The 57671-nt window shown below is 70.1% G+C and carries 50 protein-coding genes and 4 pseudogenes (1 of these 54 running past the window's edge); 25 read left to right on the forward strand and 29 right to left on the reverse strand.

Annotation, left to right across the window (positions count from 1 at the left end):
• Positions 1 to 170: 170 nt before the first annotated feature.
• Together ACFWV3_RS03115 and ACFWV3_RS03120 are read right to left on the reverse strand one after the other, a co-directional pair.
• Positions 171 to 1007 carry an alpha/beta fold hydrolase gene (locus ACFWV3_RS03115; RefSeq protein ID WP_382407622.1) on the reverse strand — a complete coding sequence of 279 codons (837 nt, stop codon included), beginning with the start codon at positions 1005 to 1007 and terminating at the stop codon, positions 171 to 173.
• Positions 1004 to 2287, reverse strand: coding sequence for a cytochrome P450 (locus tag ACFWV3_RS03120; protein ID WP_382407624.1), 1284 nt, complete (start codon positions 2285 to 2287; stop codon positions 1004 to 1006). The genes ACFWV3_RS03115 and ACFWV3_RS03120 overlap by 4 nt, the downstream gene beginning before the upstream one ends.
• Before the next feature lie 256 nt (positions 2288 to 2543).
• Between ACFWV3_RS03120 and ACFWV3_RS03125 the strand changes: the two genes are divergently transcribed.
• A complete protein-coding gene (locus ACFWV3_RS03125) occupies positions 2544 to 3449 on the forward strand; it encodes an NAD(P)H-binding protein (RefSeq protein ID WP_382407626.1) in 906 nt (301 codons plus the stop codon).
• Positions 3450 to 3471: 22 nt separating this feature from the next.
• Here the strand turns inward: ACFWV3_RS03125 and ACFWV3_RS03130 are convergent, their stop codons facing one another.
• Positions 3472 to 3993: an aldo/keto reductase gene (locus tag ACFWV3_RS03130; protein ID WP_382407628.1), complete on the reverse strand. Its 522-nt coding sequence runs from the start codon at positions 3991 to 3993 to the stop codon at positions 3472 to 3474.
• A 153-nt stretch (positions 3994 to 4146) separates the two neighbouring features.
• On the opposite strand from ACFWV3_RS03130, the gene ACFWV3_RS03135 reads away from it, so the two are divergent.
• From ACFWV3_RS03135 to ACFWV3_RS03160, 6 genes and pseudogenes are all read left to right on the forward strand, one after another.
• Complete coding sequence (locus ACFWV3_RS03135; protein WP_382407630.1) at positions 4147 to 5574, forward strand: class I adenylate-forming enzyme family protein; 1428 nt, start codon at positions 4147 to 4149, stop codon at positions 5572 to 5574.
• Entirely contained in the window at positions 5571 to 5843 is a 273-nt protein-coding gene (locus tag ACFWV3_RS03140; protein WP_382407632.1) for a hypothetical protein, read from the forward strand. Before ACFWV3_RS03135 ends, ACFWV3_RS03140 begins: the two co-directional genes overlap by 4 nt.
• Before the next feature lie 694 nt (positions 5844 to 6537).
• A pseudogene (locus tag ACFWV3_RS03145) lies at positions 6538 to 6909 on the forward strand (glycoside hydrolase family 2 TIM barrel-domain containing protein); the annotation flags it as partial.
• A 184-nt stretch (positions 6910 to 7093) separates the two neighbouring features.
• On the forward strand, positions 7094 to 7720 hold the full coding sequence (locus ACFWV3_RS03150) for a hypothetical protein (RefSeq protein ID WP_382408158.1): 627 nt from the start codon (positions 7094 to 7096) through the stop codon (positions 7718 to 7720).
• 2 nt (positions 7721 to 7722) lie between these two features.
• Positions 7723 to 7884, forward strand: coding sequence for a hypothetical protein (locus ACFWV3_RS03155; protein ID WP_382407634.1), 162 nt, complete (start codon positions 7723 to 7725; stop codon positions 7882 to 7884).
• The gene (locus ACFWV3_RS03160) at positions 7881 to 8189 is read left to right on the forward strand and encodes a hypothetical protein (protein WP_382408144.1); all 309 of its coding nucleotides are present in this window, start codon (positions 7881 to 7883) and stop codon (positions 8187 to 8189) included. The genes ACFWV3_RS03155 and ACFWV3_RS03160 overlap by 4 nt, the downstream gene beginning before the upstream one ends.
• Positions 8190 to 8341: 152 nt before the next feature.
• Here ACFWV3_RS03160 and ACFWV3_RS03165 read toward each other — a convergent pair whose 3' ends face one another.
• The 10 genes from ACFWV3_RS03165 to ACFWV3_RS03210 all read right to left on the reverse strand — a co-directional run bounded on the left by ACFWV3_RS03165 (position 8342) and on the right by ACFWV3_RS03210 (position 20252).
• Entirely contained in the window at positions 8342 to 9859 is a 1518-nt protein-coding gene (locus tag ACFWV3_RS03165) for an alpha/beta fold hydrolase (protein ID WP_382407636.1), read from the reverse strand.
• Entirely contained in the window at positions 9825 to 10748 is a 924-nt protein-coding gene (locus tag ACFWV3_RS03170; protein WP_382407638.1) for a class I SAM-dependent methyltransferase, read from the reverse strand. The genes ACFWV3_RS03165 and ACFWV3_RS03170 overlap by 35 nt, the downstream gene beginning before the upstream one ends.
• On the reverse strand, positions 10745 to 11668 hold the full coding sequence (locus ACFWV3_RS03175) for a hypothetical protein (protein WP_382407640.1): 924 nt from the start codon (positions 11666 to 11668) through the stop codon (positions 10745 to 10747). The genes ACFWV3_RS03170 and ACFWV3_RS03175 overlap by 4 nt, the downstream gene beginning before the upstream one ends.
• 233 nt (positions 11669 to 11901) lie before the next feature.
• A complete protein-coding gene (locus ACFWV3_RS03180) occupies positions 11902 to 13131 on the reverse strand; it encodes a cytochrome P450 (protein ID WP_382407642.1) in 1230 nt (409 codons plus the stop codon).
• A gap of 26 nt (positions 13132 to 13157) precedes the next feature.
• Positions 13158 to 14039: a class I SAM-dependent methyltransferase gene (locus ACFWV3_RS03185; protein WP_382407644.1), complete on the reverse strand. Its 882-nt coding sequence runs from the start codon at positions 14037 to 14039 to the stop codon at positions 13158 to 13160.
• A 37-nt stretch (positions 14040 to 14076) separates the two neighbouring features.
• Positions 14077 to 15276, reverse strand: coding sequence for a cytochrome P450 (locus ACFWV3_RS03190; RefSeq protein ID WP_382407646.1), 1200 nt, complete (start codon positions 15274 to 15276; stop codon positions 14077 to 14079).
• Between the two features lie 37 nt (positions 15277 to 15313).
• Positions 15314 to 16531, reverse strand: a complete 1218-nt coding sequence (locus ACFWV3_RS03195) for a cytochrome P450 (protein ID WP_382407648.1) — start codon at positions 16529 to 16531, stop codon at positions 15314 to 15316.
• Positions 16532 to 16545: 14 nt separating this feature from the next.
• Positions 16546 to 17685, reverse strand: coding sequence for a class I SAM-dependent methyltransferase (locus ACFWV3_RS03200; protein ID WP_382407650.1), 1140 nt, complete (start codon positions 17683 to 17685; stop codon positions 16546 to 16548).
• A gap of 6 nt (positions 17686 to 17691) precedes the next feature.
• Positions 17692 to 18933, reverse strand: a complete 1242-nt coding sequence (locus ACFWV3_RS03205; RefSeq protein ID WP_382407652.1) for a cytochrome P450 — start codon at positions 18931 to 18933, stop codon at positions 17692 to 17694.
• Complete coding sequence (locus ACFWV3_RS03210) at positions 18930 to 20252, reverse strand: glycosyltransferase (protein ID WP_382407654.1); 1323 nt, start codon at positions 20250 to 20252, stop codon at positions 18930 to 18932. Before ACFWV3_RS03210 ends, ACFWV3_RS03205 begins: the two co-directional genes overlap by 4 nt.
• 263 nt (positions 20253 to 20515) lie before the next feature.
• Between ACFWV3_RS03210 and ACFWV3_RS03215 the strand changes: the two genes are divergently transcribed.
• The 4 genes from ACFWV3_RS03215 to ACFWV3_RS03230 are packed head-to-tail and all read left to right on the forward strand — an operon-like array spanning position 20516 to position 27804.
• Complete coding sequence (locus ACFWV3_RS03215; RefSeq protein ID WP_382407656.1) at positions 20516 to 22012, forward strand: flavin monoamine oxidase family protein; 1497 nt, start codon at positions 20516 to 20518, stop codon at positions 22010 to 22012.
• Positions 22009 to 24966: a ferritin-like domain-containing protein gene (locus ACFWV3_RS03220; RefSeq protein WP_382407658.1), complete on the forward strand. Its 2958-nt coding sequence runs from the start codon at positions 22009 to 22011 to the stop codon at positions 24964 to 24966. The genes ACFWV3_RS03215 and ACFWV3_RS03220 overlap by 4 nt, the downstream gene beginning before the upstream one ends.
• Position 24967: 1 nt before the next feature.
• Positions 24968 to 26560: an FAD-dependent monooxygenase gene (locus tag ACFWV3_RS03225; protein WP_382407660.1), complete on the forward strand. Its 1593-nt coding sequence runs from the start codon at positions 24968 to 24970 to the stop codon at positions 26558 to 26560.
• Positions 26560 to 27804 carry a cytochrome P450 gene (locus ACFWV3_RS03230; protein WP_382407662.1) on the forward strand — a complete coding sequence of 415 codons (1245 nt, stop codon included), beginning with the start codon at positions 26560 to 26562 and terminating at the stop codon, positions 27802 to 27804. The genes ACFWV3_RS03225 and ACFWV3_RS03230 overlap by 1 nt, the downstream gene beginning before the upstream one ends.
• On the opposite strand, the gene ACFWV3_RS03235 is transcribed toward ACFWV3_RS03230, so the two are convergent.
• A complete protein-coding gene (locus ACFWV3_RS03235; protein WP_382407664.1) occupies positions 27702 to 30365 on the reverse strand; it encodes a LuxR C-terminal-related transcriptional regulator in 2664 nt (887 codons plus the stop codon). The two genes, ACFWV3_RS03230 and ACFWV3_RS03235, sit on opposite strands and share 103 nt — an antisense overlap.
• 1096 nt (positions 30366 to 31461) lie before the next feature.
• Between ACFWV3_RS03235 and ACFWV3_RS03240 the strand changes: the two are divergent.
• Positions 31462 to 31617 (forward strand): annotated as a pseudogene (locus tag ACFWV3_RS03240) (hypothetical protein); the annotation flags it as partial.
• 494 nt (positions 31618 to 32111) lie between these two features.
• Here ACFWV3_RS03240 and ACFWV3_RS03245 read toward each other — a convergent pair.
• The gene (locus ACFWV3_RS03245; RefSeq protein WP_382407666.1) at positions 32112 to 32441 is read right to left on the reverse strand and encodes an aquaporin; all 330 of its coding nucleotides are present in this window, start codon (positions 32439 to 32441) and stop codon (positions 32112 to 32114) included.
• 140 nt (positions 32442 to 32581) lie between these two features.
• Here ACFWV3_RS03245 and ACFWV3_RS03250 point away from each other — a divergent pair.
• Positions 32582 to 32851, forward strand: a pseudogene (locus ACFWV3_RS03250) (DUF6596 domain-containing protein); the annotation flags it as partial.
• A gap of 157 nt (positions 32852 to 33008) precedes the next feature.
• Positions 33009 to 33266: a hypothetical protein gene (locus ACFWV3_RS03255; protein WP_382407668.1), complete on the forward strand. Its 258-nt coding sequence runs from the start codon at positions 33009 to 33011 to the stop codon at positions 33264 to 33266.
• Here the strand turns inward: ACFWV3_RS03255 and ACFWV3_RS03260 are convergent.
• The 4 genes from ACFWV3_RS03260 to ACFWV3_RS03275 form a co-directional block, all read right to left on the reverse strand.
• The gene (locus ACFWV3_RS03260; RefSeq protein ID WP_382407670.1) at positions 33260 to 33628 is read right to left on the reverse strand and encodes a DMT family transporter; all 369 of its coding nucleotides are present in this window, start codon (positions 33626 to 33628) and stop codon (positions 33260 to 33262) included. The two genes, ACFWV3_RS03255 and ACFWV3_RS03260, sit on opposite strands and share 7 nt — an antisense overlap.
• Positions 33628 to 33978 (reverse strand): DMT family transporter, encoded by a 351-nt coding sequence (locus ACFWV3_RS03265; RefSeq protein WP_382407672.1) that lies wholly within the window; start codon positions 33976 to 33978, stop codon positions 33628 to 33630. The genes ACFWV3_RS03260 and ACFWV3_RS03265 overlap by 1 nt, the downstream gene beginning before the upstream one ends.
• Positions 33979 to 33987: 9 nt before the next feature.
• Positions 33988 to 34737: a TenA family transcriptional regulator gene (locus tag ACFWV3_RS03270; RefSeq protein ID WP_382407674.1), complete on the reverse strand. Its 750-nt coding sequence runs from the start codon at positions 34735 to 34737 to the stop codon at positions 33988 to 33990.
• A 410-nt stretch (positions 34738 to 35147) separates the two neighbouring features.
• Complete coding sequence (locus tag ACFWV3_RS03275) at positions 35148 to 35504, reverse strand: DMT family transporter (RefSeq protein ID WP_382407676.1); 357 nt, start codon at positions 35502 to 35504, stop codon at positions 35148 to 35150.
• Between the two features lie 388 nt (positions 35505 to 35892).
• Here ACFWV3_RS03275 and ACFWV3_RS03280 point away from each other — a divergent pair, with 388 nt between their 5' ends.
• Positions 35893 to 37398, forward strand: a complete 1506-nt coding sequence (locus ACFWV3_RS03280) for an acyl-CoA dehydrogenase family protein (protein ID WP_382407678.1) — start codon at positions 35893 to 35895, stop codon at positions 37396 to 37398.
• A gap of 87 nt (positions 37399 to 37485) precedes the next feature.
• On the opposite strand, the gene ACFWV3_RS03285 is transcribed toward ACFWV3_RS03280, so the two are convergent.
• Positions 37486 to 38745: a cytochrome P450 gene (locus ACFWV3_RS03285; protein ID WP_382407680.1), complete on the reverse strand. Its 1260-nt coding sequence runs from the start codon at positions 38743 to 38745 to the stop codon at positions 37486 to 37488.
• Positions 38746 to 39077: 332 nt separating this feature from the next.
• The gene (locus tag ACFWV3_RS03290) at positions 39078 to 39236 is read right to left on the reverse strand and encodes a hypothetical protein (protein ID WP_382407682.1); all 159 of its coding nucleotides are present in this window, start codon (positions 39234 to 39236) and stop codon (positions 39078 to 39080) included.
• Between the two features lie 183 nt (positions 39237 to 39419).
• Between ACFWV3_RS03290 and ACFWV3_RS03295 the strand changes: the two genes are divergently transcribed.
• Both ACFWV3_RS03295 and ACFWV3_RS03300 read left to right on the forward strand, forming a co-directional pair.
• Positions 39420 to 40127 carry a DUF6461 domain-containing protein gene (locus ACFWV3_RS03295; protein ID WP_382407684.1) on the forward strand — a complete coding sequence of 236 codons (708 nt, stop codon included), beginning with the start codon at positions 39420 to 39422 and terminating at the stop codon, positions 40125 to 40127.
• A 558-nt stretch (positions 40128 to 40685) separates the two neighbouring features.
• Positions 40686 to 40877 (forward strand): hypothetical protein, encoded by a 192-nt coding sequence (locus ACFWV3_RS03300; protein ID WP_382407686.1) that lies wholly within the window; start codon positions 40686 to 40688, stop codon positions 40875 to 40877.
• 64 nt (positions 40878 to 40941) lie between these two features.
• Here the strand turns inward: ACFWV3_RS03300 and ACFWV3_RS03305 are convergent, their stop codons facing one another.
• The gene (locus tag ACFWV3_RS03305) at positions 40942 to 41133 is read right to left on the reverse strand and encodes a hypothetical protein (protein WP_382407688.1); all 192 of its coding nucleotides are present in this window, start codon (positions 41131 to 41133) and stop codon (positions 40942 to 40944) included.
• 100 nt (positions 41134 to 41233) lie between these two features.
• Here ACFWV3_RS03305 and ACFWV3_RS03310 point away from each other — a divergent pair.
• The 4 genes and pseudogenes from ACFWV3_RS03310 to ACFWV3_RS03325 all read left to right on the forward strand — a co-directional run.
• Positions 41234 to 41473, forward strand: a pseudogene (locus ACFWV3_RS03310) (carbamoyltransferase C-terminal domain-containing protein); the annotation flags it as partial.
• A 38-nt stretch (positions 41474 to 41511) separates the two neighbouring features.
• Positions 41512 to 41646, forward strand: coding sequence for a hypothetical protein (locus ACFWV3_RS03315; protein ID WP_382408160.1), 135 nt, complete (start codon positions 41512 to 41514; stop codon positions 41644 to 41646).
• Between the two features lie 200 nt (positions 41647 to 41846).
• Positions 41847 to 42677 (forward strand): hypothetical protein, encoded by an 831-nt coding sequence (locus ACFWV3_RS03320; RefSeq protein ID WP_382408162.1) that lies wholly within the window; start codon positions 41847 to 41849, stop codon positions 42675 to 42677.
• A 160-nt stretch (positions 42678 to 42837) separates the two neighbouring features.
• Complete coding sequence (locus tag ACFWV3_RS03325; protein ID WP_382408146.1) at positions 42838 to 43032, forward strand: class I SAM-dependent methyltransferase; 195 nt, start codon at positions 42838 to 42840, stop codon at positions 43030 to 43032.
• A 316-nt stretch (positions 43033 to 43348) separates the two neighbouring features.
• On the opposite strand, the gene ACFWV3_RS03330 is transcribed toward ACFWV3_RS03325, so the two are convergent.
• From ACFWV3_RS03330 to ACFWV3_RS03350, 5 genes are all read right to left on the reverse strand, one after another.
• Positions 43349 to 44395: a 3-oxoacyl-[acyl-carrier-protein] synthase III C-terminal domain-containing protein gene (locus ACFWV3_RS03330; protein ID WP_382407690.1), complete on the reverse strand. Its 1047-nt coding sequence runs from the start codon at positions 44393 to 44395 to the stop codon at positions 43349 to 43351.
• 172 nt (positions 44396 to 44567) lie between these two features.
• Positions 44568 to 46034 (reverse strand): FAD-dependent oxidoreductase, encoded by a 1467-nt coding sequence (locus ACFWV3_RS03335; RefSeq protein ID WP_382407692.1) that lies wholly within the window; start codon positions 46032 to 46034, stop codon positions 44568 to 44570.
• A 51-nt stretch (positions 46035 to 46085) separates the two neighbouring features.
• Positions 46086 to 46742, reverse strand: coding sequence for an O-methyltransferase (locus tag ACFWV3_RS03340; RefSeq protein ID WP_382407694.1), 657 nt, complete (start codon positions 46740 to 46742; stop codon positions 46086 to 46088).
• A complete protein-coding gene (locus ACFWV3_RS03345; protein ID WP_382407696.1) occupies positions 46739 to 47560 on the reverse strand; it encodes a hypothetical protein in 822 nt (273 codons plus the stop codon). The genes ACFWV3_RS03340 and ACFWV3_RS03345 overlap by 4 nt, the downstream gene beginning before the upstream one ends.
• Before the next feature lie 312 nt (positions 47561 to 47872).
• On the reverse strand, positions 47873 to 48724 hold the full coding sequence (locus ACFWV3_RS03350; RefSeq protein ID WP_382407698.1) for an SDR family NAD(P)-dependent oxidoreductase: 852 nt from the start codon (positions 48722 to 48724) through the stop codon (positions 47873 to 47875).
• Between the two features lie 485 nt (positions 48725 to 49209).
• On the opposite strand from ACFWV3_RS03350, the gene ACFWV3_RS03355 reads away from it, so the two are divergent.
• Entirely contained in the window at positions 49210 to 50184 is a 975-nt protein-coding gene (locus ACFWV3_RS03355; RefSeq protein ID WP_382407700.1) for an aldo/keto reductase, read from the forward strand.
• 62 nt (positions 50185 to 50246) lie between these two features.
• Here the strand turns inward: ACFWV3_RS03355 and ACFWV3_RS03360 are convergent, their stop codons facing one another.
• Positions 50247 to 51362, reverse strand: coding sequence for a hypothetical protein (locus ACFWV3_RS03360; RefSeq protein ID WP_382407702.1), 1116 nt, complete (start codon positions 51360 to 51362; stop codon positions 50247 to 50249).
• 390 nt (positions 51363 to 51752) lie between these two features.
• A complete protein-coding gene (locus ACFWV3_RS03365) occupies positions 51753 to 53996 on the reverse strand; it encodes an NB-ARC domain-containing protein (RefSeq protein ID WP_382407704.1) in 2244 nt (747 codons plus the stop codon).
• Positions 53997 to 54642: 646 nt separating this feature from the next.
• On the opposite strand from ACFWV3_RS03365, the gene ACFWV3_RS03370 reads away from it, so the two are divergent.
• The 3 genes from ACFWV3_RS03370 to ACFWV3_RS03380 form a co-directional block, all read left to right on the forward strand.
• Positions 54643 to 55869 (forward strand): cytochrome P450, encoded by a 1227-nt coding sequence (locus ACFWV3_RS03370; RefSeq protein WP_382407706.1) that lies wholly within the window; start codon positions 54643 to 54645, stop codon positions 55867 to 55869.
• Positions 55870 to 56106: 237 nt separating this feature from the next.
• Complete coding sequence (locus ACFWV3_RS03375) at positions 56107 to 56433, forward strand: hypothetical protein (protein WP_382407708.1); 327 nt, start codon at positions 56107 to 56109, stop codon at positions 56431 to 56433.
• Positions 56430 to 57671 carry the 5' portion of a hypothetical protein gene (locus ACFWV3_RS03380; protein WP_382407710.1) on the forward strand. The gene runs 516 nt beyond the window's last position, so the window shows 1242 of its 1758 coding nt (coding positions 1–1242); it begins with the start codon at positions 56430 to 56432; its stop codon lies off the right edge, out of view. Before ACFWV3_RS03375 ends, ACFWV3_RS03380 begins: the two co-directional genes overlap by 4 nt.

Raw genomic sequence — 57671 nt, forward strand, 5'->3', positions numbered from 1 at the left:
CGCCGTGGGCCTATGGTAGCGTGGTTTGGGGGGTGGGGGGTGGGACGGAGGGCGACACGGGGGAGGGGGGGAAAGGCGAGCTAGCAACCCCTGCCCCCCCCGTCCCCCTCGTTCCCCCCCCCCGCGGCCGGCGGGAGCGCCCCGTTGTCCGTCGCGATCCCGCTCCGCCCTCAGCCGCCGTCGCGGGGTGTGGTCGTGACACGCGGCGTGCGGGTGAAGTACTCCACGAGCACCGGTGCCATCGCCGCGGGCTGGTACACGTGGTTCTGCCCCTTGAGCGGCTGGTACTCGGCGTCGGCGAGCGCTTCGGACACGTTGACCATGGCGTTGCGCATGTGCACGGGACTCCTGCTGCCCGCCAGCGCCAGGACCGGCATGGTCGCGCCCGGCCAGCGCCCGGCGGGCAGGCGCACGCCGCGGCAGTCCTGCCCCATGATCCGCACGTCGTGCGCGAGGGTGTGGGCGATGCGCTTGTGCTTCTTCCACAGCGGTGTGCGCTTCATGACCCCGATGACGAAGGCAGGGATTCCCACCAGCTTCATGAACGACGTGAGCGCGGCCGACCGCTCGTCCCGTGCGATCAGGTCGTCGATGGTCTCCGCGTAGCCGGCGGCCAGCGGCTCGTGCGTGTCGTCCACCACGAACGGCGCCTCGAAGACCACCAGGCGTTCGATGCCGGACAGGCGGGACGCCGCTTCCAGCGCCAGCGCGGAGCCGGAGGAGAAGGCGAAGACGAACGCGGTGCCGCCCGCGCGTTCGACCAGCGCGCCGATGTCCTCCACCTCCCGTTCCAGTGACCACGGCGTGACGCCGTCACCCGTCTCACCGCGACCGCGGCGGTCGAAGTCGTACACGGTGAAGTGCCTGGCCAGCAGTCCCGAGAGTTCGGTGCTGGGCCCCGACTTCCGATAGCACAGCGCCCCGTTGACGATGACCAGTGCGGGCCCGGTGCCGATCACCGTGTACGCGACCCGGGTACCGTCGACGGACGTGACGAACTCCGTCACGACAACACCTCCGTGCGATTGTGGTCCGATGTGGACTTCTCCCCCGCGGCGCTCTGCCACCCACCGAGGACGACCGGGAAGGTCTCCAGGCGCCGCATGAAGAACCCCGGGCGCCACTCCAGCCGATCCGGCGGGACCGCCAGGGAGACTTCCGGGAAGCGCTCCAGCAGCGCGGTCAGCGCGATCCTCGCCTCGAGCCTGCCGAGGCCGATCCCCGGACAGCGGTGGGGGCCGTGACCGAAGGCCAGGACACCGGGTGTGGAACGAGCGATGTCGAACACGTCGGGATCGGTGAACTGGTCGGGATCCCTGTTCGCACAGGCGAGCGACGGGACGATGAGGTCCGTCGCCGGCACGACCACGCCGTCCAGCTCGAGCGGCGCCTCGCGGTACCGGGGAGGCAGCATCCGGAACGGCGACTCCATCCGCACGGCCTCGTCGATCGCGGCGTCGATCTTGCCGAAGTCCGCGCGCAGTGCGTCCAGCTGGCCGGGGTGCAGCAGGAGCAGCAGGAGGGTGTTCGCGGTGGCGTTGATCGGTTCGCTCCCTCCGACCAGCAGCACCATGAACGTCGACACCAGCTCTTCCTCGTCGAGCCTTCCCTCCTCCCGCATCCGCACCAGCCTGGTGTAGACGTCGTCGGCGGGGAACCGGCGCTTGTGGGCCACCATGCGCTGGGAGAGCAGGAACATCCGGTAGCCGGCGTCGGAGATCTCCGCCGGGGTGCCGGTGACCATGCGGTCCACCCACAGCGGGAAGTCGCGCAGGTCCTCCTCGGCGAGACCGACGAACTCACCGATCATCCGCGACACGAAGGGGCGGATGAACCGCGCGAGCAGGTCGACCGGCTCGTCTGCGGGCAGGCCGTCGAGCAGGGAGCCGACGAGCTCGGTGATGCGGGGCGCGTGCCTCGCGACCGCCTCCTCGGTGAACTCGGGAGCGAGCACCGCGCGCAGGCGCCGGTGATCGGCTCCGTCGCGTTCGAGCACACTGCGCCGTGACGCGTGCTTGAGCCTCGCGGCGTCACCGGCGGCCGGCGTCCTGCCTGAGATCCGGTGCCTGCGGTTCAGCAGGTCCTTCAACGAGGAGTGGTCGGCCAGCACCCGCCGGACGTCGTGGTAGCGGGTGATGACCCACATGCGGTAGCCGTTGGCCAGCACCGGGAAGGCCGGCGTGGCCTCCCGCATCGCCGCGAGCGTCGGATAGGGGTTGTGCACGAACGACTCGGTGACGATGTCCATCGGGCACTTCGAGTCGGGACCGACTGCACCTGCTTCCACCAAGAACCACCTTCCTGTCCTGGTAGGACGGACGACCGGCACGGTCACCACCGCCCGGTGAGGCTACGAAGCGACGAGCGCGATCCGCCTCCCCCTGGGCGACGAGCAGACCGCGGGTACCGGAAACCTGCACGAAGGTGCAAACCGGTGAGAACCAGTGGTCCACCAGGCGGAACGCGGGCCCGCGGCCACGATCGTCGTGCCTACGCTCGGGTGCTGCCGCGACCACGCGACTGAGCAGACGAGGGGACGAACGATGTCCGTTGTTGTCTTCGGTGCCACCGGCCGGCTGGGTCGTCACCTGGTGCGCTGCCTGCTCGTCAGGGGTGCCGATCCCGGGTCCCTGCACGGCACGGGCAGGAAGGCGGAACGGCTGCGCGAACTGGCCGGTACAGGTGTCCGGACGTCCTTTGTGGACTACGACGACCCGGAGTCGGTGCGCCGCGTCCTGGGCCGCGGTGACACGCTGATGCTCGTCTCCGGCAGCGACATGGCCGAGCGGGCCGTCCAGCACAGGACGGTCGTCGACACGGCGGTGGCGGCCGGTGTCGCCCGCATCGTCTACACGAGCGTCGTCAACGCCGGTGATCCCGCGTTCGTGTTCGCCCCCGACCACATCGCCGCGGAGACGCACGTCCGGGACAGCGGGGTGCCGTTCACCTTCCTGCGCAACGGCTGGTACACCGAGAACTTCGGACACCTGCTGCGCTTCGCGGACACGACGGGAACGATCACCACGTGCACGGGTGGTGGCAGGGTCGCCAGTGCGACCCGCCTCGACCTCGCGGACGCCGCCGCCGCGGTGCTCGTGGGAGGGGACGTCCACGACGGCCGCACCTACGAGCTCGGTGGCGACCAAGCCTGGTCCTTCGACGAGTTCGCGCAGGCGTGCGCCGAAGTGCTCGGCAAGCCTGTGCGGCACAACGACGTCACTCCTGACCAGCGCACGGAGTTCCTGGTGGGCCAGGCCGGCCTGACCACTACGTCCGCTCGGTTCGTGACGGATTTCGACCTCAACGTGCGCGACGGGCTGCTCGGCCGTTCGACCGGGGAGCTGTCCCGCCTCATCGGCAGGCCGACCACTCCCCTGCTCGACTCGCTTCGCGTGGCGGCCGGCAAGGTCCTCCGGCGGGCGGAGCACGCCGCGCCCACCGGGTCGTGACGTGACCGCTCCTCCGAACGGCTCAGACCGGGTACATGACCTCCGGATAGCCGAGGTGCGGCGCGGACACGCCGGTCAGCCTGGCGTCGATCTCGGCGGGGAGGACCTGCTCAGCGGCGGCGAGGCACCCGCGCAGCTGGTCCGCGCTCCTGGCACCGACGAGTGCCGAGGTCACCCCCGGCCGGTTCACCGTCCAGCTCAGCGACACGACGACGGGCGACAGGTCCAGTTCGTCAGCGGAGTCGTGCACCGCCCGCATGACCTCCCATGCCTCGGGGTTCTGGTCGAACACCGGTTTGGCGTACCACCGGAAGTACCCGTCGGCAAGGCCCGCGGCCCGTCTTCCGCGGCGCGACCCGGCCTCGGCGGAGATGGCGACGTTCGACCGGCTCACCCGGCCGCGCAGGAGCGCCCCGATGATCTCCTCGCAGCCGCCGCCCTCGCCGTGGACGTCGGCGATGCCGAGGAGGTTCCCGCCCGCGCCGAGGCAGGCCCTCGGCTGTTCGGCCGCGTTGCCCTCGTCGCCGGTGGCGACGCCAACCACGGCGCGACGGCCGCCGTGCGGACCGGTCCGCGTGGCGGAACGACACGTCGACGGCCGCCGCGTGGGCCGGGTCGTCCCGCACCGCCTGTCCGGTGGCCGGGCCACACCCGCTCGCGGTGGTCCCCTCGCCGAACCGAACTCCAGGAGGCACTGATGGTTCACCCGTCCGCGACCGGTGGCCCCGGCAAGGTGATCGCGACTCCGCCGGTCTTCCCCGGCTCGGACGACTCGTCCTGGGCCGAGCGCCTGCTGCTGCGTGGACCGTCCGAAGAGGACTGCCTCGCCGTACCGGACCCGATGTCCCGCGGCACGTTGCGACGGCTCGTGGCCGAACGGGGACTGGCGCTGCGGAACAACGGTGTGACCACGGACTCGGCGGTGCTCGTGCGGCTGCCGGCCTGCGTGGAGTTCGTCACGACCGTCCTCGCGGCGTGGAGCCTGGACGCCCAGGTGGTCGTTGTCGACCACCGGGTTCCCGGTGCGGCCGTCCGCGGCATCGCCGACACCTTCACCCCCGCGGTGATCGTGTCCACCGACGGCGATCTGCGGGCGGGCACGTCCCTGCCGGCCCGCCGTCAGTCGGACCACGCACTGGTGCAGATCAGCTCCGGTTCGACGGGCCTGCCCAAAGCCGTGGGCCGCGGCATCGCCGAGATCGAGGCGGAGGTGCGCAAGACCAGCCAGATGGGCCACCTGCCCCGTGCGGGTGACACTGCTGTGCTGCTGGCGTCCTTCGCGCACATGTATGGGTTCTTCGCGGGCATGATGCACTGCCTGAACACGGGCGCTGTGCTGAGGACGCCGCGGAGGATGAGCCCGCAGGCGATCCTGACCGCCGCGCACGCCGCACCCGGCCGGGCCACGTTGCTGGGCGTGCCCTTCCACCTCGACCTGCTCACCGCACTCCCGCCGCGCGACCGCCCACTGCCCGCCGTCGAACGGTTCGTCTGCTCGGGGGACGTGCTCTCCCCTTCCCTGCGCGAGTCGTTCACGCGCCTGTACGGAGCCCCGGTGGGGCAGCTCTACGGCATGACCGAAACCGGTCTGATCGCGGCGAGCCCGGACAGCTCGGTCGGCAGGGGTGTCGGACGACTGGTGCCAGGCGTCATCGGCAAGTTCGAGGACGGCGAACTGTGCGTAGCACTGGACTCCGACCCCTACCTGTTCCGCCCGGATCTCCGCAACTGGCAGGACGGCTGGTTCCACACCGGGGACGCGGCGGAGATCGACGACGAGGGCTGGGTCACGTTGCACGGCAGGACAGACGCGCAGATCGCCATCGGCGGCCTCAAGGTCAACCTGCTCGAAGTCGAACAGGTCGTGCGTGCCACGGCAGGGGTCAGCGACGCCGTCGTCGTCTTCGACAAGGACATCATCGCGTACGTGCAGATGACCTACCTCACCAGCACTCGTGAGTCCCATGCCGGGCGGGTGCTGGCCGATCTGGCCACTCGCCTGGCGCCGCACCAGCGGCCGCGGAGATGTCTGGTCGTCGATGAGCTGCCGAAGACCCCGTCCGGAAAGAAGGTCAGGGACGCGGCACGGCTCGCGCTGTCCGCGAAGACCGGAGGTGCCGCGTGACCGAGCTCGTCCCACCCACGGCGCAGGACCTCCTGCACGTCGTCGCACAGGCACGCGACACCCCTGGCGAGCCGGCGGTCGAGCCGTTCAGCTCGATGGAGGTCATCTGGCTGATCAGCTGGGCCGAGACCAGGTACGGCGTCGAGTTCGACCTCGGCGACAACGACCTGGCCGAGATGTCCACCGCCGGCGACGCGGCACGTGCGCTCGGTCACCTCATCGCGCTGGCGCGACAAGCCGGGGCGCGGGACGAAACAGCCGTGCCCTGACCCGTCCCGCCTCCGGGACGGCGGTGGACCGACGTGGTCCGGTGCCGCCGGACGGCGAGTCCGGTGCGGGGGTCGCCAACGAGGAGCACCGAGGTCTCGGCGGCAGAGTGGTCCCGGTCAGCTGCTCCCGTGCACGTCCGAGCCTCGCCGAGTGGCCGGCGGGGCGGCGGGCGACGACGCCGCACGAGCAGGGTGCGGACGGCTTGGGCACCCCGGCCGCCGGTACTGGTGCGAATCCCGGGAGCAGTGCCGGTGGCGCGGTCCACTCGGCACGAGACCCGGTGCCCGCATCGACAGGCGCGGGCACCGGGTCTGTTCAAGCGTCACCGGACGGGCAGCGCACCTCCCGCATACCCGGCCTGGAAGTACCGGACTGCCGCCGTCAGCACCTCGTCCAGCCCTCGACCTCGGCCGGATCCGGCTGTTCACCCCGCACCCGCTGGAGGAAGGCCGCCCACCACGGGACCAGCTCGCGGGCCTCACCTCGGCGGGGCGGGTCGTGGCGCAGATCTGGCGCCTGGACGGCTCCGCCGTGGGCAGCCCGTTCTCGGCGGCGGTCGCGGCGAACGCGGCCAGGGCGACCATCACCACGACCGGTGGCCAGCCCCTGCTGTAGACGGCCGATACACCGAACCTGCACCTCGTGGACGTGACGCTCACCGACAGCGGCGGTTCTCCGTTGCACACCACCGCGGTGCGGTTCGGTTTCCGCACGGTCGAAGCGCGCGCGGGCGACCGCATCTACGTCAACGGCAGGCGGATCGTGCTCAAAGGCGCCAACCGGCACACGTTCTGGCCCACGCTGGGCCGCGCGTCGAGCCTCCGGCTCGCCCGGCAGGACATCGGGCTGATGAAGGACGTGAACATCAACGCCGTCCGGATGTCGCACCACCCGCCGGACGACTTCTTCCTCGACCTGTGCGACGAGCTGGGACTCTACGTCCTGGACGAACGGGCGGGATGGCAGAAGCGCTACGACGAGGGTGTCGGCGCGCCACTGGTGGCCGCGACGGTAGGACGCGACGTCAACCACCCGTCCATCCTGTTCTGGGACAACGGCAACGAAGGCGGCTGGAACACCGCGGTCGACGACGACTTCGGGCTGTACGACCCGCAGAAGCGCAAGGTGCTGCACACGTGGGCGGCCTTCGACGGCGTCGACACGAGCCACTACCAGAGCTACGCCAGCACCGTCGCGAAAGCGGCGGGCAGCACCGTCTTCATGCCCACCGAGTTCCTGCACGATCTCTATGACGGCGGTGCCCGGCACGGGCCTGAACGACTGCTGGAAGGTGATGGGCGGCGTGCAGCGGTCCGCGGGCGGGTTCATCTGGGCGCTCGTCGGCGAGGGAGTCGTGCGCGACGGCCGCGGCGGGGCGATCGACACCACGGGAAACCGGGCACCGGAAGGCATCCTCGGCCCGTTCCGCGAGAGGGAAGCGAGCTTCCACACCATCAGGGACATCTGGGCACCGCTCCAGCTGACCAATCCCGGGTACTACGCGTCGACGTTCCCCGCGGGGTTCGACAAGACCGTCGAAGTCGTCAACAACTACGGCTTCACCAACGTCAGCCAGTGCGGCTTCACGTGGCGGCTGCTGAGGTACAACTCCCCCGGCTCCGGCAGCGGTCGTTCCATCGTGGCAGAAGGCGCGTTCACCGGTCCCGACATCGCACCCGGCGCGAGAAGTGCCCTGTCGCTTGACCTGCCCGCCGACTGGGCCACGGCGGACGCGCTGACCGTGACCACGAGGGATCCAAGCGGGCGGCAGGTCGGCGCGTGGACGTGGCGGATCAAGAAGGCGGCTGAGCACGCCGCGCGGCTGGTGGTCCCGAGCCGGGCAGTGTCACCGCGGTCGAGGACTCCGCCACGGTGACGATGACCGCCGGGACCACGCGGGTCACCATCAGCAAGTCGACCGGACGGCTGGCGGGCGTGACCCACGACGGCACAGCGGTGTCGCTGACCAACGGCCCGGCACCGGCGGCCGGCACCGCTGAACTCACCGGCCTGCGCCACTTCCGCGACGGCACCGGCTGAGTCGTCCAGGCCGACTACACCGGGGACCTGACTACGCGCGGACCGGCGTGCAGATCGACGCCGCGTGCCCGGAGCTGACCAACAGGGAAGGCTCCTCCGTGGTGTTCGCCGCGGGAGCGTTCGTCGGCAGGTTGTACCCCCTGTCCCAGCCCCCGCCGGCGCCGGCCGAGCTCTACGCCCGCGAGCCCGGGATCGCGGCGGTGTTCCCGCCTTTCCGGCTGGCGCTGCAACGCTTCATCGCGGCAACCGCGGCGACCGCGGCGACCGCGGCCAGCCTGCCCGCGGTCCACGGCGACTCGCCCTGACCGCCTTGCTCTTCCCGTGGCGCGCGGCCGGAAGCCGGGCACGGCACTGTCCTGAGAGGACCGAAGCCCTCCCAGGACAGTTCGTGACGAGCTCAAGACGAGCCGGCCTGTCGGCTCGTCACCACCGGCTCTTCACGGCCTGCGGGAGATGGTCACCGCGGTGCGACGTCGGTGCAGTCGACCTTCTTGTCCGGCAACCGGCCGGTGGTCAGGAACGTCACCGTCGCCTCGTCCGCGCACGTGGAGCCCTGGTGGTAGACGTAGTGCCCGCCGTTGTCCGCGCCGACGAAAGCCGCTCGCTTGCCGAGGACCTCGTACAGGCCGAGGCCGTCCTCCCACGGGGTGGCGTTGTCCCTGCGGTTCTGCAGGATCAGCGTGTTGCGCGGCCCCTCGCCCGTCACGCGGACGGGGTCCTCGACCGGCTTCGGCCAGAACGCGCAGGCCCAGATGTTGGCGGGCATCCCCGCGGTGAGCGGCCAGGCCGCGCGGTTCTCGGCGGTGCGGCGGGCGTACTCGTCGACGTTGTCGGACCACGGCGCGTCGCCACAGGTCAGTGCCAGGAACATGGTGGCCTGGTTGTCGGCCAGCACCCGCGGGGTCTGCGGTGGGGCGGCGAACACCTGGCGCAGCACCTGGCCGTCCGCCTCGGTGAGCTTGCCATCGGCCAGCCCGGCTGCGGCCTTCCAGAACTGCGCGAGCACCGGGAGGGTCTCGTTGTGCAGCAGGAGGCTGTAGGTGACGGTGCGCAGCAGCGACCCCGTCAGGGCCTGAGGGGTGCCCGGGACGGGCGCGGGGGTGCGGTCGAGGCGGTCGGCGAGTGCGAGGTACTTCCGGGTGACCTCCTCGACGGTGCCGCCCAGTCCCAGCGCGGCCTGCTGCGCCGCGGCGACCCTGGCCGCGTCGGGGAAGCGTTCCGACATGGCCTTGCCCCAGTTGTCCGTCGCGTGGGCCCAGACCTTCGTGGGGTCGACGTTGCCCTCCAGGACCACCCTGTCGGCGTGCTCCGGGAACAGCGACTCGTAGACGGTGCCGAGGTACGTGCCGTAGGACTGGCCCCAGTAGGAGATCTTCTCCTCGCCGAGCGCCATTCGGATGCGGTCCACGTCGCGAGCCGTGTTGGCGGTGGTGAAGTACCGGAGCTTCTCGCCGGCGTTCTTCGCGCACCGTTCGGCATCGGCACGGCCGTGGACGACGTTCGCCGTGATCGAGCCGTCCGCGGCCGGGTAGGGGAAGAGGCCGGCGAGGGACGGGGTGTCGAGGCCGCAGCTCTGCGGGGTGCTGTGCTCGACTCCCCGCGGGTCGAAGCCGATCAGGTCGTAGGCCGCCAGCACCGCGGGCGGCAGGGTCGGCGCCATGACACCCGGTGTGTCCAGCCCCGGCAACGCCGGACCGCCGGGGTTCAGCAGCAGGACGCCGCGGCGGTCGCCGGACTGCGCCGCCGGCAGCTTCGAGACGGCCACCTCGATCTTCTCGCCACCGGGGTTGCGGTAGTCGAGCGGGACCTCCACCGTTCCGCAGGTGAGCCGGGGGTCACGGCTGGCGCCCTCGGCCAACGCCGGACACGCGCCCCAGGTGATGCGGGGCGTAGCGGCCCCCTCGGCGACGGCCGGCGGCGCGTCCTCGTCCGCGGCGTCCTCACAGCCCGCCACCGCTGTGACGGTGAGCGCCACCGCGACCACCAGCCTCGTCGCCCTCCAAGGAATATCGGCTCCTGCTGACCGTTGCATGGTCTTCAACGCCCTTGTCCTCCACTTTCGGCATGCCGCGACGCATTGACGCCGTCGCCAGCGAACCTAGGGAAGGCCGCGGTGCCACGAATCCCCTTGGTGTGGACACTGTTCTGTAGTCCTCACGGGGGACAACGAGCGTCGCGACTGGCTGTCGGCCGGGAGAGTCAGTACGGTTCGTACGGGCTGTCGTGACCGAACACGCGCGCGACCGGACGCAACCGCAGTCGCAGCAGCACCTTGATGAACCCTTGCGCAGGAACCACGGCAGCTGCGCGAGCACCCGGACGCGATCCGCCGGGCGCGGAGCCGTCGCGCGAAATCGGGCCAGCGAACCCGTGCGGTCGTCGTAGGTGTACCGCGAGCCGACCAGGATCTTCGCCAGGATGCCGCTCGTGACCCCGACCGACGAGTACGCGTCGTGGACCAGAATCTCGCCGCCGGGCGTCAGGTGCGATGACCAGCGCAGGTCGTCGGTGAACGTCCGGTAGTCGTGCTCGCCGTCGACGTAGAGCGGGTCGATCGGCCGGTCCCAGCCGGGCTTCAGCTCGGTGCTGTAGCCAGGAACCAGCTCGACCCCGTCCTGGAGACCCGCGCCCGCGATGTTCTGCTCGAACCTCGTGCGGGTCGGCTTGCCGCCGAACAACCGGCCCTCGACGAACAGGTCGATCGCCACGACCGTCGCGCCCACCCACCGCGCGGCCAGGCCGAGCACGGTCGTCGACCGGCCCTGGTGGCTGCCGATCTCGACGACGCGGCTGCCCGCGGGCAGCCGGAGGGCCGCTTCCCACAGGACGCGGGCCTGCGCCTCGGTCAGCCAGCCGGGTATCACCTGCGCAAGCCGCCAGACTTCGGCGAAGCGGAGCGATCCGGCCCTCGCCGATCCGGACGCGCAGAGCCGGGTCCGTGACCCCGAGCCAGCGCTCGGGGGCGAGGCACAGGACGGCGACCTTCCCGAGGTGGCCCGTTCGAGGCCCACCGGACCGCGTAGGTCACGCCGCCCCTGGTCGCCCAGCCGACGCTGGTGTGCGCGTCGTTGGTCCACCGGACGACGCTGGTGTCACCTTCGGACAGGTCTCCCAGGAGCTGGGCGACGCCGTCCTCTCCCCAGACCGCCGCGTGCCACCGAACGTCGCCGTTGGTCGTGCCCGAGGAGCCGAAGACGGTTCCACTGGCGTTGATCCGCGCCGAGCCGCTGGTATGCCCCGGCGCCGGAACGAGCGTCGTCGCACAACCGTCGGGACTCCACAGGGTGGGGTCCAGCAGTCCGTTCCGGTTGGTGCAGCCCGTGATCTGCCCCGAGTCGTTGATCGCCAGCGCGGCGCCGTTGCCGTTGCCCAGCGGCGTGATGGTCCCGTCGGGATCCCAGCGCACCGGGCGCAGGCCGCCCGAACCACGCGACGACCCGACGATCGCCCCGGCGGAGATGATGCCCCAGGCGTAGCTCTCGCTGTCGCCGGGAAGCGCCCCGAGGTCCGTGACGACGCCGTCGACGCCCCAGCGCACGGCACGCTGGCCGAACGGCGAGTCGTAGGAGTAGCCGGCGGCCAACCCACTGGCGTTGACCGCCTCCGCCGCGGCGTACCGGCCACCGGGGAGCGTCTCGAGGTCGGTGACGCTGCCATCGGCCGCCCACCGGACGGCGTGCCGCCGCTGGGTGTTGGACGAGTCGCCGACGATCACACCGGAAGCGTTGACGGCGTTGGCACTGCTGGCGGTGTCACCCGGCCACGCGGGCAGGCAGACGACCATCCTTTGTCCGAGACGCGTTTCGCGCGAGCTCCCCTCCAGTAACGCCTCCTGCCCGCCGGGCAAGGGCAGCGTGATCTTGGCAGGAAGGAGTTGGCCGCGCTGCTGATTTCCGCACCTTGTTCGCCGTCGGTGTGCTTGTGCCACACCAGATCCAGCGGTGGGAGATGGGCTTCCTCGGCGAGGGCGACGAGCGTTCCGGTCGCCTCGCCGGGGCGTGCGAAGCGGGCGCAGCCTCAGGACAGACGAGCGGGCAGCGCCTCGACGATGCGGGTCTCGATGATGTCGCTCCACACCGCATCGCCCGCGGCCGTCATGCCGGGGAACCGGCGTTGCAGCCCGGTGAGCACGTGCGCCATCTCGGCCCTGCCCAGTGCCGCGCCGCTGCAGTGGAACATGCCGTAGCCCATGTTCAGCATGCGGTGGGTGTTGCGGCTCGGGTCGAAGGTGTCCGGGTCGGGGAACACGCCGGGGTCCCGGTTGGCCGAGGCCAGCAGCATGCGCACCGAGGACCCGGCGGGGATGGTGGTCTCCCCCATGTCCACGTCGTCCAGCGCGATGCGCGGGATCGGCGTGTACAGGACGACGCCGTCGTGGCGGAGGGTCTCCTCGACGAACGCCTGCACCCTGGCCTCTTCGCCGCTGTCGAGCCAGTCCCGGTAGCCGGTGTGGCTCAGGAACGCCTGCATGCCGCGGTCGATGCCGGAGATGGTGCTCTCGTAGCCGGTCATCCACACGATCCACAACATCGAGATGAGCAACGAGTCGTCGTCGGGCTCGTAGCTGTCGTGCACCTTGACCAGGCGGGTGATCATGTCGTCCTCCGGGACGGCCCGCCGCTCGGAGACCTTCTGCCGGAAGTACTCCTCGACCTTCTCGCTGGCCTCGTCCGCCGCGAACACGACCGCCTCGTCGGTGGTGACCAGCGCCTGCATCATCTGGGCGATGGTGTCGGCGATCCACACCCTGTCGTCGGCCGGTACGCCCACGCGGTCGGCGAACACGAACTGGGTCAGCGGTGTGGAGACCTCCGCGTGCAGGTCGACGGTCTCGCCGGCGGCGAGCTTCGGTGCGATGCCGTCGAGGACGCGTTCCAGGTGCTCGACGATGCGCGGCCGCAGCTTCTCCACGCGGGCGGCGGTCATGTCGCGGGCCATCACCGAGCGCAGCCGGGTGTAGTGCGGGTGGTTCTTCGACGCGAAGGCCCTGATCTGCTTGCTGATCGACGGGTGGTCGCGCTTGTCGCCGGGGATGTCGGCCCACATCGAGGCCTCGTCGGGGACCGTGAACGCGGTGCCGGTGTGCTGCATCGTGTAGAAGACGTCGTCGTAGTTGCTGAGCAGGTAGAACCCGAACTTGCTCTTGTGCACGGGGTCGTTCTCGCGCAGCCAGTGCAGGAACGGGTAGGGGTCGCTGCGGTGCTCCGGCCGCGAGAGCTCCTCGAGGGCGTCGATTCCGACGGTCACAGGCTCCTCCTGGGTCTGGGCCGGCGTCAGCCGGGAAACGGGCAGCCGGTGGCCGCCGACTGGGGTGTGCGGGCGACGAAGAACGCGACCGGGAAGCCGAAGGTGACGTGCCCGGACTCGTCGGCCTCGGCGGCGGCGTCGGCGATCAGCTCCTGTTCGACGACCGCCCGGCGTTCCTCCGGCACGGCGTCCCACACGGCGCGCATGCCGTGCTGCTGGGTCCAGCGGACCAGTCCCTCCGGCGAGTCGGAGACGACCTGGACGTCCTCGCGGTGCTCGGTGACGTCGACGAAGCCCGCGTCGGCCAGCAGGCCGGGGATCGCCGACAGGTCGAGCAGGTCGCCCTGCACCAGCCTGGCCACCATCGGCCGCTGTTGGAGCACGGACGTCGGGATCTCCGCGGCCAGGCGGCCGATGTCGACCGGACCGGTCTTCCAGGCTCCCTCCTGGTTGCGGGTGTCCGGCGCGCTGAACGCGAGGACGCCGCCCGGCTTCAGCAGGTGCGCGTAGTTGGCCAGCGCCACCGAGAGCGCGGGCACCATCACGATGCTCATGCTGCCGGTGATGGCGTCGAAGTCCCGCGGTGCGAACGTCGGGTCCTGGCCGTCCATCCGCCGGATCTTGATGTTGCCGATACCCGCCGCCGCCACGTCGGCCTTGATGGCGTCGACCATCGCGGCGGACAGGTCGATGCCGAAGACCTCGCCCTCGGCACCGACCGCGGCGGCGGCCGGGAAGGTCACGGCTCCGCGGCCGCAGCCGATGTCCAGCACGCGCTGGCCCCGCCGGACCGCGGCGTGCTCCAGCAGGCGTTCGGCCACCGGTTTGAAGAACACCACGCCCTCGGTGTCGTACTCGCCGGCGACCTTGTCGAACACTCCGTCGAACGCACCCTGGGTCTGGGTCATCGTTGTCTCCGGTTCTGGTGACGGGGGAAGGCGGGACTCACCACTGGACGGGCAGGACCTTCGGGGACCGCAGCAGGCCGCCCTCCTGCCACTCCAGCTCCTCCCACGGCGTCGCGAGCCGCAGGCCGGGGAAGCGCCGGATCAGGCCGCCGAGCGCCTCCTGCATCATCACGCGGGCCAGCGGGGCACCGGTGCAGTAGTGGGCGCCGCCTCCGAAGCCGAGGTGCCGCGACGCCTCCGGCCTCGTCAGGTCCATCGTGTCGGGGTCGGCGAAGACCGCGGGGTCGCGGTGAGCGAGGTGGTGCAGCGGGATGACGCCCTCGCCCTTGCGCACGAGCTGCCCGCCGATCTCCAGGTCCTCCTGGGCGACGCGGATCGGCAGTCCGCTGCGGGACAGCCTGGCGAACCGGATCAGCTCCTCCACGGCGGTCGGCACGGCCTCGGGGTGCTCGACCAGCCACCGGTACTGTCGGGGGCGCTTGAGCAGGGCGGTGAAGCACACCGCCATCTCCTTGAGCGAGGCGTCGTTGGCGGCGACCAGGATCAGCAGGAGGTTCTGCACAATCTCGTCGTTGCTCAGGCCGCCCGTCTCGTCGCCGATCCGGATCAGGTCGGTGGTGAAGTCGTCACCGGGGTTCGCGCGCTTGGCCTCCACCAGGTCGTAGCCGTACCTGTTCAGCTCGGCCGCCGACTCCATGATCTCCACCGCGGTGAACGAGGTGGTGTGCTGGATGTGGTCGGCCCACCGCACGAACGGGTCCCAGTCCTCCTCCGGTGCGCCGTAGAGCTGGCAGATCACCGTGACGGGCAACGGTGTGAGGAACCGGGCCAGCAGGTCCAGCGGCTGGTCGTCGAAGCCGTCGAGCAGCTTGTCCACCAGCGCGGCGATGCCCGGCCGCTGGCGTTCCTGGGCCGCGGGCGTGAGCGCCCTGAGCATCATCCGCCGGACCCTGGTGTGGTCCTCCTTGTCGAGCTTGGGCAGCATCTCCGGGGTGGCCTGCGCCGGCGTGGTCCTCGGCGCCTCCGGCTCGAACGCGGCGGGCCGGCTCATCCTCGGATCGGTGATCACCTGGCGCGCGGTCTCGTAGGTGAGCGCCACCCACGCTTCGGTGCCCTCCTCGGTCAGGGCGCGCACCAGCGGGCCGCTCTCCCGGAGGCCCAGAGCCACCGGGTCGTCCTCGTCCGCCTCACGCAGGACGAACGGGAACAGGGGCGGTTCGGACGCGAGGTCGGTCATCGGCTTTCCTTTCGCACCAAGGGTCTCGGCAGATCGGTCACCACTGGACGGGCAGCGTCGCCGGCCCGCGCTGCAGACCCCCCTCCTTCCACGGCACCTCCGCCGGGTCGACCGCGAGCCGCAGCCCCGGCAGCCGCCGGGTGATCTCGGTCAGCGCCGTGACGAGCTCCAGCCGGGCCAGCGGCGCGCCGAGGCAGAAGTGCGGACCGGCGCCGAACGACAGGTGCTTGCCGGCGTCCACACGGGACAGATCGAGGTCCTGGGGACAGTGGTAGCTCTGGGGATCGCGGTTGGCGACGTGGTGCAGCACCGCGACGGTCTCGCCGGCGCGCACGAGCGTTCCGCACAGGTCGACGTCCTCGACCGCGACGCGCACCAGCAGCCCGCTCGGTGACAGCAGCAGGTAGCGCAGCAGTTCCTCGACGGCGTTCGGGATGAGCGCGGGACGTTCCACCAGCCGCGCGTACTCCTCGCGCCGGGTGAGCAGCAGCACCAGCGAGTTGGACAGCTGCTTGAGCGTGGTGTCGTGCCCGGCTCCGAGCATCAGGAACAGGTTGTTGACGAGCTGCTCCTCGGTCAGCCTGCTCCCCTCGTCGGTGACCGCGATCAGCTCCGTCGTCAGGTCGTCGCCCGGTGTCTCCCGCTTGCTCGCCACCAGCTCCCGCATGTACCGCTGTAGGTTGCCGATGCCTTCGCCGATCTCCTCGCGGGTGAACCCGGTGTCGCCGAGCATCCGGTCGGTCCAGTCCATGAACTTCCCGCGGTCGTCGTAGGGCACGCCCAGCAGCTGGCAGATCACGGTGACCGGCAGCGGCACGGTGAAGTGCTCCACGAGGTCGAGCGGGGGGCCTTGGCGTTCGACGGCGTCGAGCAGTCCGGTGACCAGGTTCTCGATCCACGGCCGCATCCGCTCGACCATCCGCGGTGTGAACGCCTTGGCGAACAGCCGCCGCGCACGGGCGTGCTCCGGACCGTCCATGCTGATCAGCAGGTCGGGGATGGCGTTGCCGATCTTCGGGCCGTCCGGTTCCAGCGCCACCTGGCGGCTGAAGCGCGGGTCGGTCACCACCTGGCGCGCGGCGTCGTTGCCGAGCGCGACCCAGATCTCGTGGTCGGTGTCCCGCAGCCTGGCCCTGGCCACCGGGCCGTCGGCGAGCAGCGTGACGCCCTGCTCGTCGGTGTCGGACGCGGCGGTGAGCACGAAGGGGAACTCCGGCATCGGGCACCGCGTCGCGGCTTCCTGCGTCCGGGTCATCGCGTTGCTCCTGTTCACAGGAAGAGGGCCGACTTGGCGTTGGTGACCCATTTCGGGGCGCCGCGCTGGGTGTTGCGGCTCTTCTCCACGAAGACGATGTTGTGGTGCATGCACACACCCGAGACGGTCCGTTCGGTCAGAGTCGGCTCGTAGTCGTCGTCCTCGCGCACGTGTTGCTGGTAGTTCAGGCCGTCCAGCAACGTCTTCACGAAACCGACGGTGGTCGACGGCGAGCTCAGGTCCGTGCTGCTGCCGCCCCAGCCGGGCCAGTACGACGCGCCGACGTCCTCGACCACGTAGAGACCGCCGGGCCGCAGGTGCGGGAACAGCGCGGTGAACGAGGTGGTGACGTGGCTGTTGACGTGGCTGCCGTCGTCGATGATCACGTCGAACGGGCCGTGGTCGCGGGCCACCCCGGCGAGGAAGTCCTCGTCGTCCTGCGCTCCGTGCACGGCGACCGCCCGCGGCGGCGTCATGATCGCCTTGTCCCTGGAGTCCACCCTGACCAGCCGGCCGCGCCGGAAGTAGTGCGTCCACATCAGCGCGGACTCGCCCTGGTCGCAGCCGATCTCCAGCACCCGGACCTGCCGGTCTCGCAGCGCGCCGAAGTACCGCTCGTAGACGTCGGTGTAGTAGTGCCTGCCCCACTTGTCCGCGCCGGCGGAGATGGCCAGCTCGGTGAGGTCGGCGGGGTGCCGGCTCGCGGCGTGCGACGCGGTGCGCCCCGCCGAGATGGCCAGCGCGCGCCGCCGGGCGAGGCTGCCGTCAGGGTCGCTCTCGGGTGGTCCGTCGGGCGCGTGGAGCGTGACCTCCCTTGTCGCGTCGTGCTTTCCGGCCTCGCCGTACACCGAGCGCAGCAGCTCGGAGAGGTCCTGGGCGACCACGACGTCGGGGCTGTCCACCCGCCCCTGTTCGACGGTCACGCCCTGCCCGCCGACGGTCATCACGTAGGCGAGCGCGTCGCCGCCGAACGCGAGCTCCCACTGCACCGGGACCTTCTCCCCCGGCCCCGGCAGCACCTGCGTCAGCGCGGCGACCTCGGCCAGCACCGCCTCGGCGACCACGTCCGGGCCGAGCTCCGCGATGGCGGTGACGGCGGCGTGCTCGGGCAGCACCGCCGCGGCCAGCACCTTGTCGATCGTTGTGTCAGCCACGATGGCTCACCTTCCGGGTCGGTCCGGGTTTCGTGGTCGGGCTCGGTCGGTCAGCACGACGGGAAGGACGTTGATGCGACGGGTCATCCACTCGGACTGCCACCGCACCTCGGTGGTGTCGCTCAACCGCGCCCGCGGGAACCGCGCGAGGAACGCGGACAGCGCGATCCTGGCCTCCTGACGGGCCATCGGCGCGCCGAGGCAGTAGTGGTGCCCGAGCCCGAAGCTGATGTGCGGGCGCCCGGCGGCCGGGTCGAACGTGCCGGTGGAACCGTTGTGCGGGCAGCGGTTCGCCGCCGCCACGTTGATCTGCACCGGTGCGCCCTTCGGCACCAGGTAGCCGCCGAGGTCGACGTCCTCGGTGGCGAACCTCCAGGTGGCGTGCGGGAACGGCGGGTGGATCCGCAACGTCTCGTCGATCCAGGCGTCGATCTCCGCCTCGGTGCCGGGCCGGCGGCCGGGCTCGCACCGCATCGCCTCGAGGATGCCGGCCGAGATCAGGCTCGCGGTCGACTCGTAGCCCGCCATCACCAGCCCGACCGTCCACGTGACGACCTCGTCGAGGGTGATCGCCTCGTCGCCGTCGACGGCGTGGAGGAGCCCGGTGATCAGCCCGTCCCGCAACGGTTCCGGGTTGCTCGCCCAGCCGGCGACGGCACCGGCGAGCGCGCCGACACCCGCGGTCCGCACGGCCTGGTCCGGCGAGTAGATGATGTCGTCGGTGGCCCGGCGCATCTGGCCGTGCATCTCCGGCGGGAGGCCCAGCATCTCGCAGATGAAGGCGAGGGGCAGCGGATAGGTGTAGTGCTCGACGAGGTTGACCTCGCCGGGCTCGGCGGCGAGTGCGTCGAGCAGCTCCGCGGCGAGCACCTCGAGGCGGGCTCCCCACCGTGCGGTGTCGCGCGGCGTGAAGATCCGCTGGTGCAGCCTGCGGATGCGGTCGTGCTCCCGGCCCTCGCTCATGACCATGGTCCTGGCGACGTCGGCGCGCGGCTGCGAGCCGAGCATCACGCCCGGCACCCGCATCCACTCGGGTGTCAGCTCGATGTCCTTGCTCAGCCGCCGATCCGTCAGGGCCTGGCGGACGAGGTCCATGTCGGTCACGACCCACGCCGTGCCGCCGTAGTAGTCCACCGTGACCACGGGAGCGACCTGGCCGGCCGCGACCAGGCTCGGCATGCAGTCGACGGGTGCGGGCACGGTCGGCACGTCCACGTGCGGTGGGGTCGACAACGTCTCGGGTGTCACTGCTCGCCTTCCCCGCTCCTGGCCGTCGCCGCGAGGTCGACACTGGCCACCAGTCCCTCGATCAGGTCCGCGGTCCGGTGTGGACCGTCGTGCGCCAGGTGCTCCTGCCGCAGGCGCTCGGCTGCCTGGCGGTAACGCCCATCCGCCAGCACCGTCCTGACCGCCCGGCGGATGCCCTGCACCGACACCGCGCGGCGGCCGAGCGCGAGGCCGGCACCCGACCAGCGCACCCGCGCGGCCACGTCCGACTTCTCCTCGCTGGCCCCGGCGACGACCAGCGGCACGCCGTGGCCGAGAGCCGCGTTCACGCCGTTGAAACCGCCGTTGGTGACCATCACGTCGACGTGCGGCAGAAGTCGTTGGTAGGGAACGAACTTCTCCACCCGCACGTTGTCCGGCAGCGAGCTCCCGGCCGCGCCCAACGGGGTGTTGCCCGTGGTCACCACGACCAGCACGGGTTCGTCGGCCAGCGCCCGGATCGCCGGGAGCAGGAGGCGGTCCACGTCGTCGGCGATCGTTCCCTGGGTCACCAGCACCACCCGGCGGTCACCGGCCAGTTCTCCCCACCAGAAAGGAGGGCCGAACGGTGCGTCACCCGCCGCGTCGTCGAGCCTGCCGACGAACCTGGTGCCGGCGAACAGGTCCGTCCGCGGGAACTCGAACGATCCGACCGTGCCCAGCACGTAGAGATCGGGCGGTCGCGCGATGTTCTCCATGGCACCAGTGGTCAGCCGTGGCAGTCCCACGCCGGCGCGCACCTCGTCGGCACGAACGCGCACCGTCCGCAACGCCAGGTGGTCACCGGACCACGCCAGCAGCCGGTTGCGCAGCCGTCCGAGCGGTGAGCTCGACGGCCCCAGCCCGAACCCGAGCGGCGCGGTGTCCCCGCTGCCCAGGATGTACACGGAGTTCGAGATCCACACCTGGGGAATCCCGCTGAGCTCGTGCGCGAAGCAGGCGCCGTAGCACATGTCGTCCGACACGATCACGTCGGCGGGAAAGCGCTCCAGCACGGCCATCAGATCGGTGAGCTGGTCCGGTGCGGTGCGGTAGAAGATGTCCGTCATCCCCGCCTTGAAGCTGGCAAGCCCGGTCAGTCCCGCGAGCTCGGGGAACGCCTCAGCCTTGCTCCTGCCACCGAAGTCGTGGGCGGCGCGCATGGGCTCGAACACGGCTCCCGCAGCGCTGACCCGGTCGCGGTAGGAAGTGCCGGTGTACCAACGGACCTCGTGTCCACGCGCTGCCAGCGCCGACGCGACCGGCAGCACCGGGTTGACGTGGCCGTCCGCCGGTGTCGTTGCGATGAGGACCCGTGTCACGTCCGTCTCCCTGGGGCGATCGACGTTCGAACCGCGGACCACGCTGCCGGGCGCCCGGCGCCGGGGACAAGACGACGGCACCGACACCGTCAGGGTTGGTAGTCACCGCCGCCGCGACAGCCGGCCGGGCCGCTCCAGCACTACTCACCGGGCCGTCGGATGAGGGATGCCTCCCGGCCGCCGGGCTCCGAATGATGGAACGACCTTTGGCCGCGGTGCCGCACGGGCGTTGCCCGGTCGCACACTCCGACGGGAGGGGTTTCATGGCCACTCAGCTCAGGACGGTCGAACGTCTGCGCCTGGCCGCACGCACGCCCAAGACGGTCACGATCCTCGGCGCCGGCGTGTCCGGGCTGGTCGCCGCCTACGAGCTCGAACGGCGGGGCCACCGCGTGGAGGTCATCGAGGCCGGTGGCCGGATCGGCGGCCGCGTCCACACGCACCGGTTCGGCGCGGGGCCGGGTGCCCCTGCCGTCGAGCTCGGCGCGATGCGGATCAAGAGCGACCACACCCGCACCCGGCACTACATCGCACAGCTGGGCCTGGCCGGCGATCTCGCCGAGTTCGACACGCTGCTCTCCGACCAGAACAACCTCCTGCACGTCGAGGACACCGGGCACGTCCGGGTGCGGGACGCGCCGGAGGTCTTGTCCGGTCGCCTGGCGGGGCGCCTCGGCCGGCACCGCTACCGGCCGGCGACGCTCGTGTTCGGAACCTGGCTGGAGACCTGCCTGACCGCGATCGCGCCGCGGGAGTTCGGCGGCCGGCCCGAGGTCGGGCGCGAGCTGCTGGACGTGGTGGACGGGATCGACCTGACGCCCTACCTGCACGCGGGCGGTGCGCGGATCGACCTGCACGCCGTGTTCGCCGACCACCCGCGGCTGCGCACCGGGGCGTTCCTCGGCCGCGAACGCATGCTGGCGGACGTGCTGGACGAGACCAGTTTCGCCCTGCACCGCCTGCGGTCCGGAATGGACGGTCTGACGAACCGGCTGGCGGACGAGGTCCGCGGCCCGATCGCGCTGAACCACGAGGTGCTGGGGCTGTCGGTGCGACCCGACGGCGTGGACCTGACCCTGCGGCACGGCAGCACGATCGCCCACCACGCCTGCGAGTACGTGTTGTGCACCATCCCGTTCACGGTCCTGCGGACGCTGCGGCTGGACGGCATCGACGCGGACAAGCGCGCCGTCATCAACGAGACGCGGTACTGGCCGGCGACGAAGGTCGCGCTGCACTGCCGCGAACCCTTCTGGCAGGCCGACGGCATCACCGGTGGTGCCTCGTACACCGGTGGCCTGGCCCGGCAGACGTACTACCCGCCGGCACCGGACACCGGTGACCGGGGCGCGGCGCTGCTGGTCAGCTACACCATCGGCCCCGACGCGGACGAGCTGGCGAAGCTCGGGGGGCCCGGCCTGCTGCGGGCCGTCGTCGAGGAGGTCGGCCGGATGCACCCGGCGCTGCTCGAGCCGGGCATGGTGCTGGGCTCGAAGGTCCAGGCGTGGGGTGGGCACCGGTGGAGCCGAGGCGCCGCCGCCATCCGGTGGGAGCAGGACCTCGGCACCCAGCAGGACCACCGGGCCGCGGCGGCCCGGCCGCAGGGACCGCTGTTCTTCGCGGGTGAGCACTGCTCGTCCACGCCGGCCTGGATCGAGGGCGCGATCGAGTCGGCGATCGACGCCGTGCACGGCATCGAGCATTCCGGGGCCCTGCGCTGGAGTCGCCGGCCCGCGGTGTGGAAGGAGGCGCTCGGATGAGCGTGTTCCACCTGCCCCGCGTGCACTTCGCCGGTGTCGCGACGACCCAGCTGCCCACCGGGCCGCGCACCGGCCTCGTCGACCTGGCGACCAACCGCCCGCTGACAGCCGACGGTTCCCCGTTCCCGCCGGACCGGTCGCCCGCGGAGTACGACGGACCGCCGGGCGACCACGCGGCCGGCAACGGGCACTTCGTACTGGACGCCTCCGTGTCCGCCGTGGAACTGGTCGCGGGCGAGGTGAGTTCCGCCGACCCTCTGGTGGGCAGCAAGGTCGACTTCTGGGGCCACTACAACGAGTACCTGCAGACCACCGTCAACCGCGCGCGGGTGTTCGACCTCGACCCGTCGTCGAACTGGACCACCACGCTCGTGGTCGGCCTGCTCGGGTTCGGGCGGGTCGGGCGGTCGCACGACCGCGGCTACGCGATGACCGGGGTGGTGCACGGCTTCCAGCCGCCGCGCTGGCACGACTTCCGGCACGGTGGGTCGGCGGTGCACCAGTTCGTGGTGACGGCGGAGGACCTGACCTGGCTGGGCGACATGGCCGGCTCACCCGCGGTGGCCGCGCTGGCCCAGGCCGGTGCCGACGGGCTGGTGGTGCAGTTCTGCCTGACCGCGTCCGCGCCCACGCTCGACGCGCCGAGGCGGCACGACCTCCGGGGCACCATCGCTCCCTGGCGGTGCGCGGAGATGCGCACCTGGCCCGCCGGAAGGCTGATGGTCCCCGAGGACCCGGACATCGGACCACATCTGTTCACAGTGGACACTGTCGCCGACGGGGTGACGTTCAACCTGGTCGGCGCGCTCGGGCCCGGCCTGCCGCCGGAGGACCTGGAGCTGCGCACGGCGGAGTCGGACCGGCTGGTCGGGTCCGTGGCGGCCAAGGCGCTCGCGGACGCCGAACGCGGAGGGGGCCTGGTGTGGTCGCCAGCGGTCGACGAACCGGGACAGGAGGCGCTGTTGCTGGTCTCCGCGCAGACCGGGCAGGTGCTGTCCCGCGAGCAGGAGGTCGTCCTCCAGGCCGACGACGCGTGCCTGGTCCTGGAACACCCGCGTCGTGCCGACGACGCCGGTCACGACGTCGACGTGGAGTTCCGGTCCTTCGTCCGCGGCCGTCCCGCGCCTGTGCGAGGCGTCCGGCTGCACCAGGTACCGAACCCGCGCGCCCTGCCGCTCGCCGACGACGCCGCCGAGGCGCGGATCGTGCACTTCCACCCGATCGCAACGGAAACCGGTCAGGACGGGGTCGGCCGGTTCCGGGTGCGCGGCGCCCGTGCCGGCTCCGCCCGCGTCCTGCTGACCACGACCGAGCCTGGGCCGTTGAGCTACGACAACGACGACGCGACCGGTTTCTGGGCTGCCGCCGGAGGTCTGGCGGTCCGCGTGCTGCCCGACGACTGGTGGCTTGACGACCTGCCGGACGACGCTGTGACGTTCGAGACCGTGTACCGCGAGGTCTTCGCCCCGTACGAGGCCCTGTACCCGTTCATGCGGCAGGAGGTCTTCAGCCTCGCCGACCGCGGCAAGGTGGAGACCTACGCCAAGCTCATCTGGCAGATGTGCGACCCCGCCAACAAACCGAAGACCTACTACATGCCGCCGACCCGGGACCTGTCCGAGCCGAAGGCGCAGCTGCTGTTGCGCTACCTCCGCGCCCAGCAGGTCCCCCGGCAGGTGCTGCGCTCCCAACCGGCCCGAGCCACCCCGCGCCGTGGCATCCGCACGAGGGACGAGCTCGTCGCGGCGTTGCGGGACGCGGTGACGCTCGAACTGGCCGTCATGGTGCAGTACCTGTACGCCGCCTACACCGTGCCCACCTACGGCGCCGGCGTGGAGTACGTCCGCCGTGGCGACTGGACACCCGAGCAGCTGGCGATCGCGTGCGGCGACGGTGGCCGGACCCTCGACGGCGGCGTCCGCGGCACCCTGATCCGCGTCGCGCGCGAGGAGATGATCCACTTCCTCGCCGTCAACAACATCCTGCAGGCCGTCGGGGAACCGTTCCACGTGCCGGTGCTGGACTTCGGCTCGCTCAACGGCACGCTGCCCATCCCCCTCGACTTCGCGCTGGAGCCGCTCAACCCGGCCAGCGTGCACCGGTTCGTGTGCGTCGAACGCCCGGAAGGGCTGGTCGACGACGTCCGGCTCGGCGAGCGGGCCGGCCGCCGGGACGAGGACGACGACCACCACCGCTACGACTCGATCAGCGAGCTGTACCAGGACATCCGCGACGGATTGTGCCGCGTCCCCGGCCTGTTCGCGGTCCGGCCGGGCCGGGGCGGCGGCGAGCACCACCTGTTCCTGCGCGAGGAGATCAACCGCCGGCACCCCGACTACCAGGTCGAGGTGGACGACCTCGCCAGCGCCCTGGCCGCCGTCGACGTGGTGACCGAGCAGGGCGAGGGCGGCGACCTCGCCGACGGGGAGGCCGAGCCGGAGCAGTCCCACTACGCCGCCTTCGTCGACATGGCGGCGACGCTGCGGGCCACGGACTGGGTGCCGTCCTACCCCGCGGCACGCAACCCGACGGTGCGCCGCGGCGACCTCACCCGCGAGTACGTGCCCGATCCCGAGGCGCGGGAGCTCATGGCGTTGTTCAACGAGGCGTACGCGGTGATGTTCCAGCTCGTGGTGCAGCACTTCGGCGGAGGTCCGGACACCAGCCTGCGCCGCTCGCGGCTGATGAACGCGGCGATCGACGTGATGACCGGGATCATGCGGCCCCTGGGCGAGCTGCTCGTGACGATGCCCTCCGGGGTGCGCGGCCGCACCGCCGGTCCCTCCTTCGAGCTGGACCGCGCGCCCGGATTCCTCGCGCGGCACGACGTGGCCGTGCACCGGGTGTCCCGGCGCCTGGAGGCGATCGCGTCCCGGTGCGCGTCCATCCCGCTGGTGCCGGCGCAGGTCGCCGAGATCAGCGCACTGCTGGCCGACCAGGTGAGGAGCAGCTGAGATGACGGAGCACCACGAGACAGGCGTGCTGGTCGTGGGCGGTGGTCCGGTGGGCCTGGCGCTCGGTCTGGACCTCGCCGGCCGCGGCGTGCCGCACATGATCGTCGACGGCGGCGACGGAGTCGTGCGCCACCCCAAGGTCAGCACCGTCGGCCCGCGGTCCATGGAGCACTTCCGGCGCTGGGGTCTCGCGGCGGCCATCCGCGCGGCGGGCCTTCCCGGCGACCATCCCCTCGACACCGCCTGGGTGACGCGCGTCGGGGAGCACGAGATCCACCGGTTCGACCGCGGCACCGGCGACGACCGGCCGGTCTTCCTGCACACCCCCGAACCGGACCAGGTGTGCCCGGCGCACCTGCTGAACCCGGTCCTGGCAGCCGCCGTCGGCCGGCGACCCGGCGGCCCGCTGCGGTACCGGAGCCGTCTGGAGTCGTTCCGGCAGAACGACGACGGTGTGCGGGCGGTCGTGTCGGACCTCGACTCCGGTGACACCTGCACGGTCTCGGCCGACTACCTCGTCGCCTGCGACGGGAGCTCGTCACCGATCCGCAAGGCCGTCGGCGTCGAGGCACCGGCCCGGTACGAGCCGCAGGTGTTCCGCAACATCCTCTTCCGGGCACCGGGCCTGCCGGACGCGCTCGCGGAGCACGGGCACCGGGTCGCCCTGGTGTACTTCCTGATGCGGTCGCCGGAGCTGCGCTACCCGATGCGGTCGCTCGACGGCGCGGGGCTGTACAACCTGGTCGTCTCCGGTGAGGTCGACACCGACGCGATGACGTTGATCCGGGACGCGATCGCGGTCGGGGTGCCGGTGGAGCTGCTCTCCGACTCGGCCTGGGAGCTGACGCACCGGGTCGCCGACCGCTACCGCGCCGGCCGGGTGTTCCTGGCGGGCGACGCGGCGCACACCCTCTCGCCGTCCGGGGGCTTCGGCATGAACACCGGCATCGGTGACGCGGCGGACCTGGGGTGGAAGCTCGCCGCCGTGCTGGACGGCTGGGCGGGGCCCGGTCTGCTCGACACCTACGACGAGGAACGCCGGCCGGTGGCGCTGGCGAGTCTCGAGTCCGCGCACACCAACCTGCGGCGCACGGTGGACCGCGAGCTGCCGCCGGCCCTCGGGGAGGACTCCCCCGCCGGCGAACAGGCGCGTGCCGCGATGGCCGCCCGGCTGATGGCCGGTGGCGCGCAGCGCGAGTTCGACGCGCCCGAGGTCCACTTCGGATTCCACTACCGGTCGCCGATCGTGGTGTCCGACGGCTCGGCCGACGTCACCCCGGACTGGCGGCCCGGCAGCGATCCCGGCAGCCGCGCCGCGCACGTGTGGCTGCGCCCCGGAGTGTCCACTCTGGACCTGTTCGGCCGGGGTTTCACCCTGCTGCACTTCGGGGACGACGACCGGCTCGACGCGTTCGTCGACGCGTTCGGCCGGCGGGGTGTGCCGCTGAGCCCGGTCAGGTGCGGTGAGGACGTCGCGAAGGTGTACACGGCGCCGTTCGTCCTCGTCCGGCCCGACGGTCATGTGGCCTGGCGTGGCGAAGAACTGCCCGCCGCACCACTGGACCTCGTCGACGTGGTGCGAGGGGCGAAGTGATGGAACCCTTCTCTCCCAAGAGCTGGTCCGCCGCGACCATCGCCGACCCGTACCCGGTCTACCGGCGTTACCGCGAGGCCGAGCCGGTGCACCAGGCCTCCCCCGGGACCTGGTACGTCTTCGGCCACGATCCGGTGGCCCAAGTCCTGACCGGCAAAGCATTCGGCCGCAACGCCCCCGCTCACCTCTCCGGCCGCGGCGACGACGCACTGCGCGCCAGCGTCGCCAACTGGCTGGTGTTCCTGGACCCGCCGCGACACACCCGGTTGCGCCGCCTGCTCGCGGCGCGGTTCACCCCGGCCGTGGTCGCCGCGCTACGACCGCGGGTGGCCGCCATCGCCGCCGGGCTGATGGGCGCGCTGACTCCTGGTGACGAGGTGGACCTGGTGGCGGAGTTCGCCGCGCCGTTGCCGTTGATGGTGATCGCCGAGCTGCTGGGGGTACCGGGAGACCGGCACGCGTGGTTCCGCGAGCGGGCGTTGTGGTTGCAGGGCGCCAGTTCCGCGCGGATGGCCCGGCAGTCCGGCTCGCTGGGGCTCGCGGAGTCGGCGGTCCGCGAGCTGACCGAGCACTTCGCCGAGCACGTGGCGTTGCGGCGCTCCGGCTCCGGCGCGGGAACCGATCTGGTCTCGCTGCTGTCCACCGCGGACGGTCTGACCGACGAGGAGATCACGGCTACCTGCGTCCACCTGCTGAGCGCGGGCCACGAGACCACCACCAACCTGATCGGGAAGGCAGTACTGGCGCTGGCCGAGCGGCCGGCTCTCGCCGACGAGCTGCGGGCGCGTCCCGGGCTGACGCGGGTGGCGGTGGAGGAGCTGGTCCGCTTCGACCCGCCCGTGCAGATGGTCACGCGCTGGGCGACGACGTCGCAGACACTCCTCGGCCGGCGGATCGCCGAGGGGGACAAGGTCGTGGCGGTGCTCGGCGCGGCCAACCGGGACCCCGGCGCCTTCCCGTGCCCGGACGAGGTCCGCCTCGACCGCGACGACGGCCGGCAGGTCGGCTTCGGGCTGGGCGTCCACTACTGCCTCGGCGCGTCGCTGGCGCGGGCCGAGCTCGAGGTGACGCTCCCCCTGTTGCTGGACCAGATCGCCACCCGCGAGGTGCGGCGCGTGCGCTACGCCGAGGACGTCGTCTTTCACGGGCCCGAGTCGCTCACGCTGTCGCCCCGGTCCCCCGCCGCGCAGATCAGGTCGGCACGGGAGCCGATGCCGAGCTTGCGGAACACCTTGCGGAGGTGAAACGCCACGGTGTGGTGCGAGATGAACATCCGCGCCGCGACCTCCTTGTTCGTCAGACCGGCCGCGACCAGCTCGATCACCGCGGCCTCCGTCTCGGTCAGGCCGTTGCGCGTGCTGTCCGGTGCCGGGACCGGTTTTCGCCGCTTGGCCACGCCGAACTCCCGCATCCGCCGGCGCAGCCGGGCCGCGTCCAGTTCAGCGTCGGCCTGTTCGAACAGCGCGGTCGCGGCGTCCCACCGCTCCAGCGCACAGGCCCTGTCCCCCACCTCGACCAGTGCGACACCGAGGTCCTCGAAGGCGGACGCCCGCGCCCAGGCGTCCCCGTGGCCGGTGGCGGCGGACTCCAACGCATCCAGGTCGCCCTCGCACACTCCGTGCGCGTGAGCCGCGGCCATCACCACGGACCTCACTTCGGGGTTGTCCGCGGCGAGCTCCTGAACGGATCTCACGACGACAGCCGCCCAGTCGCGGCGGTCCATCCTGAGCGCCGTGCGCACCGTCCACGCGGCGGCGGTGGGGTGCTCGACGAACAGCACCCGGCTGCCGCACGGCTCGGCGACGATCCGTTCGACCACCCGGCCGAAGTGGGGCGGACCGTCCTGGGTCCGCGCCCACTGCGCCCGTGCCCAGTCCAGTGCGAGGAGGCGGCTGTCGCGCGTCTGCCGGACGGCCCACCTGCCCACCGGGTCACCGGCGAACCTCGCGACGAGATCGGGCCGCCGGAGCGCGGCCAGGGTCGACACGGTCAGAGCCGCCGCCAGGTGCAGGTGGACCCCGGTCTCCTGGGCGTGCTCCAGGCTCCTGGTCGCCGCGGCCAACGCGTACTCCGAGCGTCCCCGCTCCAGCTCCAGCCGTGCCGTCAGCAGTTCGCTCACGCCGGCGAGCACGGGGTCCACCGACTCGCGGAGGTCGCCGATCACCGCGTCCGCGGCCTCCGGGTCGTGCGCGGCGAGCAGCACCATCGCCCGCATCACCCGCGTGTCTCCCAGCCTGGTCACCGGGCGGCCGTTCTCTGCGCCGCACGGTTCCCGCACCGACATCAGCAGCGCGTCTCCCACCAGGCCGGCGGAGAGGGCGCTCACGGGGTCGACCGGCGCCTCGCACGGCGTTCCGCGCAGAACACGGGCCATCGAGTCGTCGCGGGAGTGTCGTGCGACCAGCTCCGCCGGGACGTCAGGCGGCGACGGCAGTGACGACAGCACCTCGGCCGCGGTCTCGCACCGGTCTTGGAACAACAGCGCCGTCGTGAGCCAGAACCGCAGCGAGCACGTCACGTCCGACCCGAAGTCCTGGCGCAGAGCGTCGTGGACCAGCTCCACCGCCGCCGGCACCGCACCCGCGCGCACCGCGGCCTCGACCGCGATCAGGCTCAGGCGCGGCAGCTCCGCCCGGTCGTCCCGCACGAGGCCCACACCGAGGCGGGCCAGCTCGGCGGCCACCGCGGGCGAGGACGCGAGGGCTTGCTCCGCGGCCCGCCGGATCATCCCCATCGTCGACGCGTCCCCGCGCAGCACCGAATGCCGCAGGTGTTCGGCTATCTCGGCGGGATCCGCGCCTCGCGCGGACAGCAGCTGGGCCGCCTGGTGGTGCAGTGCGGCGCGAACCGGTGCCGGAACGGCGTGCAGCAACGTCTCCCAGACGCGTGCGTGGCGGAACCGCAGCCGGCCGGCGACCGAGTCCAGCACCTCGGCGTTCACGCACTCGCGGAACAGCGGGACCAGGGTGACGATCGGCTGGTCCAGCATCCTCGCCACGTCGTCGAGGTGGAGCGTCCGGCCCAGCGCCGCGGCGACGTCCAGCATCTCCCGCGCGGGTGCCGACAGCCTGCGCACCCGGTGGGACAACCACCACTCCACGCGTGCCGGCAACGGATGCCCGTCCACCGTCCCGGCGGACTCGGACGTCAGCGAGGCGACACCGTCCACCACCTCGACGGCTCCCGCGTGCAGCAGCTCGGCCAGCAGACCGCTCACGACCCCCGCGTTGCCCTCCGCGCACGCGAGCAGTTCGGCGATCCCATCGTCCGCGACAGCGCCGAGTCTGTCCTTCACCACCGCCGAAACGGCCTCCGCCGGCAGACGGTCCACCCTCAGGTCGGCCACGGCGTCCCGGTCCCTCGCGTACTTGAGCATCCGCTCCAGGTGCTCCGGTGGCTGAGCGAGGCGGCGGACCAGCACGCAGACGAGCGGGCGCGTGACCACCAGGCACATCACGGTCTCGAGCGCGGCCTCGGTCGAGCCGCTCCAGCGGAGGTCGTCCAGGACCAGGAACAGCGGCACCCGCGACAGCTTCCGCTCCAGCACCTCGCGCAGGTCGCCCGTCCGCTCCCGCGCACCGCCCAGTGCCTGGATCAGCACGTCAGGCTGGAGCTCCTCTTCGAGCCCGACCCGCACCGTGTCGAAGCCGATCGACCGCGCGTGGTCCGCGAGCTTCGCGACCAGCGCGGTCTTGCCGACGTGCGGGCCGCCCACGACCGACACCACCGCGCCTCGTCCGGTCGCCCTGACCTGGCGGAGGACGTCGCCGCCCGCCGCGAGCTCCTGGTCGCGTCCGCGCAGCACGGCTGATCCGAGCGGTTGTCCTGCTCTCGGCGCCGGGATGGAACCGGCAGCTCTCCGGACCGAGCTCATCGTCCCACCGCCCCGTTCCCGCTCCACGCGCACCTCTGCCGGTTTCCGCAGGGAAAAAGCAGGACGGCCGCCACTAGCGCACCCGGAGCCGTCGACCGCGAGAAGCAGACAAAGCAGTTGCGCATCTCAATACGCCAGAACGCGCCATTTCGCGCTTCCCTAGGCCATTCACAGCTCCTGCCGATGCGACGGCGATGTGGCCGCCACTGGTCACCACGCCCACAGCAACCCACCTCCAAGCGCTCCGACCTGGATGTTCAGCGCCTTTCACGGATAACGCCCACGACGAAGTCGACGAACGCACCGAAACGAAGCAAGGCCTTTACTGCATATCGCACCTGCCACGAGTAATCCACAGCAGACACTGAAACAAGACATCATCCTGTCCTATCAAGACAGACTGCTACCCAGCGTGTCTGATCGCGTACTCTCCGACAAGATTGCGCCAAACGGCAGGGGTGTTGCGCGTACGAACACGACTTGGTGCCCGTTCGCACCTCCACCTCGACACAGAGACGGTGTCACGCCGAGCAATGACCGGATCCACCGCGTCGGCAGTCCGCGCGGTGGGAGAACGCGCTTTCGATGAACAACGCTCTTCTCCGCGGAACACCGGCCGCCGACGCACTCGAAGTCGATCCGACAGGTCACGACATTCATTCTTCATCACGGGAGAAGCACGTCGTCGCATCTGAAAAAGCTTTTGTTGAGGCGTTGTGAACAACCCTGATCGATCCAAGCCGCGAAGTGACTCCGGGAAGTCCCGAGTCGCCTCGGCACCATTTTCCGTTATACCGACTGGCTCCCGGCCGGCCAACTCCGCATCGCCATGTCCACGGCAGCCAAAAGCTCATCGCGCGGAGCCGACCGCGGCCTGGACGGAGATCCCGTTGGCGACGGACATCAAGTAGCGGGCTAGGACACCGGGATCGACCCGCGGTCGAGAGCCGCTGTCCTGGACGCGATCACCGCGAAGTTCGGCCGGCTCGACGAGGAGATCGTCGTGAACCTGTCGGCGCCCATCCACGTGACGGGCGAGGCGCTGCGACGGTGGCCGCCGCTGGACGCGATCGTGTTCATCACGTCGGGGTTCGCCCTGGTCTCCCCGACCCGTGCGCCGACCTGCGGTGCCGTCAAGGCCGGACTGCGTGGTTTCGCCGACGGTTTGCGTCGCCAGCTCGCACCACGCGGCACCCACGTTCTCGAGCCGATGCCGACCACAACGGACACCCCCACGAACGACGGCTCCGCGGTGAACAAGATGCCGCCCGCCGAAGTCGCCGCGGCCATGCTCGGCGCTCTCGACCGACGGCGCCCGGAAGCGCGGTTGGGTGCGCTGAAGATGTTGCCCGCCCTGCTGCGGATCGCGCCCCGCACATTCAAGAGACAGGTGGCGAAGTACCGAGCCGGAACGAGCGGTCGCACGCCTGGTCGTGCAACCGCTTCCAGCGACGAGCACCGCGGCTCTGTCCACGGCGCTCTCCGCGGGCGTTCAAGTCCGGGAAAGACGATCACCCACCGGTTGCCCGTCGCACTCGTCGTGGCCAACCCCTCGGCGCAGCAAGCACATCCCGTCGATCTGCCAGCCCTCGGCGATCAGATCGTCCGCACAACGGGCGTGAGCCTCGGCGATCACACGCAGTCGCTCGGCTTCGGCGTCGTCGACCTTGACAGTGCTCAGGCATGTTCCGCTACGGGAGGGCGCGCGGGCCACTCCATGCAGCAGTGCCGCGGCGATGCCGCCGACCAGCGGACCGACGAGGTACACGAGCAGCTGGACCAGGCTACGGTGCCCCCGGTGAGCGCCAGCACGACGTCGGGCCCGATCGTCCTGGCGAGGTTCACCGAGGCGCCGGTGAGCGGACCGAACACCATGATCTGCATCGCCAGCGCGAGCCCGACGCCCAAGCCGTGCAGGCCCTTGGGCGCATCGGACGCGACCGCGAACGCGAACACGGCGGTGACGAGGATGAACGCCCCGGTGGCCTCGGCGACCAATGCCTGCACCGGGGGAGACAACCGATCCGCAGGTCGTGGCGCCCAGACCGGCCGTCACCGCGAACGAGCGGTAGGCGGCGAAGACCACCGCGGCCCGCGTCCCCTACCGGGTACCGGATCCCGACCAGCTCGAGGAACGGGTCAGCGCCGTCCTCGAGGTCGTCCACCTCATCTTCACCACCGGGCACTCCGCTCCACTGGGCGCCCAGCTGGTGCGCCGCGACCTGACCGACAGCGCGATCCGGCTGGCCCGCCTGCTGCACCTGCTCATGCCGACCAACGCCGAGACCGGCGCCCTGCTGCTGCGCAACGCGGCGCGTCAGGAGACGCGGACAACCGCCGACGGGCGCCTGGCGCTGCTGTCCGAACAGGACCGCTCCCGTTGGGACCGGCAGCTCATCGCCGAGGGCCAGTCGCTGGTGACCGAGGCTCTGCTGCGGCGGCCACCCACCCGGTACGCCCTGCAGGCCGCGATCGCCGCCCTGCACGCGGAGGCACTGAGCTGGGCCGGCACCGCCTGGACGGAGATCGTCAGCCTCTACGACGTCATGCTCCGCCTCCTGGCCGTCCCCGGTGGTGGAGCTCACCAGGGCCGTCGCGGTCGGCATGCGCAACGGACCCCGGGCCGGACTCGACGCACTGACCCCGTTGCCGGCGGATCCGGCCTTGGCCACCTACGGCTGTCTCAGCGCCGCACGCGCCGACTTCCTGCGGCAGCCGGGAAACCGGCCGCAGGCCGTGACGGCCTACGAGGAAGCGTTGACTCTCAACGACAACGAGAGCGAACGCGCCTTCCTCGCCGAGCGGCTGGCCGAGGTCTCACGCGGTCAGTGATCGGACGTGCCCGGCCCGAGCGGTTCCAGCTCGGCGACCGCGCCGGAGCCGTCGGCCGGCTCCGGGCGTTCGCGCAGGAACTTCAGCCCGATGACGCACGCGATGATCCCGGTGAGGAACACGATCCTCCACGCGGAGACCGGCTCGGTACCGGTGATCATCGCCCACGTCACGGTCAGGGCCGCGCCGATCCCGACCCACACGGCGTAGGCGGTCCCGACCGAGATCCGCTTCATGGCGAAGGAAAGTCCCACCATGCTCAGCGTGACGGCGACGATGAAGACGACGTAGGACCCTCGGGACAACGCCGTAGCCCACACCGCTTCCAGCACCGCGCTCGCCAGCAGCACACCCCAGTGCATCAGCTCACCACCTTCACGCCGACGACGCAGCCGATCAGCAGCGCGAGCACAAAAGCCTTGGCCACGGTCAGCTTCTCGTCACCACGAACAGCCGCCACGAGCACCGTGAGCACGGCGCCGACACCGACCCACACCGCGTACGCCGTGCCGACCGGGATCCCCCGCATCGCCCACGCGAGCCCCACACCGCTCAACGTGACCGACACCGCGAACACCACCACCGGCCACGGCCGCCGAAACCCGTCGGACGCCGCGAGAGCCGTCGCCCACACCGCCTCCATCACCCCGGCAAGCACCAGCACCAACCAGAACATCGACAGCCGATTCTCCTTGACCAGGTGGAAGAACACGGGTGCTCGTCACGGAGTCGCCGCCACGAGTGCGACCTCCCGCACCTCATCGGCACCGGCGGTGAGGACGTGGTCGGCGAGGTCCCGGTAGTAGACGCGGAACGCGTGCAGGCCCAGCGCGATGCCCCGTTCGACGAGGAGTCGTTCCGCCGGGTCGTGGACACCGGGTTCGGCGACGGCGTAGAACCCCGCGGCGTGCTCCTTGTCGATCTCGGCGTGCAGGGAGTAGTGGGCGATGCGGTCCTCCGGCAGCCATCCCCGGTCGGCGACGCACCGGGCGATCCTCGTCGAGATGTCCGCGAACACCGACTCCATGACGCCGTAGCACGCCAGCGCCAGGGTGAGTGGCGCCGTCGCGCAGACCCCCTGCATCAGCATCGTGAACGCGTCCGTCTCCGGCCATTCCACGATCGTCTCCGGGTCGGTGCGGGAACCCAGTGACGTCAGGAAGTCCCGCATCGACTGCACGTGGAACTCGGCCTGGTGGAAGTCCCCGTGCTCCTCCACGATGTTCCGCAGGATCGCGAGCCGGTCGCCGTGCCGGGGAATGCGTGAGATCAGGACAGCCATCTCCCGGGGCGAGGTGTCCACACCGCGGTAGAACTGCTCCTGCGTGGCGATGAAGGCCTCTTTGCTCATGGTGCCGTCGGCCAGCGCGGTGAAGTAGCGGTCCTCCAGGAGGTTCACTTCCGCGATCGCCCGGTCGGCCATGCCGGTGATGACCGGCGCCGGAGGGATGGCGGGGTTGGGGATGCTCATGACGCCCTTTCACTGCGGGAGTAAATCGGAAGGCACGGGAGTTCGGCGCGCTGGTGGTGGACCGGCGTTTTCGGGTACGCGAACGGCGTTGTGCGCATTACCCGCGGGTCCTGCGCACAACGCACGGTTCGCGTACCTCTCGACGCCCTCACGACCGGTCGCCGGTGAGCCGAGTCGGCGGCCCACCGGCACGCGGTCCCGGAGGTGTCGCCGAGCACTCGAACAGCAGGAACTCTGCCTCACGTGCATTCTCGTTCCGGCACCATCGAAGCCTGTGCGGACGGTCGTGAGGCCGACGGGTGACCTCACGGCCACGAATCAATGGCCGAACGACTCCTGTCCAGAGCGGACCTGTTGACATCAGGACCAAAGTCTGAGTGAAGGTTGACCCGGACGAGGTCCACCCAGTCTCAGGCCGCTTTCCGCCGTGATGACGCTGTGAGAAATAGCGACTCGAGCCTGAGGCAGCAAATACAGCCCAAAAGTCCAGATATCGTTGCACCACTCCCCGAAGACGAATTCAGCTTCTCGCCACCACGAACAACCGCCACGAGCACCGTGAGCACGGCGCCGACACCGACCCACACCGCGTACGCCGTGCCGACCGGGATCCCCCGCATCGCCCACGCGAGCCCCACACCGCTCAACGTGACCGACACCGCGAACACCACCACCGGCCACGGCCGCCGAAACCCGTCGGACGCCGCGAGAGCCGTCGCCCACACCGCCTCCATCACCCCGGCAAGCACCAGCACCAACCAGAACATCGACAGCCGATTCCAGCGTCACGATTCGTTCCTCCTGTTCGGTACCAGCGGTAGCTGCTGACGACGATCGCGCTGCATTCCGTGGCGACGGCGGCACGTTCGGGTGGTCAACTCTGCACGATCACCCAATCCCGACATCCGGAAACGGCACCGTTGATATCTTTTCACCGCGGGCAACAACGAAGTGGTCCGGAACTCGCTGTTTTGACAGCCCCTTGCACTTTCGCGAACGAACCATTCGATCGTCATTTTGCCGCACCACGAACCAGCAGGCCGGTCAGCCGGAATTCAGACCACAGGACAGGTCTGCCGGCGATTTCATGGCATCCGCCGACGACCGGCTTGGCACACGAACATCACCCTGATCGCCCTCACGCGTGGAGAACTCGTGTACGGAAACATCGAGCAACCGGAAAACGGCGAACAACCGGCGCGGCACGAACCGCCGACCGTCGAGGCGCGGCAGCTCGCCGCGGTGGCCGCGCTTCCCGCGGACAAGTTCGTCGACGACATCGCCGAGATCGCGCGAAAGCACTTCGACTGCGCGAGCTACCCCGCGGAGAACATGCCCGCCGACGACTGGGAGCTGCTCACGCGAGCCGGTGTCCTGTTGCCGGTGGTGCCCCGTGAGTTCGGCGGGAGGCACAGCCACGTCGAGCTGTGCCGCGTTTTGGAGGCCATCGCCGAGTGGAACCTGCCGCTGGCCATGTACGTCAAGATCACCACGGCTGTCGCACTGCGTCCGATCCCGCTCTACGCCAGCGAGGAGACCCGACGCGAGATGCTTCCCGAGTTCGCCTCCGGGAAGCCCATCACCTGCGGGTTCGCGTCCACCGAACCGGGTGCCGGGTCGGGGATGTCGTCCATGACCACCACCTTCGACCGCCAGGACGACACCTACGTGCTGCGGGGTCGCAAGCACTGGCAGGGCTTCAGCGCGACCGCGTCCTGGTGGCTGGTCAGCGCCAAGAACGACGACGACGGTCGTGAGTACGGCTATTTCGCCCTGCGCCGCGACGAGGGTTTCCGCACCGTCGAGCGCTACGAGCCCATCGGCATGAAGGTGCTCGACTACGGCGTCAACGAGATCGAGGCGACGGTTCCGGCGCATCGCAGGCTGCACGCCGAGAGCGGCGACCTCCGGTCCATGGTCGAGCTGCTGATGCCGCCCCGGTCCATGATGGCCGCGCTCGCGACCGGCTTCCTGCGCCGTGTACGCCGCGAGGCACACAGCTACGCGGCGAGCCGGCCTCTGGGCCGCGGTCACCTCACCGACATCGGTTTCGTCCGCTACCGCCTGGCCTGCATCGACACCTCGTACACGATCTGCGAGGCGCTGGCCCACTACCTGAGGACGCAACTGGACATCAGGGGTGACATGACCGCCACGTTCCCCGCCACGCAGGCGATCAAGACCGTCGCCACCGAGCGCATGGTCAGCTCGGCGAACCACTACCAGCAGATCGTGGGTGGCGAGGGGTACCGGACCGGATCGCCGACCAACGTGGCCGCGCAGGCGTTCCTGGACACACGCGTGTTCACGATCTTCGACGGCACCAACGACCTTCTCAGCCAGCAGTTGACCCAGTACTGCCGACGGCAGCTGAACGGGGAGCGGCTGAGCGAGTTCCTCGGTCGGTGGCCCCTGACCGGGGAAGCCGTTGCACACGGCGCCGATTTCGGTTTCCTCGACGGTGACCTGCGGCAGGAACAGCTGGTGCTGGCCGGACGAGCGATCGCCTACGCGTTCGCTCTCACCCGAGTGCTGCACTGGGCCGAGCAGTCGTCCGACGAGGTCGCGGAACGTGCGCGCCGCGCAGTCTGCTTCCTGCTCGCCGACATCCGCGCCGTGGCAGGGGAATTCTCGTTGCTCGACCAGCAGGTCGTCGACTGAGCGGCTGCTGTTCGAACGAGTCGCGAGGCGGGCGGAGCCACTTCCGCCCGCCTCGCGGCGGCACGGCGTGCGAGCCCTACCGGTGGATCACCAGGTGACCGGTAGCACGTCGAGCCCGAAGACGAGCGGGTCGCCTTCCTTGAAGAGCAGATCCTTGACCGACGTCGCGAGCCGCAGACCACCGATGCGCCGGAACAAGCTGTCCACGACGATCTGCAGCTCCATCCTGGCGAGGTTCTGGCCGACGCACCTGTGCTCGCCGAGGCCGAACGCCAGGTGCCGCAGACCAGACCGTTCCAGGTCGATCTCGTCGGGGCGGTCGAAGACTTCGGGATCGTGGTTGGCCACGTGAGCCAGGCCGAAAACGGCCTCACCCGCCTTGATGACGACCCCGCCGATCTCGACGTCCCGGTTCGCGATGCGAGAGGTCGCCACCTCCGCGACGGTGAAGATCCGCAGCAGCTCGTCGACCGCGCTCTCCGTCTTGCCGGGATTCCGGACGACGTCTTCGAGCACGTCCGGGTTCTCCAGGAGTGCCACCACGCTCAAGGCGATCATGCTCGTGGTGGTCTCGTAACCGGACACGAGGAGCAGGAGCGCGAGCTTCACCAGTTCACGATCGTCGGAGACACCCCGCTCGCGGTGCGCGACCACCAACCGGCTCAGCAGGTCGTCGGAAGGAACGCTCGCCTTCCGGGCGGCGAGCCCGCCGAGATATGCACTGATCTCCTCGACTGCTTCTTCACCGGCCCCGTCGCGGTCCACCAAGTTCAGTGCCAGCTTTCCGAACAGGACACGGTCAGCCGGCGGGACGCCGAGGACGGCGCCCATCACCTGGAGGTACACGGGCCGCGCGAAACCGCCGACGAGATCCACCGGCCGAGGTCCGGCGAGCAGGTCGTCGATGTGCGCGTCGACGATCTGCTGAACCTCCGGCCTGAGGCCCTCCAACCGGCGTTTCGCGAACCCGGCGAGGACAGGTCCTCGGTTCTCGCCCAGACCGGGGGATTCCCCGTCCACGAGCACGTCCGGCGAAGCACCGCCGTCGAACCCGGGAATCGGGAAGGGAAACGGGAAGATCGCCTGCGAAGCGACCACCCGCTTGCCGTCCCACATAAGAAACGGGAACCCGGGATGCCCGCGATCAGCGCTGAAGCCCGGATCCGTGAGCAGGGTTCGGAGGTCCTCGTACCGCGTCAGAACCCACCCAGGTGAACCGTCGGGCAGCAGGACGCGGGAGATCGGCGCGAGCTCGCGGCGCTTGCGGTACTCGGCGGGAGGCGAATACGGACAGCCTTGCCTCGACAGAGGAAAATCGGCGATCAGGTCCGCTATCAGTTCGGTCATTCCAACCCCTTGCCGAATCAGAAACAGTCCATTGTGGAGAGATCGAACCCGAACGTCCGCCGCCGACAGGAAACGAACGCGGATGGAGCCACGCTAGGACAGCACCAGCGCCCGAAACGGAAAAATGCGCGGGCGTACACGAAGTCCTGCCCATTTCTGCGGAGCGTCGGAGCGCGTAGCCGTGCAAAGCCTGCCAGCAGACCGCAAGCAGTCGCGTCCAATCTTGACCCCACCCCTGAACCGCAGCGCTGAACGCTGGGCGTCGCGGGCGGTGACAAGCGGTCCGCGCTGCTCGTCGATCACCTCTGTGAGTATTCGGTCCACGCCACGCCTCAGCGGTCGAGCAGCTCCGGGAACCGTTCGAGCAGCATGATCTGTTGCTCCTCCAGACTCCACTCGCAGTCCCGCACCAGCAACGTGGACGTGCTCATGGCCGTCTCGCTGATCGCGAGCTCGACACCGACCTCCAGGATCTCGCCATTTCCTGCCAACTGACAAGGAATTCGTCAGTGTGGCCACGAAGGCAGCCCCCATCGTTCTTCAGATTTCCTGCCACCAGAGCGCGGTCCACCGCGGTTCCGGTCACATGGCGACTTGCCCTTCCGTCCACCAATTCTTCCCACACGGGGCAGATCCGACCTCGTGCGGCGGATAGAGCCGGAAAGATCACTAGGGTGACCGCGTCCGCGCTCGCACCTCCCGAGCGAACTTCCGTTCCGATAGCGAGATCCCCGATGCCGACGCCTGGTTTTCCGCCCACCGCGCTCGACTCCGCGGGTGACCCGATCTGGGTCAGCGATCTGGCCTCCGTCGAACCGAACCACACTCTCCACGTCGTGAAAGGCCTCGAGCCGGCGGAAGCACTCGAAGTGCTCGGCGCCAATCCGCGGTTGTTCCGCACCTGCGAGTTGCCGGACGCCAAGGCGGACGTGTGGTCGTCCTTGGTGGGCAAGGCTCTCGGTATCGAGCCCGGGGACAGCGCGGCACTGCTGGCGGGCCGGATCGGTGCGTGGACGTTCGTCTACGACGACGCCGGGTTCACTTCTCCCGGACCACACACGATCTCGCTGTCCGCGGACGGCAGCACCGCGGCGTCGAGCCTGGACACCATCAACGCGGACGCCAGTCTGAGCTATGCGGTCAACGGAGAAGAACTCGCGTTCGTCGATGTCAACGACCTCGATCTCGGCGCGGATCTGCCGGGCATGCCGGCCGAACTGCGCGCAGCCTTCGACGCGGCAGGCGTTTTCGACGACGAGGACATCGCGCCGGGGGAAGTCGACCACGCCATCGGCATGCGCGTCGTGTGCGCCTTGGCGGGGCTCGTCTGCACACTCGACGACCTGCGCCGGATCACTCTGACAGGCGTGCCGTTCGGCTGATCCCCAGCCCCTGCGGAGCGGCGTGACGAATGCCCTCCCGACGCGCGGCGGCCACAACGTCGGGAGGGCGCGGACTCGCCGAAGCCGGCTCGCAGATCACCCCGTTCCCCTGACGAACTCAGGCAGGCTGCGTTCACCGTCACCCTGGTGACGGACACGAGCTCGAACCCGTGCGCCGAAGTGAACCGCTCGAAGTCGCCGAACTCGCGGTCATGTCCACCGAAGAGCACGAGCATCGCCAGGCCGAACACCGTGCTCTCCCGTAGTGGTTCCACGAGGACGAGCCGCCCGCCGCCGGACACGGGGCAGGGGTTCGTCGACGTCGACCGGTTCGCCTTCCCGTCGAAGTTCTCCTGGCAGGTTGGGAACAGGAGCCGCTGTCCACCGGCAGCCCCGACGAGCTGACTGCGTTGCACGAGCAATTGCTCGCGAAGGAGGCCGTGCTCGCCGACTTCCGCGAACAGACCGGGTACGAACTCGCCGAAGAGCAGCTGACACTGGTGCCGCACCACGATCCGCGGGGAGGTCGACGGCGGCAAGGTCTCGTTCTTCGAGGACATGAGCATCGACGTGAGGGACTCCCTCGCCCTGCTGTTCAGCAAGGCCACCCGGCACATCGGGTTCATGCCCGACGACGATGAGTACGAGGTCATGGGGCTCGGCGCGGTCAACAACCAACTGCTGGGCAAGCAGGATTCTGCACTGCCTAGAGACGACGTCTTCCAGTGCGGGGAACAGCGCGACGAGTGAGCCTTTCGGGTCCGGGTCGCCCGCGCGGTGCAGCAGACCGTCGAAGCCTTGACAGCGCACCCGATCAGGAGCTCGAGCGGCGGACGGGGATGCCCCGGCTGCTGTTCGAGGTCGGACTGGCGCTCACCTGCGTGAACAACTTCAAGCTGCCGGAGTCGTCCTCCTTCGACGACATCGCGGTCAGCTTCGGGGCCAGTGACGTCGGCGTGGCGATTGGTGCGGGCCGCCCGGTCTGCGCGGAGACCGCGAACACCACGTCCGGAGCAACGCGATGCCGGGCCCGTGGCCGGGGCCGGAGTACTCGGAGCAGGACGCGCTCGGATGCGCAGGCGACCAGGTCTCTTGCAACTCGCTCGATGAGGACGCGCTGGTCGAGGCCATCGCCGAACTCCTCGAGCGACGCGTTGTGGTGGGCTGGTTCCAGGGCGCCATCGCGTACGGGCCCAGAGCGCTGGGCAAACCGCGGCATCCTGGCCAACCCCCGGTTCCCGGACATCCAGGACGTGATCAACGAGCGGGTCGATCGAAGAGAGTCGTTCCGACCGTTCGCGCCCGTGGTCGAGGAGTCCGTCGCAGCGGACGTCTTCGAGCTTAAAAAGAAGGCGTCCTCGCCGTACAGGACCTTGTCCTTCCGGTGCGCGAGCACGTTCGCGACCTCATCCCAGGCGCGTCTCACGTCGAGGGGACAGCACGGGTGCAGACCGTCGACGACCGCCAGGTGGCCGCGCTGCCGGCCGCCTTCCGCGCGCGGAAGGGGCGCCGCGCCTGATCAACACGTCGTTCAACGTGCCCCAGCGAGCACGTCGGCGCGGGCTGGAGGAATGATCCTCGGAGTGGCTCGGAACCGTGCCGGGCGCACGTCCCGAAACCCTTCGCCCGCGTCGTTCCGTCCTGCGGGACACCCCGTTCTGGTGCGCACCCGCGGTCCTAGCATCGGCTCCACCACTGCCGAGCAGGATCGGGGTAGCGATGACGCTCACGAGCGGAAGCATTTTCACCGCCGCCGAAGCGTCGGTGCGCCAAGCCCTCGGCCCGTTGCGGTTGCCCCTGCCCGGCGAACCGTTCGCTGTGGACGAGCAGCCCTGCACGATCTCATTCGACATCAGCGATCCGTGCCCGCCAGGCGACACAGCCGAACGCGCGCTCTTCCGGTGGCTGGTAGGACATCACCTCTCGCACTGCGCCTGCCGGCAGCTCGCGAATGTCCTCGCGCGACTCGCCGGCGACGAGGTCGACGAGAAGGACGTTGTGGAAGCGGCCGACTGGTACCACCGCTGCACCGCGCTGCTCATCTACGCGAACAGCTGCGGCGAGAAGGTCCACCGCACCGTCATCCGGCCCAGCACCATGCGAGTGCGTCCGGCGTTCAACGGTGCCGGGGTCCGTGACTACGCGAGGGTGTCGCGGCTGCTGCGAGAGCTCCCCGTCGAGCGGGACAGTCTGCTCGGGTGCGCGGTCGACACCAACCGCTCGGCGCACGAGTGGATCGCCAGGATTCTGGCGCCGCGGGGAGAACCCGTTCTCGGCGCACCCGGTGGTGCCGCGGGGAAAGGGGCGACCAGCGAGGAGGGTGATCTGCTCGACAGCTGCTTCCTCGTCGACCGCGTTCCCGTGACCGAACGCGGGTTCGCGGCTCAGGCGGTGCGCCGGTCGGAACTGGCGCTGTTCGACCTGGAACTGGATCCGATCCAGCGACCCGAGTACGCGCCCCTGCTGGCACTGCTGCCCGACGACATCACGACCGTCGTCCACGACATGATGCTCTCCTTCAACCTGCTCGGCCGGGGAACTCCGGCGTGACGACGACGTTCGGCAGTCCGTCCTCAGTGGAGGACGGGGGCCGCCCGGCACCAGGCGCCCTCGGCCGCGCGTGCGCTCATAGCGCTCCTCCCACGGCGCGACAACCGCTGACCGGCGGCTCGGGTGGAAGTGCCGAGCCGCCACGACGCGACCTCGGACGATTGTCGAGATCGGCACGTTCACGGGTGCCACGACCATAGCGATGGCACGCTGCCTCCACAGCGGCGGCACCGTCCACACCTTCGACGCCAGCACCGAACAGGCGGAGGACGCCGACCGGACGTGGCGGGCGGCCGGAGCCGCGGACCGGAGTCGCCAGCACATCGGACCGGCGGCTCTGCTGTTCGCCGGCTGACCGGTCGCGTCACCGTGGACCTCGCGTTCGTCGCGGCCGGGCCGGGGTACGCCGATGCCGGCACCGTGGAACCAGATCGAGTTTCACCCTCTGAACGGCCGGGTGAGTCCCTTGTTGATCACGAGTGAAGCCCTTGATTGATCAGTCCTCTTGCGACAGAGGGAGAGATCGAGCCCACGGCTTCAGTGCGACACTCCCGCGGGCGGCGGACGGTGGGCTGGTACCGGCGGTGGACGTGACCTGTCGACGGCGCCCGCAGGCACATACCCGCCCGCAACGGGGGCTGTGCCACACCAGCGGGCAGCCGCCCCGGAAGTCACACCGCCGCAACGCCCGGTGAGAGGGCGACGCAGCGACGCCGCCTCCGGGTCTCTGGACCGTGACCTTCGTCGAACGGGTTGAAGGGACAGACCCAAGGTTTCCAGCCACCCGCGGGAATCGTCATGGTGAAGGCACCACAGCTGAAGCTCAGCCCGAAGGCCAGCACCAGTCCCACTCCCTCCTCGCGCGGCACGGGTTCCGCCAGCATCAACGGAACCGAGCACCCGATCGTGTTCCCGTAGTCCCGCAGGACCTGGTACGACGTTGCGACCACCTGGCTGTCGGGTGAGACGCCCAGCTCGGCGCACAGCCCGTCCAGGATGCGGGTGCTGCCGGTGTGCATCAGCAGCGCGACGGCGTCCGACGGGTTGGGCAGTGAGTCGTCCCGTGCGAGCAGGTTCGTCACCGTTTGCCTGGCGTAGAACGCACCTCGGGGCGTGACCTGCGGACTCAGCGTGTAGAGCCGTCGTCCGTGCACCACGGGCACGTCCGCACCACCGTCGGGCACGGTGCCGAGCTCCGCATCCTCCGGTTCGGCGTTGGTCAGGTTGCTCACCTGCCCGAAGGCCGGTCCCTCTTCCTCGGTGCCGAACACCATCGCGACCGCTCCGTCACCGAAGAGGAAACCGTGCATCACGTCGACGGTCGACTGACGCTGCTCCACGGGGAGCTCCGAGAAGTGCGAGTAGTGGTCCGGGAGCGGTGGCGAGAGAGGCGTGATCGCGTCCATGAACAGGACCAGCACCCGCTTGGCCGGTTCCGCGGTGAGGAACCACCTCGTGGTCTCGACCACCTTCGACATCGCCGAGCAGCCCATGTACTGGATGCTCAGGTTCGCCACGTCACGGGGCAGTTCCGGCATCTGCGCCATCGCCTCGCAGACCAGGCTCGGCATCAGCCTGCCGGGGCTGCTCGACACGCCGAGCACCAACCCGATCGAGTCCGCCGGCACCCCGGCCTTCTCCAAGCACTCCCTCGCCGCGCCCACGACGAGCTCCGTCGCACCGACGAGCGGCACCGGCTCAGCGCCCTTGAACAACATCTCGGGGAAGTTGGCGAGCACCGAGTAGCGGGTCTCGACCCCAAGCCGCGCAACATGTCCTCGAGCTTGTCCGACAGGTGCCCGCGCCCCGCGTGGAGCAGTTCGTCCGTGCTCAGCCGGGACGGAGGCAGTGCCTTCGTCACCGCGGCCGGCCTGGGTGACAGCGCAGGTGTCATGCGGGACTCCCCTCCGACACCGGCTCCACCGCGACCGCGACCCGGTCGTTCGACGAGTCGTAGGTCGCCACGGTCACGTGGTGCTCGAAGGCCGGGTCCTGCTCGGGGAAGTCAGCGCGGTAGAAGAAGCCCCTGCTCTCCTCGCGGGCCAGCACCGAACGGGTGAAGGCCTCGGCCAGCAGCAGGGTGTCCACGGAGGTGATCTCGTTCGCGCCCTGTTCCCCGCGCAGCGCCCGTTCCCTGCCGCACCAGTCGAGGAACTCCTCGGCGCGTTCGACGGTGAAGCGGTCGAAGCGGAATTCCGAGGTCCGGCGGTTCAGTTCGGCGCGCAGGCCGGCGGACGCCGCCGGGGACTGGGCGGAGGAGGCCGCGGCCGGCTCCAGCCGGTGCGTCGCCGCGGTCGTGCCGGCCAGTTCGTCGGCGATTTCGGCACTGGTGGAGAGGAAAGTCGGGAACGGCTTGCCGAACGTCGAGTCGACCGAGAGCCCGTACCTGGCCTCGCCGGTCGCGTGGACGCCCTTCAACGTGGCCGCGGACCGGAACGGGTCGATGCCCCCCATCGAGAAGCCCCGGATGGGTCCCAGGGTCGCGGTCCGGTCGGTCATCTCCACCGTGTGCGGAATGTGCCGGTTGGCGATCCAGTACTCCCGGAAGGCACCGATCTCCGTGTTCTCGAGGGTGTTCCGGGCCACGGTCTCCTCCAGCTCGGTCGCGAGCTCCCCCTCCCGCAGCATCCGCGAGCCGGCCAGGTCCGGCGGGTACAGGGGAACGCGGCGGTCGAGGTCTCCGAGCCGGAGGTAGCTGAACATCTCGAGGTTGGCGAGCACCCCGCCGTGGCGCAGCACCGCGCCCAGCAGGTGACCGGTCAGGTCTCCCACGCCGTCCTCGAACATCCCGCAGAACCCGCCGGGTGCGAGTACCAGCTGCGAGCAGGCCAGGTCCACCGGTTCACCGCGCCGCAGCAGCCTCACGCCGCGGCACGTCCCGTCCTCGACCACGAGATCGGTCACCTGTCCGTCCAGGACGACGGCGCCGTGTTCGACCGCGCGGTCGAGCACGGCGGCGACGACCCGGTCACCGGCGCCGATCACCGGAAAGGGCAGGTGACCGCGCGGTGCCACGAACGCTTCCAGGATGGGCGCGTACTCGGTGATCTCGTTGAGCCGCTCGAACTCTTCGTGCGCTCGTTTGAGAACCAGCTCGCGGTGGTGCGGCAGGTTGGTGGTGGAGGCGTCGGTGAACGGGTCGGTCCCCGCCGACACCGGGAGGCCGACCAGGTCCTGCCGGATCACGCCCGCGGACCAGACGCGCGAGATCGGCGGGAAGTGCTCGTCCTCTCGCACCACCACGACGGGCACTCCCCGGCGGGCCAGCTCGAGAGCGGCCCACGCACCCGAGATCCCGCCACCCACCACAACTGCGCCGGTGGCGATCGACTCGGTCACTTCACGATCGGCAGACAAGGTGACTCCTCGAACTCGTCAGAACAGACAGGAAACTGTTCGGTGGCCCTCTCAGGCCTTTTTTCGTGCGAAGGTGAGGCCGTCGGCGATCGTCAGAAGCACGGACTCGACCCGGTCGTCCGCCCGCACGTGGGCGTTGAACTCCTTGATGGCGTTGCCGTTGCCGGACGGTTCGTCGCCGACGACCTCCCCGGCGTACAGCACGTTGTCGGCGAGGATCACCCCGCCCGGCCGCATCCGCGGCACGAGCTCCTCCCAGTAGCCGACGTAGCCGACCTTGTCGGCGTCGACGAACGCGAGATCGACGACCGGGTCCAAGGGAAGGGCCCGCAACCCCTCCAGTCCGGGCCCGATGTGCTGCCGCACCCGCTCCGCCACGCCCGCGTCGGCCCACGCCTTGCCCGCGATCGCGCTCCAGCGGTCCGTCACGTCATAGGTGTCCACGACGCCGCCCTCTGCCAGGCCACTGGCCAGGGCGAGGGTCGAGTAGCCGGTGAAGGTGCCGATCTCGAGCACCCGCACCGCGCCGAGAGACTGCGCCAGCAGGGTCAGGAAGACCGCTTGTTCGTGAGGTACCTGCATCTCGGCGACCGAACCGAGCGAGTACGTCGTCTCGATCAGCTCGCTCTGCGCCGGCGTCGGCGGCTCCGCCTGCGCGAGCACGTAGGCGTTCAACCGGCTCGTCGGCGTGACGTTCTTGTCGATCATGGCGTCTCCCAGGACGGATCAGCGGCGATGCTTCGGACCAATGTGGACATGTCCGCGGGCAGCAGGAGGTGGAGACCGCTGGTCGGCTCGAGCGGGTACCGGTCCAGGTCCGTCTCGATGGCGGACACCCGCTGCGCGACGTGCGCGAGGAACCTGGCCCGTGACGTCGGTCCTCGTTCGAGGACGAAGAACTCGTCGAACAGGTCCCGCTCTTCGGCGGTGGCGCCCTGGTTGGCTCGCCGTCCTGCCTTCTTCAGCAGGGAGTCGTCGTTGGGCACCAACCGCTTGGCGATGGCCATGTGCACCTGCCGGTTGCGCAGGACGGCCTGTTTCAGCGTGCTGCCCGGCAGAGCCGGCATCCTGACCAGCAGTCCGAGGACCCATTCGTAGTCTCGTGCCCATATCCCGCTGAACGCCGGGTGCGCGGCGACCATCCTGTCGCGCACGGCCCGTTCGTAGATCCCCGGCGTGCAGCTTCCCGCGTAGACCAGCAGGGCCGAGTAGCAGTCGTACAAGCCGGCGGCGACGTCGCGAAGCCGGTCCGACGAAGGCTCCTCCACCAACCGGGACAACGTGTCGCCCAGCATCCGCCAGACCCCGACGGCACCGTGATGGCCCAGCAGCCAGCGGTAGAGCGCCCTGCTCTCGCCGTCGTCGGGTGGCGACATCTCGCCCCACGTCTCAGGTACCGGAGCGGGATCGACCGCCGACCAGTTCGCGCCCGGAGCGGGCACCGGCAGCCGCCCGATGCCGTGGGCGGCGAGCAGTGTCTCGGTGTACCGGCACGCCGTGCCGGACGGTGCGTCGGAAACCGTCATCCCCAGCCGCCCCGACGCACGTGCTCGCACCGGGTGAGGAGCGACTGCAGGCCGGTGCGTGTCGTCGGACCGGACTCGCCGAATTTCTCGGGCGCCGGGCTCAACGCGACCGGCGCCTTTTCGAACATCCGGACCGCCATTGGTTCACCGAGGTTCGACAAACACGGAGTTCGAATGACTCGCATGACATCACACCGATCTTTGTTTCCACTCCTGAGCGGTTCGGCTGCCCCCGAGCGGAGGCACGAGAACTTCCTGTCCGCGCGAACCGTTGCGCGGACTGGAACTCCGGGGATCGATTCCGGTTCGTGATCAAGCTGAGTGCAGGGAGGTCTTGCCGAGCAACGACTCCGTCGCGATCCACAGTTCGCGCTGCACATCCGCGGACCGGCCGGCCTCGGGACATTGCACCGGTTTTCCCGACCGGGAGACGTACTGGCCGGTGACTCCGCGGTAGGTCTGGTCGATCGCGAGCGAGGCGATGATCCCCGCGCCCCGCTCCGGCCGTCCGGCGCCGAGCACGCCGAGGGCTTTCGTCACCGTGCTGAACAGAGGCCACTCGCGCGAGAGCCCCGTGGCGTTGAAGCCGGGGTCGCAGCAGTTCGACGTGACACCGGTGCCGGACAGGCGGCGCGCCAGTTCCTGGCTGAACATGATGTCCATCAGCTTCGTGCGGCCGTAGCGGACGAAGGAGCCCGTGCGCGAGTAGGAGCTCGTATCCGCGATGTCCCGGCGCGGATCGATCTCCTTCACCATGTCGGCTCCTCTCGACCCCACGCTGACGATCCGGGCGGAAGGTGAGGCGGTCAGGCTCGGCAGCAGTGCGGCGGTCAGCACCCAGGGCGCGAGGTAGTTGACCGCGACCATCTCGCTGAATCCCTCTGTCGTCAGCCGTGGCGAGACAACGTGCGCGCCCGCGCTGTTGATCAGACCGTCCAGCGGGCCGGACCTCGCGATCTCCTCCCCGACGCGGCGAACCTGCCGCAGAGAGGCGAGATCGACCTCCACAGCGGTGATGAACGCGGCACCGCCCGCTTCCCGGCGGAGCTCGTCCACCTTCCGCGGGTCACGTGCCAGGACGACCAGCTCCACACCGCGGGCGGCCAGGTCGAGAGCGACGATCCGGCCCAGACCGTGAGTTGCGCCGGTCAGCACGAACCGCATGCCATCACCTCCGGTTCGAAGCCGCCCGCAACGACGATCTGCATTCCGGGTACCTTTTCTTCAGCGAGAACGGCGAACTCGCGAAAGCACGAGCCCTCGTCCGCCCACAGCCTCGCCTCGACCGCGCCGAGGCAACGGAGAAGAACCCGCGCAAGAGAACGCATTTCTTGCTCCCGACGTGGTCTGCGGACCGACTGGGCGCCCCAGCGGAAAACACCACATTCCGGTTTCCCGCATTGAGAAGATCGCCGAGAGGGACGCTAACAAGCGAATCGAGACCGTCACGTGCACCGTTCCACGAGGCGGAACGGGCACTTTCCGAGTGCACGACGTGACATTCCTCGCTGCCCCACCTTCCACAACAGCGGTCGGCGGCACCGCCGGCAGAAGCCCCTGACCGCGTCCCGCCGGGCGGGACGAGTCCGCGCTCCGGCAGGCGTTGTGACCCACGCTCGGTTGCCGGCCGGTACGACGAACGGAGCGCGATGAAGAAGCGAGCCCTCCCGCACAGCGACATCGAGGTGTCGAGGCTCGGCCTCGGCACCTCGACCTGGGGATTCAGCGGCAGCGACGACGACTCCCTCGCCCAGTTGCGGAGCTACGCCGACGCGGGCGGCACGTTGATCGAGACCGCCAACATCTACGGCCAAGGCGAGTCTGAACGCATCATCGGCCGGGCACTCAGCCGCGAGTTCCGCCGCGACGACTTCGTGATCGCCACCAAAGCGGGCCTCGTGATCGGCAAGCCGCCCACGGTCGACGCGTCGAAGCCGCGCATGCTGGCGGAGCTGGAGAACTCGCTGCGCAACCTCCAGGTCGACCACGTCGACCTGTGGCTCGTGCACATCTGGGACCAGCACGTCCCGATCGAGGAGACGCTGTCGGCGATCGACACGGCGGTCGCCGCGGGCAAGGTGCGAGCTGCCGGCCTCTGCAACTACTCGGGCTGGCAGACCTCACAGGCGGCGACGATCCAGCGGGTTCGAGGCGCCACCCCCATCTCGGCGGTCGAGGTCGAGTACTCCCTCCTGCAACGGGGAATCGACCGCGAGGTGCGCCCCGCCGCCAAGGCCCTCGGCATCGGCGTGCTCCCCTGGGCGCCGCTGGGCAGAGGGGTACTCACGGGCAAGTACCTCCACGGCGTCCCGGACGAGAAGCGCTCCAGCGGTCTCTACCGCTGGTACGTGAGCCAGTACGCCGAGAACCCGGAGCTGGCGGGCATCGTGACCGAGGTCGTCGACTGCGCACGAGAGCTGGGCGCGAGCCCGATCGAGGTGTCGCTCGCCTGGGTGCGCGACCGCCCTGGCGTGTGCGCACCGCTGGTCGGAGCCCGCACCGCTCAGCAGCTCACCGCCTCGCTCTCCTCGGAAGCCCTGGAGCTCCCCGCCGAGATCACCGAACGGCTCGACAAGATCTCGGCCCTGCGCCTGGGATATCCCGAACGAGGGCTCGGGCGCTGAGACGCACCGGACCCGTGAGTCGCCGACCGCGGCCTCGGCCACCGGTTCACGCCGTGCTCGCCTCAGGCCGTCCAGCCGCCGGTTGCCTCGGCGACGGAGATGACCGGGGAGACCGGCGTACCGGCCGGGGCCTGCCACCAGTGGTCCACGGCGGGAATGCCGGGTGGTCGGGATGAGGCGTCGCTCGGCACGCCGCCGCGACCGGCCGGTCGGAACGCCTCGCGGGCCGTGACCCGGTAGCGGGGCGAGGCCGCGGCCCAGGCCAGCTGACCGGCGATGTTCTGTTCCAGCCCGTCCAGGTAGGCCTGGACCTCCGGCGGAGCCCAGCCCCGGACGTCCGCGCTCACCGAACGGCACCGCGCGATGGTGCGATCGCACAGGCGGATCGCCGCCTCCACCGCCGTTTCGGCGCTCACGCCGTACTCCGTGCGGAAGGCGCTGACCAGGTTGAGCCCGTCGTCGTAGGGCAGCAGCATCTCCTTGGCGCAGCTGAACAGATCGTTGTGCCAGTGGATGACCGCCATGGTCATCTCGGTGAGGGCTCGGACTTGGGGATGGCTCCACTGCTCGGCGGACAACGGCAGTTCGCTGCCGATGTCGAGCAGCGTGAGAACGGTCTCACCTCCGCCGGTGCGCTGGCGCAGCAACAGGTACTCGTCGAGACCGGGCTTCGTGCCGCTTGCCCGCCAGGCCGTCTCGACGATGACCGCGGACAGCCAGTCCTGCATGGCCCTGACCCACCTGTCCACCTGCAGGGCGCCGGCCATCGTCCCGATCCGCCGCCGGAGCTCCGCCAGTGCCCGCGAATACGGCTCCTCGGGACCTCCGCCGGTGACGAGCCCTTCGAGCGCCCACTGCATCCGGTAGATCACCGGACTGATCCGCGTCGACGACACGGCGTACTCGTCGCTCTCCAGGAGGTCGTCCAAGGCGAACAACCACATCAGGGTGTCCGAGACGAACTGCACCACTTCTTCGCGGCTGTCCGGCTGACTGCGGGACGAGAGGTCACCGACCGAAACAGAGGCGAGCTCGATGCGATCGACGCTCCCGGATTCCAGAAACGGTGCCATCCAGGCGACGCTCCGCGCACCGATCTCGCGCCAGCGCGGGTGCCGTTTCCCGCCGGGGTACGGGCACCACAGCCGCGTCACCCGGCCAGGGGCCACGGTGTCCATGCCGATCTGCACCTGCCTTCACCGATCCGTCGCGCCGCCGGAACGCGACCGGATCGATTGTCTCCACGCGGCCGAACACAGTAAAGGCAGCCTTTCGGAGCCGTACGGGCGGCCAGGAAACTGTTACTGTGCAGGAATTTCACAGCCGACGAACGGGTTTCCCGGCGAGTCCCGCCAGCCGAGGAGGCTGGAGCCGCGCGGTCTGCACGACGCGTCCCCTCCGGGGGCTCGGAGGACCTTCACCACGGCCGCGCCGGAAGTCGGATGCGAAGCCGGTGATCCGACAGGGCCGGGCCCGCAGCGCTGACCTCGGCCACCATCTCAAGCGGCACGGCACTCACCCGCGCACTGCTTTCGCGGGTATCCGTCCCGACGTGCCGCGGCACGCCACTAGGCCAGCCGGTCGAGCTCCACCTCCACCCGCTCGCGTTCCGCCAGGTAGACCGGTCCCTCGAACAGGTCCCTGGCGAACAGCAGGCATTCGCGGGCGAGCCCCTGCTCCCCCGCCTCCCGCCACGCGACGCCTTCGTAGACCGCCTGCTCCGCCTCGTGGTAGCCGATCTGGTTCGCCGTGGTCAACGCACGGGCCTCGCGGTGCCTCGCCGCGGCCTCCCGCCACCGCCCCAGTCTGGCGAGGCAGATGCCGATGTTCTCCAGCAGCAGCATCCGGACCCACCGCTCCATCTCGGGATTGGTCTCTCCCCTGTGGTCGTCCATCTCGGCCAGCAACGCCTGGTGGATGTCGAGCGCCTCGTCGGACCGGCCGGCTACCCGCAACGCGACTCCCAGCGCGTTGCGGTTCGTGAACTGGACGTCGAAGAAGGCGAAACCCATCGCCAGGTCCTGCGCCCTGCGGGTGTGCGCCATCCCTTCCTCGCCCCTGCCGAGCCGCATCAGCTCGATCCCGATGAAACAGTGGGCGACGGCCTGGCCGTGTTCGTCGCCGATCTCCTCTGCCAGCGCAAGCGCCACCGTGTGCGTCGCCAAGCCCACCTCGTTCTCGTTGCGGCACATGTACTGGGCCCATCCGAGCTCGTTGAGCATCTCGACCTCGGCCTGCCGGTCCCCCAGTGCGCGCGCGGCGTCCAGCCCGAGCTGGTTGACCTCGTCCCAGCGACACTCCAGTTCCCGGCTGTCCGCGTACCAGTGCATCGACCGGGCGAGCCGCAGCACCTCGCGGTGCCACCCGAGCGCGGCCGCGTCGCGTTGTGCGGCCGCCCAGTTCTTCTCCTCACGTTCGAGCCAGTCCCTCGCCGCTTCCCGCGTCGGGAAACGGGAGTCCGCCGGCACCTCCACCACGTCCGGGAAGAAGAGGCCACCGGCCTCGATGGCCACCTCGATCAGGTGGGACAGCACCTGATCGCGGAGCCGGTCCCGCACCTCCTGCGGCTCCTCGGTCTCCAGGCGTTCGCGGGCGAAGATCCTGATGAGGTCGTGGAAGCGCAGCGAGCCGCCGCCGACGGGGGTCAGCAGCGACACCTCGACGAGTTCGGCGAGCGCGGCCTCCGCCTCGTTCTCCGGCACACCCGCCGCCACCGCGGCGAGCTCTCTGCCGAAATCGGCCCTGGGAACCGCGGCGACCCTGCGGAAGGTCTTGCGCGCGCGTGGGGACAGCCGCTGGAACGACATCTCGAAGACCGAGCGCACCTGCAGGTCGCCGGCGGCGAGCGCGTCCAGCCGCAGGTGCTCGTCCCGCAGCTGCCGGACGAGATAGCCCAGAGACCAGTGCGGCCGTGTCGCCAGCCGGTTGCCCGCGATCCGCACGGCCAGCGGAAGGTCCCCGCACAGCGAGACCAGCTCTCGCGCCGCCTCCTCGTCGGCTCGCACCACCTCGTCGCCGACGATGCCGCGCAGCAGGTCCATCGCCCCGCTCGAGGACAGCGGGCCGAGCAGCAGGGTCGACGCCTCGAGGTCCGCGAGCACACGCCGGCTCGTCACGAGCGTCAGGCAACCACGTCCAGCGGGCAACAACGGCCGGATCTGCTCCAGGTCGAGCGCGTTGTCCAGGAGCAGCAGCACACGCCGGTCACGCGTCAGGAGCCGGTACAGCTCGCCGCGACCGGGCTCGTCCTCGGGGATGCGCTCCTGGGGCGTTCCGAGCGCGACCAGCAGTCGCTGCAGGGCGGACCGGGTCGACATCGGCCGGTCGTCTCCCGCTCGCAGGTCGAGCGCGAGGCAGCCGTCCGGGTAGCTCTCCCCCAGCAGGCGCACCGCCGCGACCGCGAGCGACGTCTTCCCGATACCGGGAGGACCGACCACGACGAAGACGTCGCCCGCCGGCCGGGACACGCGCTCCCGCAGCTTCTCCAGTTCCTGCTCCCTGCCGACCAGATCGCCGACCACCGGCAGCGAGTACAGCATCGTCGGATCGATCGGCTTGGTCACGCGTTTGCGGCTCTCCTGCGCCAGGAGGAGGAACAGCCACCGCTCGTCGCCGAGCAGCCCGAGCGCGTCGGCGAGCAGCTCGCTCGAACGCTCCTGGGCGGAGCTCGCCCGTCCGCGTTCCAGGTCCCGCAGGGCGCGGACGCTCATGCCCGACTTCCGCGCGAGGTCGGCTTGCGAGAGGCCGGCCGCACGCCGGTACCGCAGCAAGGCCTCGCCGAACGCGGAGATCATGAAGTCGGATTCCACCACGGGGAACATTCAACCGGCAGCTTTTCCGGAACGAGAACTGCCGGTCGGCCTCGGTCAGCCTTCCCACACCCCATGCATCTGCGCATGAAAATCCCCTACCAGGAACTTTGACCCACCACCCCGGTTCGGCGGAGTGACAGTCGAACTACCCGAACGGAGTAATCATCTGCACAATGAGACAAATCTGTTCGCCTATCGAGGCAACGCACATTCATCCGAACGGTCGATGTCGAGAACCGATCTTTTGTGACTCGCCACTTCCGCCCCGATCTGGACAACAGCAGCGGTCGCTACCCTCTGGATTCGCACGCGCTCGCGGCGCAACCGGGCACCGGCGCATAGTTCGAGGTCACGACCCCGCAGGTCGCCTCGGCGTGCATCGGCGACCCATACGGCCGTTCCGCCACTTGGAACGCTCCGGCTTCTCGTCCTTCCGCCCGGGCTACCGTCTCGCGTTACCGCAGCCGCGCACCTGAAAGCACCACTCTCGTCACGAGCTCGACGACACCCGTCCATCGCCCTCGATTCCTGATGAAGATCGCGAGCGAAGGGGTGGCACTTCCGTCGCCGCATTCAAGGCACACCGCGTGAACGGCGTCGACCGTCGCCGCGGACACGTCCCGACATGGAAGTTTGTGATGGTGACATGACGACTTCAGGCCCGGTCCCCGACGTACTCGGCAAACTCAGCCTGCGGGACCTGATGATCGACCCCTACGGCACGCTCGGCGCCATCCAGGAGTCGTGCCCCGCTCTCCCCGTGGAGAGCGTCGGCTACCGGATGTGGGTGATCACGAGACACGAGGACGTCCGCCGGGTGCTGGCCGACCCGACCGTCCTGCGCGACGTGGTCGAGTACCGACGTGAGATCAACGCAGGCTGCATGGTCCGCCCCATGCGCAGAGCCCACCTGCCACACGCCTCGCGGCGGAGCTTCTTCGACCGCGACGGGGAAAACCACCACAGGCTACGCTCGCTGGTCGGAGGCTTCTTCACCCCGGTGCGGCTGAACGAGGTGCGACCGCGGGTCGAACAGGTCGTGCGGGACGTGCTCGACGCGCTTCCCACCGGCGAACCCGTGGATCTCGTCTCCCGGTTCGCCATGCCGATCTCGGGCACGGTGTGCCTGGAGATGCTCGGGATCCCCGTCGAGGACCGCGACCTGCTGGGCACCCTGTCCAGGGGCATGATCAGCTCGCTCGACATCGACGAGATCGAGCGGTCCGCGCAGGGGCTGTTCGACTACGCGAAGGCGCTCATCCCCGTGAAGCGGGCCAGTTCCGAGGACGACCTGTGCTCGAGCCTGCTCCAGGCGCACGACAACGGCCAGATGACCGAGGACGAACTGGCCTCCACCTACCTCCTGATGATCATCACCAGTTTCGAGCCGGCGAGCGCGATCGGCAGCGGCGCACTGGCGCTCATCAGTCACCCGAACCAGCTGGCCACCCTCGTCGCGGACCCTCGGCTCTTCGACTCCTGCGTCGACGAGGTGGTGCGGTACGAGTCCCCGTTCCGGTTCCTGCCTCCGCGCTACACCTCGGCTGCGCTGGAGGTCGGCGGTGTGACCATTCCGGCGGGTGAGCTCCTGCTGGTGTCTCCCGGCGCGGCGAACCGCGACCCGGCGTGGTTCCCCGCGCCCGAGGTCTTCGAGGTGACCAGGGACACGGTCGGCCACCTGGGTTTCGGGCACGGTGCCCACCGGTGCGTCGGCGCGGCGCTGGGCCGGATGCAGACCTCGACGGCCCTCCGGGCGCTGTTCGAGCGGTACCCGGAAGTCCGTCTTGCCGCACCGTCCGAACGCATCCGTTGGCAGCCGGGGAAGTTCATGCGCAGGCTCCAGGAACTCGCGGTCGTCTTGAGCGATCAGTGAGGAGAGGCCTCCGTCAGCCTGCCTCGACACCGGCGGAAGGAGACCGCGGCAGCGTTCCTCTGTGGACACACGGGGAACGCTGCCGCGGCAGGAAGATCGCCGTCGCCGCGGGCCGCCGCTCCCTTGTGCAGCACCAAGGTGAAGACTCGGAGAACCCCGCGAGTCCATTGACGGACAGCGGCCGGATGAGCCCGGAACGCCTGGCAGTATCGACACGAATTCCGTCAAGGAGGCTTCGTGTCCGATCTCATCGTCGTGGACACCGACCGGGTGAACAACCTCAGCAGAGAGTTCTGCACTCAGTCCGCCGAGCTGAACGACCGCATCGCACGGTTTCGCGCCGAGACCGCGCCGGGACGTGGTTCCTACGGGAACACCTCCGACGCCACCACAGCCGAGAGCGAGTACGTCCGCACCCTGCAGCAGGCCCTGCGGGAGATCGACCGGCTCCAGCACGACTTCCAGGAAGTGGCGGTCCTGCTCGCCGACCAGGCCGGGGCGTGGACGGAGAACGAGCAGGGCGCGGCGTTCCTCGCGAGCTCGGTGCACGGCACCCGGCCGTGAGCGCGGACGCCCTGACGTCCGCCGGGCTCGTCGATCCGGGAGGCGACCCCCGCGAACTCGCCCACCACGCCCAGTCCTGGGCCGATCTGTCGCGGTACCTCGACGAGCTGGGCACCCGCGTCATGACGCTGGGCAAGCCCGACGACCGCTGGCAGGGTTCCGCCGCCGACGCGTTCTCCCGATCGGTGGCACAGCTGTCGAAGCAGGCGGAAAAGACCGCCGCGGCGGCGGCTGAGATGGCGGCGGCACAACGCGAACACGCCGTCGTCCACCAGTCCGCACGAGAGATCATCATCGAGCTGTCGGTCCAGATCGCCGCGATGCTCGCGTTCTACGCGGCGGCAGCGGCGTTTCCCGCCCTGCTCTCGTGGGCGCAGGCCTGGCTGAGCTATCTCGTCAGCACGGGAGCGTCGGTGCTGCGCGTGCTGGCGTCCGCCCTGCAGAAACTCGTCCAGGTGATGGTGCGCACGCGCACCTTGTTGCAGTGGACCAAAGACCTCTCCGTCGTGACCTCACGAGGACGGATCGGTTACGGCAACGCGGTGGTCGAGGGGGCTCGCGACTTCACCGTCGAGGCGTCCGCCCACCTCGTCTCGCAAGGAATCCAGGGCAACCCGATCGATCCCGCGAAGCTGTTCGTCAACGCGGCGATCGGCGGTGGCGTCGGTGCGATCGCGGGCTTGGTCGAGAAGAGCGGCGTGACGAAGGCGCTCGGCGGGCTGGACGGCGCACGAGCCGGTTCGCACGAACGTCCAGGGTTCGAGACTTTCGAGAACCAGGCTCGCCGAGCGGTCGGCGGCACCGGCCGCGCACAGGTTCCGCCCCGCGTGCCGTCCGCCGCGGACGAGGCGATCGACGTCCTCCTCACGTCACACGCGAGAGCCGGCGAGGTCGGGGTTCGAGGCACGCGCGCCGAGGCGGTCTCCCTGGCCCGGGCCGTGGAGGTGACCACCGCCCGGCACGCTGATGCCGCCGGCGGCCACGCCAGTGCGGTGCACAGGGCGCAGCAGGCTGGAGACCAGGTCGTCGACACCGAGGCCCTGCTCCACCGGCGGATCGACGAGCTGCACCAGGCACGCGCGGACCTGTCCGCCGCCGAGAGCACCTTGAGCGTCTTCCGCGACTCCGGCATGCCCGGTTCCTGGGCCGAGGAGGCGACCCGCGCGGTGACCGAGGGCAGAGTCGCCTACGCGCACGCGGCCGAGAGAGCGGGCGACACGCGCGAGCTGGTGAACCGG

This window comes from Lentzea sp. NPDC059081 (assembly GCF_042738015.1).
Taxonomy (GTDB): domain Bacteria; phylum Actinomycetota; class Actinomycetes; order Mycobacteriales; family Pseudonocardiaceae; genus Lentzea.

What these genes read in the sequence shown, in the direction of transcription:
- ACFWV3_RS03125 (WP_382407626.1), top strand. Translation starts at nt 2,544, where the DNA reads ATGTCCGTTGTTGTCTTCGGTGCCACCGGCCGGCTGGGTCGTCACCTG.
- ACFWV3_RS03135 (WP_382407630.1), top strand. Translation starts at nt 4,147, where the DNA reads ATGGTTCACCCGTCCGCGACCGGTGGCCCCGGCAAGGTGATCGCGACT.
- ACFWV3_RS03150 (WP_382408158.1), top strand. Translation starts at nt 7,094, where the DNA reads ATGACGGCGGTGCCCGGCACGGGCCTGAACGACTGCTGGAAGGTGATG.
- ACFWV3_RS03155 (WP_382407634.1), top strand. Translation starts at nt 7,723, where the DNA reads ATGACCGCCGGGACCACGCGGGTCACCATCAGCAAGTCGACCGGACGG.
- ACFWV3_RS03175 (WP_382407640.1), bottom strand. Translation starts at nt 11,668, where the DNA reads ATGGTCGTCTGCCTGCCCGCGTGGCCGGGTGACACCGCCAGCAGTGCC.
- ACFWV3_RS03185 (WP_382407644.1), bottom strand. Translation starts at nt 14,039, where the DNA reads ATGACCCAGACCCAGGGTGCGTTCGACGGAGTGTTCGACAAGGTCGCC.
- ACFWV3_RS03190 (WP_382407646.1), bottom strand. Translation starts at nt 15,276, where the DNA reads ATGACCGACCTCGCGTCCGAACCGCCCCTGTTCCCGTTCGTCCTGCGT.
- ACFWV3_RS03195 (WP_382407648.1), bottom strand. Translation starts at nt 16,531, where the DNA reads ATGACCCGGACGCAGGAAGCCGCGACGCGGTGCCCGATGCCGGAGTTC.
- ACFWV3_RS03215 (WP_382407656.1), top strand. Translation starts at nt 20,516, where the DNA reads ATGGCCACTCAGCTCAGGACGGTCGAACGTCTGCGCCTGGCCGCACGC.
- ACFWV3_RS03220 (WP_382407658.1), top strand. Translation starts at nt 22,009, where the DNA reads ATGAGCGTGTTCCACCTGCCCCGCGTGCACTTCGCCGGTGTCGCGACG.
- ACFWV3_RS03225 (WP_382407660.1), top strand. Translation starts at nt 24,968, where the DNA reads ATGACGGAGCACCACGAGACAGGCGTGCTGGTCGTGGGCGGTGGTCCG.
- ACFWV3_RS03230 (WP_382407662.1), top strand. Translation starts at nt 26,560, where the DNA reads ATGGAACCCTTCTCTCCCAAGAGCTGGTCCGCCGCGACCATCGCCGAC.
- ACFWV3_RS03260 (WP_382407670.1), bottom strand. Translation starts at nt 33,628, where the DNA reads ATGCACTGGGGTGTGCTGCTGGCGAGCGCGGTGCTGGAAGCGGTGTGG.
- ACFWV3_RS03270 (WP_382407674.1), bottom strand. Translation starts at nt 34,737, where the DNA reads ATGAGCATCCCCAACCCCGCCATCCCTCCGGCGCCGGTCATCACCGGC.
- ACFWV3_RS03275 (WP_382407676.1), bottom strand. Translation starts at nt 35,504, where the DNA reads ATGTTCTGGTTGGTGCTGGTGCTTGCCGGGGTGATGGAGGCGGTGTGG.
- ACFWV3_RS03285 (WP_382407680.1), bottom strand. Translation starts at nt 38,745, where the DNA reads ATGACCGAACTGATAGCGGACCTGATCGCCGATTTTCCTCTGTCGAGG.
- ACFWV3_RS03300 (WP_382407686.1), top strand. Translation starts at nt 40,686, where the DNA reads ATGAGCATCGACGTGAGGGACTCCCTCGCCCTGCTGTTCAGCAAGGCC.
- ACFWV3_RS03320 (WP_382408162.1), top strand. Translation starts at nt 41,847, where the DNA reads ATGACGCTCACGAGCGGAAGCATTTTCACCGCCGCCGAAGCGTCGGTG.
- ACFWV3_RS03330 (WP_382407690.1), bottom strand. Translation starts at nt 44,395, where the DNA reads ATGTTGTTCAAGGGCGCTGAGCCGGTGCCGCTCGTCGGTGCGACGGAG.
- ACFWV3_RS03340 (WP_382407694.1), bottom strand. Translation starts at nt 46,742, where the DNA reads ATGATCGACAAGAACGTCACGCCGACGAGCCGGTTGAACGCCTACGTG.
- ACFWV3_RS03345 (WP_382407696.1), bottom strand. Translation starts at nt 47,560, where the DNA reads ATGACGGTTTCCGACGCACCGTCCGGCACGGCGTGCCGGTACACCGAG.
- ACFWV3_RS03350 (WP_382407698.1), bottom strand. Translation starts at nt 48,724, where the DNA reads ATGCGGTTCGTGCTGACCGGCGCAACTCACGGTCTGGGCCGGATCGTC.
- ACFWV3_RS03355 (WP_382407700.1), top strand. Translation starts at nt 49,210, where the DNA reads ATGAAGAAGCGAGCCCTCCCGCACAGCGACATCGAGGTGTCGAGGCTC.
- ACFWV3_RS03360 (WP_382407702.1), bottom strand. Translation starts at nt 51,362, where the DNA reads ATGGACACCGTGGCCCCTGGCCGGGTGACGCGGCTGTGGTGCCCGTAC.
- ACFWV3_RS03370 (WP_382407706.1), top strand. Translation starts at nt 54,643, where the DNA reads ATGACGACTTCAGGCCCGGTCCCCGACGTACTCGGCAAACTCAGCCTG.